26 protein-coding genes (2 of these 26 cut by a window edge) are annotated in these 57,671 nt (G+C 41.0%); 14 read left to right on the top strand and 12 right to left on the bottom strand.

Annotated elements, in window-relative coordinates:
- The 3 genes in view from G9H65_RS00640 to G9H65_RS00630 are tightly spaced (at most 58 nt apart) and all read left to right on the top strand, a layout consistent with a single transcriptional unit that may run on beyond the window.
- On the top strand, nucleotides 1-51 hold the 3' end of the coding sequence (locus G9H65_RS00640; protein ID WP_166373438.1) for a hypothetical protein. It extends 399 nt beyond the left edge of the window; 51 of the gene's 450 nt are visible here — the last part of the coding sequence; the start codon falls outside the window, past its left edge; its stop codon occupies nucleotides 49-51.
- 58 nt (nucleotides 52-109) lie between these two features.
- Nucleotides 110-1,576, top strand: coding sequence for a sulfatase family protein (locus tag G9H65_RS00635; protein WP_166373437.1), 1,467 nt, complete (start codon nucleotides 110-112; stop codon nucleotides 1,574-1,576).
- Nucleotides 1,577-1,578: 2 nt separating this feature from the next.
- Nucleotides 1,579-2,958 carry a sulfatase family protein gene (locus G9H65_RS00630; RefSeq protein WP_166373436.1) on the top strand — a complete coding sequence of 460 codons (1,380 nt, stop codon included), beginning with the start codon at nucleotides 1,579-1,581 and terminating at the stop codon, nucleotides 2,956-2,958.
- Between the two features lie 50 nt (nucleotides 2,959-3,008).
- On the opposite strand, the gene G9H65_RS00625 is transcribed toward G9H65_RS00630, so the two are convergent.
- The 3 genes from G9H65_RS00625 to G9H65_RS00615 form a co-directional block, all read right to left on the bottom strand.
- Nucleotides 3,009-4,721 carry a prenyltransferase/squalene oxidase repeat-containing protein gene (locus tag G9H65_RS00625; protein WP_166373435.1) on the bottom strand — a complete coding sequence of 571 codons (1,713 nt, stop codon included), beginning with the start codon at nucleotides 4,719-4,721 and terminating at the stop codon, nucleotides 3,009-3,011.
- A 6-nt stretch (nucleotides 4,722-4,727) separates the two neighbouring features.
- A complete protein-coding gene (locus G9H65_RS00620; protein ID WP_166373434.1) occupies nucleotides 4,728-5,870 on the bottom strand; it encodes a glycoside hydrolase family 88/105 protein in 1,143 nt (380 codons plus the stop codon).
- 141 nt (nucleotides 5,871-6,011) lie between these two features.
- Nucleotides 6,012-6,512 (bottom strand): heme-binding domain-containing protein, encoded by a 501-nt coding sequence (locus G9H65_RS00615; RefSeq protein WP_166373433.1) that lies wholly within the window; start codon nucleotides 6,510-6,512, stop codon nucleotides 6,012-6,014.
- A gap of 391 nt (nucleotides 6,513-6,903) precedes the next feature.
- Here G9H65_RS00615 and G9H65_RS00610 point away from each other — a divergent pair, with 391 nt between their 5' ends.
- Nucleotides 6,904-7,788: a YitT family protein gene (locus G9H65_RS00610; protein ID WP_205753209.1), complete on the top strand. Its 885-nt coding sequence runs from the start codon at nucleotides 6,904-6,906 to the stop codon at nucleotides 7,786-7,788.
- 305 nt (nucleotides 7,789-8,093) lie between these two features.
- On the opposite strand, the gene G9H65_RS00605 is transcribed toward G9H65_RS00610, so the two are convergent.
- The 7 genes from G9H65_RS00605 to G9H65_RS00575 all read right to left on the bottom strand — a co-directional run bounded on the left by G9H65_RS00605 (nucleotide 8,094) and on the right by G9H65_RS00575 (nucleotide 41,093).
- Entirely contained in the window at nucleotides 8,094-8,696 is a 603-nt protein-coding gene (locus G9H65_RS00605) for a Crp/Fnr family transcriptional regulator (RefSeq protein ID WP_166373432.1), read from the bottom strand.
- Nucleotides 8,697-8,871: 175 nt separating this feature from the next.
- On the bottom strand, nucleotides 8,872-32,238 hold the full coding sequence (locus tag G9H65_RS00600; protein ID WP_166373430.1) for an invasin domain 3-containing protein: 23,367 nt from the start codon (nucleotides 32,236-32,238) through the stop codon (nucleotides 8,872-8,874).
- Nucleotides 32,239-32,889: 651 nt separating this feature from the next.
- Nucleotides 32,890-34,365, bottom strand: a complete 1,476-nt coding sequence (locus tag G9H65_RS00595; protein WP_166373428.1) for a c-type cytochrome domain-containing protein — start codon at nucleotides 34,363-34,365, stop codon at nucleotides 32,890-32,892.
- Nucleotide 34,366: 1 nt separating this feature from the next.
- The gene (locus G9H65_RS00590; protein ID WP_166373426.1) at nucleotides 34,367-35,440 is read right to left on the bottom strand and encodes an NHL repeat-containing protein; all 1,074 of its coding nucleotides are present in this window, start codon (nucleotides 35,438-35,440) and stop codon (nucleotides 34,367-34,369) included.
- Nucleotides 35,441-35,462: 22 nt separating this feature from the next.
- Nucleotides 35,463-38,252, bottom strand: a complete 2,790-nt coding sequence (locus G9H65_RS00585; RefSeq protein ID WP_166373424.1) for a PSD1 and planctomycete cytochrome C domain-containing protein — start codon at nucleotides 38,250-38,252, stop codon at nucleotides 35,463-35,465.
- Nucleotides 38,249-39,718 carry a DUF1501 domain-containing protein gene (locus G9H65_RS00580; RefSeq protein WP_166373422.1) on the bottom strand — a complete coding sequence of 490 codons (1,470 nt, stop codon included), beginning with the start codon at nucleotides 39,716-39,718 and terminating at the stop codon, nucleotides 38,249-38,251. Before G9H65_RS00580 ends, G9H65_RS00585 begins: the two co-directional genes overlap by 4 nt.
- Before the next feature lie 4 nt (nucleotides 39,719-39,722).
- Complete coding sequence (locus G9H65_RS00575; RefSeq protein WP_166373420.1) at nucleotides 39,723-41,093, bottom strand: MFS transporter; 1,371 nt, start codon at nucleotides 41,091-41,093, stop codon at nucleotides 39,723-39,725.
- Between the two features lie 175 nt (nucleotides 41,094-41,268).
- Here G9H65_RS00575 and G9H65_RS00570 point away from each other — a divergent pair, with 175 nt between their 5' ends.
- The 6 genes from G9H65_RS00570 to G9H65_RS00545 all read left to right on the top strand — a co-directional run bounded on the left by G9H65_RS00570 (nucleotide 41,269) and on the right by G9H65_RS00545 (nucleotide 51,153).
- The gene (locus G9H65_RS00570) at nucleotides 41,269-42,291 is read left to right on the top strand and encodes a LacI family DNA-binding transcriptional regulator (protein ID WP_166373418.1); all 1,023 of its coding nucleotides are present in this window, start codon (nucleotides 41,269-41,271) and stop codon (nucleotides 42,289-42,291) included.
- A gap of 280 nt (nucleotides 42,292-42,571) precedes the next feature.
- Nucleotides 42,572-45,499 carry a SusC/RagA family TonB-linked outer membrane protein gene (locus G9H65_RS00565; RefSeq protein ID WP_166373902.1) on the top strand — a complete coding sequence of 976 codons (2,928 nt, stop codon included), beginning with the start codon at nucleotides 42,572-42,574 and terminating at the stop codon, nucleotides 45,497-45,499.
- Nucleotides 45,500-45,512: 13 nt separating this feature from the next.
- On the top strand, nucleotides 45,513-47,180 hold the full coding sequence (locus G9H65_RS00560; protein ID WP_166373416.1) for a RagB/SusD family nutrient uptake outer membrane protein: 1,668 nt from the start codon (nucleotides 45,513-45,515) through the stop codon (nucleotides 47,178-47,180).
- 281 nt (nucleotides 47,181-47,461) lie between these two features.
- Entirely contained in the window at nucleotides 47,462-48,064 is a 603-nt protein-coding gene (locus tag G9H65_RS00555) for a gluconate 2-dehydrogenase subunit 3 family protein (RefSeq protein ID WP_166373414.1), read from the top strand.
- 23 nt (nucleotides 48,065-48,087) lie between these two features.
- The gene (locus G9H65_RS00550) at nucleotides 48,088-49,806 is read left to right on the top strand and encodes a GMC oxidoreductase (RefSeq protein WP_166373412.1); all 1,719 of its coding nucleotides are present in this window, start codon (nucleotides 48,088-48,090) and stop codon (nucleotides 49,804-49,806) included.
- Between the two features lie 162 nt (nucleotides 49,807-49,968).
- On the top strand, nucleotides 49,969-51,153 hold the full coding sequence (locus G9H65_RS00545; protein WP_166373410.1) for a glycosyltransferase: 1,185 nt from the start codon (nucleotides 49,969-49,971) through the stop codon (nucleotides 51,151-51,153).
- Here G9H65_RS00545 and recF read toward each other — a convergent pair.
- Nucleotides 51,148-52,251, bottom strand: coding sequence for a DNA replication/repair protein RecF (recF, locus tag G9H65_RS00540; protein WP_166373408.1), 1,104 nt, complete (start codon nucleotides 52,249-52,251; stop codon nucleotides 51,148-51,150). The two genes, G9H65_RS00545 and recF, sit on opposite strands and share 6 nt — an antisense overlap.
- Before the next feature lie 180 nt (nucleotides 52,252-52,431).
- Between recF and pdhA the strand changes: the two genes are divergently transcribed.
- Nucleotides 52,432-53,442, top strand: coding sequence for a pyruvate dehydrogenase (acetyl-transferring) E1 component subunit alpha (gene pdhA / locus G9H65_RS00535; protein ID WP_166373406.1), 1,011 nt, complete (start codon nucleotides 52,432-52,434; stop codon nucleotides 53,440-53,442).
- 61 nt (nucleotides 53,443-53,503) lie between these two features.
- Here pdhA and uvrB read toward each other — a convergent pair whose 3' ends face one another.
- Nucleotides 53,504-55,528 carry an excinuclease ABC subunit UvrB gene (gene uvrB / locus G9H65_RS00530; protein ID WP_166373404.1) on the bottom strand — a complete coding sequence of 675 codons (2,025 nt, stop codon included), beginning with the start codon at nucleotides 55,526-55,528 and terminating at the stop codon, nucleotides 53,504-53,506.
- Nucleotides 55,529-55,606: 78 nt separating this feature from the next.
- On the opposite strand from uvrB, the gene G9H65_RS00525 reads away from it, so the two are divergent.
- The 3 genes from G9H65_RS00525 to mazG form a co-directional block, all read left to right on the top strand.
- Entirely contained in the window at nucleotides 55,607-56,470 is an 864-nt protein-coding gene (locus tag G9H65_RS00525) for a glycoside hydrolase family 16 protein (protein WP_166373901.1), read from the top strand.
- Between the two features lie 296 nt (nucleotides 56,471-56,766).
- Nucleotides 56,767-57,513: a glycoside hydrolase family 16 protein gene (locus tag G9H65_RS00520; protein ID WP_205753208.1), complete on the top strand. Its 747-nt coding sequence runs from the start codon at nucleotides 56,767-56,769 to the stop codon at nucleotides 57,511-57,513.
- Between the two features lies 1 nt (nucleotide 57,514).
- Nucleotides 57,515-57,671, top strand: the 5' end (the start) of a protein-coding gene (gene mazG, locus G9H65_RS00515; RefSeq protein ID WP_235927423.1) for a nucleoside triphosphate pyrophosphohydrolase. 644 nt of this gene lie beyond the right edge of the window; only the first 157 of its 801 coding nucleotides appear in the window; its start codon is at nucleotides 57,515-57,517; its stop codon lies beyond the right edge, outside the window.

Below are 57,671 nucleotides of genomic sequence, written 5' to 3'. Positions count from 1 at the left end.
AGTCCTTTGCAAAGTAAAATGGCCCAATTAAAATCGGAGTTGGCCCAATAGGCTTGAGCTTATCTCCATTTGGAAACAAAAACTTATCAATACACCAGATAGCCAAGGCATGAAAAAACAGCTACTCCTTTTCCTTTCTTTGATTGGGTATTTTTCCCTGCAAGCACAGCCTAAAAAACCGAATATTCTGTACATTTTGGTAGATCAATGGCGCGCCCAATCCATCGGTTATGCTGGGGATCAAGTGGTGAAAACACCTCATTTGGATCGATTAGAAAAGGAAAGCCTTAATTTACGGAAAACGGTTTCTGGCATGCCCGTTTGTTCTCCTCATCGCGCCTCTTTAATCACAGGCCAATACCCACTTACACATGGGGTTTTTATGAATGATGTCTTACTCGATTCCAATCGAACAAGCATCGCTAAAGTATACAAGCAAGCAGGATACCAAACAGCTTATATCGGTAAATGGCACATGGATGGGCATGGTCGGAGTTCCTATATTCCAGTTACGCGCCGACAAGGCTTTGATTATTGGAAAGCTTTGGAATGTACCCATGATTATAACCATTCGGAGTATTATTCGGGAGATTCTCCAGTCAAAAAAACCTGGGAAACGTATGATGCCATCGCCCAGTCAGAAGATGTCGTGTCATATTTAAAAGCACAGTCGCATTCGTCACAGCCTTTCATGCTGTTTATCTCCATTGGTTCACCTCATGATCCCTATCAAGCGGCTCCTGAAAAGTACCGTAAGATGTATGAACATGTAGCCATTAAGCTGCGAGATAATGTACCCCTAGAAAACAGAGATAAGGCGATTAAAGATGCACGTGGATATTATGCACACATGACGGCCATTGATGATTGTGTAGGTCAAATGTGGCAAACGCTGAAAGATCAAGGTCTAGACGATAACACCATTCTTGTGTTCTCCTCCGATCACGGGGATTTATTAGGTTCACATGGCGCATGGAATAAACAGCAACCTTATGAAGAAAGTATCCGAGTGCCTTTTTTATTGCATTACCCCAAGGCCTTTGGGAAGAAAGGGAAAAAGGTGGATGTTCTATTAAATACACCCGATATCATGCCCACACTCTTAGGACTGAGCCACTTGAAAGTGCCTAAAGTGGTAGAAGGAAGGGATTTTTCTCCTGTATTGAAAGGAAATAAAAAAGATGATGTGGCTTATACGCTGATTTCATGTGTACAGCCTTTTGGTCAATGGTCTCGAGCCAAGGGGGGAAGGGAATACCGTGGTTTAGTTTCTAATCGGTATACCTATGTCAAGGATTTACAAGGTCCTTGGCTTTTGTTTGACAATAAAAATGATCCCTTTCAAATGTCAAATTTGGTTAATCAAGCCTCGGTCAAAGGGATTCAAAACCAGATGGACAAGGCACTACACACGGAATTGAAAAAGAGAAAAGACGAGTTTCAGTCGGGACTTTATTATGTCAAACAATGGAATTATTTGATTGATGAAACGGAGACTGTTCCTTATCAAAAAGTCAATTATCAAGGAATTCCGATTAAGGATTTGTCCACAGGTTATCCTCAAAACTCCCAATAAACATGAAAAACTGGATCCTTTTTGTCTTGTTATTGCTTCCATTTTTGGGGATATCTCAATCCCAAAAGCCGAATATCATTTTCATTTTGACAGATGATCATCGATGGGATGCCTTGGGATATGCTGGAAATAAAATCATTCAAACGCCTGTGATGGATGATTTGGCAAAGAAGGGGATCTATTTTAAAAATGCGTTTGTAACTACACCCATTTGTGCGGCTAGTCGTGCGAGTATCATCACAGGAATGTATGAAAGAACGCATCAATATACCTTTGGACAAGGAGATATCAAGCCAGCTTATGTGGCTCAATCTTACCCAGCTTTGTTGAAACAGGCGGGTTATTATACCGGCTTTTATGGCAAGTTTGGTATACAATATGCCTCATTTTCATCCTTATTTGATCAGGGAGAAAGCTATGATCGGAATGATAAGTTGAAGGATTATCGTGGCTATTTTTATAAGACATTGGGAAAAGACTCGGTACACTTGAGTCGGTATACTGGCCAAAAAGCTATGGATTTTATAGCTCACGCCCCCAAAGATAAACCATTTTGTTTATCACTTAGTTTTTCGGCTCCTCATGCCCATGACCCTTCTGAACAGCAATATTTTTGGCAGCCGGAAGTAGATCATTTGTATCAAAATGTCACCATAGCTCCACCCATCATGGCCACCGAGGCTGACTTTTTAGCTCAACCGCAATATGTTCAAACAGGGGAAAACAGAACGCGCTGGCATTGGCGATTTGATACTCCAGAAAAATACCAAGGAAGTGTAAAGGGCTATTACCGCATGATTTCCGGAGTTGATTTGGAGATTGGAAAGATCCGGAAAATGCTAGAGGAAAAAGGTTTGGATAAAAATACCATCATTATTGTGATGGGAGATAATGGTTATTTTTTGGGAGAACGGCAGTTGGCCGGAAAATGGCTGATGTACGACAATTCGCTCCGAGTACCATTGATTGTCTATGACCCAAGAAAATCGATTCACCGAGACATTCAAGATGATGTGTTAAATATTGATATAGCCCCAACCATCTTTGGCTTTGCGGGGATTCCCATTCCTAGTACCTGGCAAGGACAAAATTTAGCCTCTTATGTACAGGGCAAAAGTCCTGCCAAATCCAGAAATGAGTTTTTGGTGGAGCACCTTTGGAAGGTAAAAATCATTGCTTCCAGTGAAGGGATCCGATCCAAGCAATGGAAATATTTCCGCTATCGGGATCACTTGGAGCGGGAAGAGTTGTATGATTTGAGGCAAGACCCTTTGGAAAAAAAGAACTTGGCAGGTGTGGCTAAGTACCAACATGTTTTGACACAAATGCGTCAGAAACTGGAGCAAAAAGTGGCGACATTAGAGGGGCAGCGATTACCCTAAAATCGAGGCAAACGGACTTAACCAAACGAAGGATATATTTTAATTCAATTTTATGATTGCCGAATGAAAAGCTGGTGTGAAAAAGGGGTAAATCCTGTAATATACACCGATGGCGCTTGGGCAAAAGGTAATGCTCCCCTTAAATGGATGGCTTTATGCTCTGCTTTGCCAGGACCAAAACGGATGAAATCTTCGCCAAGGCTATATTTCCCTTCTGATTCTTTTAATAAATATGCATTACTTTCTTTTCCGCTAGGGATGACACCCTCAAATTGGCCATCGCCTCGGAAGATGAGTTCTAAACTTACTGGAACGCCGTCGGTTCCTTTCATGTCGATGTCGACCATTAGTCCCCCTGAAATTTCTTTCACTTGGACAGTCGTTTCTAGGTATTGAATTTCACTTTGTTTCCGATTACTTCGAGGCATTTTTTCCCAATCTCCACTAGGGTCAATCTGGTCTTTTGTGTGCGGTTGGAAATAGGGGCCGTCTAGTTTTTGCTGAAGTATCCAAGCATTTCCTACTTGTTTGATTTCATTGGACTGAAACTGTCCTTTGCCAAAAAAGGAAGCTGCTAGTCGGAGACCTTGTAAAATGGCATTCCCATGATGAAAAGTCAAGAAATTAGGATTATTGACCAGTAAGGTAGCATCCCAATTTTCTCGTCTAATGCGTATCAAGCCTGAATATGGGAACGATTTGACATAATTCGTGGGAATACTATTTCCTGAAGGAAGCTCTTGCCATAAAAAGGGTTCATCTAAAAAGTTCTCGATATGCGTGCCAATCCTAGGGAAATAAGCTTTTTCAATGAGTCGGCACATGGCCGCAAAGCGGGGATTTTTATCCAAGAGGGCTAAGTAACGATAGCCATAATAGTAATTTTCAAACATGTTAATGCCGCCTTTATCCTGTCGGTTTGAGGCATCCGTGACAACCTCCATATTGGGGTGGACGTAAAATAAAGTCATTTCTAAGTTTTTACGAACCACGTCTAGCAGAGCGGGTTTGTTGAAAACTTGGTGGACGGAAATGAGCGCTTTATTGATGATGGCAGAATAGATTCCCGCACTTTTTTCGGTGTATTGTCCATCAGGATCTTGGTCTATATTTTCTTGCAGCCATTGCTCCGCTCTGGCTTTATACCTGGGGTCTGGCCAAATTTGATAGAGTTTTGCCAAGGCCCCTGACACGACCCAGCGGTGATTGGGGGTGTGGATGCCTCCTACTACTAACGATTCCCCACATCGTTTTAAAAAAGTTTCCAAAGGACTCATCAATGCGGAATAGCGATTACCTTGGTTGTTTTTCTGCAACAAAGCATAGGCCACACACAGTTTTTCTACACTAAATGCGGTATCTGGGGGAGAATGAAAATTGGTACTCAATAAGTCGATGGTGCCATCAGCATGCTGCATGTTTAATAGGCAGTTACATGCCTGGATGGCTTTTTGAACATGAGCTGTAGATTGGTAAAAACTAGATTCTGGACTGATGACAGCGCAGGCCACTTTTAACACATAATAACCTGTTGTTTGTGGATTGGGGATGTCATCTCCATCGCGGAAACCGCCCACAAAAGGATGCTTTTGGTCTGTTATTCTGAGGGCCTCATAGCGAGGAAAATCTTGGTCATTTTGTAAGATAATTTTTTGCAACCAAGCAGGCTTTTCTTCTTTGATTTTAGCCGCATAGCTGGTATTCCAATGTGCCAAAGTACCTATTCCCAGGGCTCCTATATGAACAAATTTTCTTCTTTTCATGTGGCTTTAGGGTTTAGATATTTTTTGATATTCAAGAGCAAACATGATGTAGGACCCTATACCAAATCCTTGCCCTTCCACGATGGGTCTTCCAAAGTAATAATCTTTCATCCCGACACATGTTCCGCCAGATACTCTACTCGGACATAAATAGGGTCCTTTGGGCTGGACCAAACTATGTTTTTTCAAGCCTTGATAAGCTAAGTGAATGGAGGGTAAATAGTCCTTGGAGTTTAAGATACCTAGTTCTATGCCTTTGGCCATGGCATAGGCAAACATGGCAGTGCAGGAACTTTCCTCCCAGTTTTTCGCATCTTGTGGATATAATAAAAGCTGGTACCAATGCCCACTTTGTTTGTTTTGCAAAGAAGGTAAAGTCCGCATGATGGCTAGAAATTCCTTTTTTAAGGGTTCATAGTAATTGGATTTTGGACTGATGTTACTTAATACATCCACTAAGGTCATGGTGACCCAGCCATTCGCACGTCCCCAATATTCACTACTTTTTCGAGTCTTTTTGTCGGGCCAGCCCACTACACTGCAGCCATCATCAAAATCTTGATCATCATCATCCCAGGCGTGTACCCAAAGACCCGTTTCGGGGTTTGAGAGGGATTGACTATGCGCTTTAATTTGGGTGTACATGTGAGCTAAATATTTTTCATCACCAGAGCCACGGTACATTTCCATGAGAAACATATTGAGCATATATACGGTATCATCCCAAAGTTCCACAGTTTCTGTTCGATGAGAAATTCCACCGTTTTTGGATCTTGGTGCGTTCAGGTAATCTTGGTAAATGGCTTGAGCTTTTATTTTATATTTTTCTTCTTTGGTGACGCGAGCTAAAAATGCCATTCCTACCCCAGAAGCGATGGCATTTGGGTGTTTTCCATTGGCGACATCAAATGTTTTATCCATGGAAGTCCGAATGTATTGCAGGTAGGTAGACTTTTCAGACGCAGGTTTTGTCTGGTATATATGGATTAATGAATTCAAAAACGTCGCTTGTCCCCAATCCCAGACGTATTTGTCGGCGGGCATATAAACTTCTCGTCCATATCGGTCCAAGGAATCAATCCAGGTTTGAGCACGAACAGTGGATAGAGAGAAACACAAGAGCATGCAGAGGAATAAACTTCTTCTCATCGCTTAATCATCGTTTAAAAGGTCTAGAGCAAAAAAAGGGAAAACGATGGTGCTGAAGCCATGCATTTTCCCTTCAATATAGAAATTTATCTCCTTTATTCTGTGCTAAAATTCATATAAATAGTTATATGTACTGCCAGATTAAGATTGCTTTCTTTTTTTCATGACTAAGCTATCCGCAGGATAATGTGCCTTTAAGCTGTCCATTTGTGCTTTAGCCCAAGTGATTAACATTTCTCTTTGCTCTTGGCTTAGGTTTGCTTCTTGATGCAGTCCAAAATAGGTGTAGGATTCCATAGGCATTTCTTTTTTTTCTACGGTTTCTACAATTTCCTCTAATTTATGGTTTTGAACGGCAATGGGTAATTTGGTGAAAGTGGAGAGATTTAAATGCTTTTTCCCATCATTGATGTGATGCGTTAAGAAAAATCCAACGGGTTGAATATTGTTGTACCAAGGATAGGTACTTTTATTTGAATGGCAGTCGTTACAGGCCACTTTTAAAATATGATTAACATTTTCAGGCACTAAGTATTTAGTGGAGATGGCATATGTGTCATCATTTGATTCATTTTTTTCTTGGTGGACAAATTGGATACCAACCAAAAGGACGATGAGAGCAATTAAAATTTTCTTTTTCATTTGATTTTAGGGATTAGTCTTGGGTTCTTATTTCTCCAATTTAGAGAAAATTAGGAATATTTTCACTTATTTACAGGTAAAATAGTCCTATTTTATGAAGAGAATTTGTTGGTATGCTTTAGAATAATAGTCTCGAATGGACGTTGTTTGAGAAGATTTATCGGCGGTGGACCTTGTTAATTGCCCCGAATTTTTAATAAATTTAAATGATTAGCATATTGTCTAATTCTATGAATTGTTTCGTCTGGATTTGAGAGGAAATGGTCATTCTCCTTTTCATGTACTATTGATTTATTCATAGATCATGGAACAGAGTATGGATTTCATCTGTTCAAATGAGAGGAAGATTTATATACTGCAACCAATTGCCAAAATTTTTAAAAGAGAGCCTATGCCAAACAAACATACAAGCATCAAAAATCGGAACCTGTCTTTTTTAAAAGATCTGGTTCTGATTATTCTGGGAATATTTTCAGCTTCATTTGGTTTTAAAGGCTTTTTGTTGACGAATCATTTTATTGATGGTGGTGCTACAGGTATTTCGCTGTTACTAACCAATGTCACCAAATTACCCTTGTCATTTTTGTTGATTATCATCAATATTCCCTTTGTCTTATTGGGCTTGCGTGTTATGGGGAGAACTTTTGCCATTAAAACGGCTTTTGCTATTTCAGGTTTAGCAGCGGTGGTGGCATTTGTCCCATTTCCTGATGTGACCAGTGATAATTTGTTGGTGGCATTATTTGGTGGATTTTTCCTTGGAGCAGGAATCGGATTGACCATCCGCGGTGGGGCCGTGATTGATGGAACAGAAGTATTGGCGATCTATTTAAGTAAGCGATTGGGGACGACCATTGGAGATATCATCATCGTTTTAAATGCTTTTATCTTTTTGGCGGCCACGTATTTTCTTTCCGTGGAAATTGCTTTGTACTCGATGGTAACTTATCTATCGGCTTCGAAAACCTTAGATTTTTTCTTAGAGGGTTTTGAAGAATATATGGGCGTGACCATCATTTCTACCGAGCACGAAGCCATCAAAGAAATGATACAAAAGGATTTGGGTAGAGGTTTTACGGTATATTCTGGAAAAAAGGGTTTTGGTAAAAAAGGTGAATCGGAACATGTGGATATCGTATATACCATAGTAACCAGATTGGAATTAAACCGATTGAATAATGCCATTGAACTAATTGATAAGGATGCTTTCGTAGTTATGTCAAGCGTGAAAGATACCAAGGGAGGCATGATCAAACAAAGACCTTTGAAGCATTAATAGGCAATAAATAAAGATATTTTTTGGGAAGTGTATACCCAAATAGGGCTGGAAAATGGTTGCTTTTGCAGCAATTTAAACCCGAATTGACATAAAAAAAGGAATGAACTTTACAGACTAGACGACGAAGTCAGATTGAAAGATATTCCTTTTTTGTTTATTTATTAAGAACACGGAGCAACTAGCTTTTTGGGTAGTTGTTGTTATTTGTTCTTCAAAAGTATATCATATGATTTGAATCACATTCAATTAATTTTAAAATTCATAGGTCCACTTGACAATTATCAATTTTCACGCTAGTTGAACTATTTTGTGATTGGAGGATAATCTTGTGCAAGTCTACTTAAGGTTTCAGGTCTAATTCCTAGAAATTCTGCAATGTATTTATTGGGAATTCTTGAAATACTTTCCGCATATCCAGAGGCTAAAAATGCGTCATATCGGTCTTTAGCGCTAGGAATCCGCGAAATATAGACTCTTTCTTCGGCTGAAACTAAATAGAATTCAAACAGTGCCCGATAGATGGTGGACATGTCTGGGAAGTGTTTTAAGCAATACTGTAAATCATCAAAATGTAAGGATTCCGTTTGCGTGGGTTCAATGGCTTGAATGTTTTCTTTACAGGGAGTTCGCATGAAAAATCCTCCCACTGAGGTAAAAATATGATTCTCCCAGTCAACCCATTGAGTAATTTCTTTGGTTCCATGTTGGTAAAAACCCCGCACCAAGCCTTTCTTTATTAAATGCAGATGACTAAATGGTTCTCCTGCTTTACAAATTAACTCTCCTTTTTTGAAACTATGACTTTTCATGTTAGCAGATAAGTATTCTTTTAAATCCTTAGAAATAGGAGTAATGGAATTAAAAAATATCAGACTATAAAGGTTTTTAGGAGTTGGGGAAATCATAGTAGAAGGAGAGGAACACGCTATTGATTACCATTTAAATGAAAGGGAAACCCGCAAATTATCCTAAATGTAAGTTCTTAATCCTTTATTTAAAAAGGAATTGCTAGACATTTTTTATTTAAGCAAAAAAAACGAGGACATCATGTCCTCGTTTTTAAAATAATTTAAGAATTTGTTATCTATCTGATGCAGTTCGATTGATGAATACATAAGATGAGATATTTGGTTTTACCCCAAAGAAATCAACGACATAAAAGTAAACGCCATCTGGTAATTTTTTATCTATGGTGATTACATTGTTTGGAGTACTTTCTCCACCCCAATCATTTTTATAGTTATCTGTTTCAAATACGATATCTCCCCAACGGTTATAGATGCTTAATCTATTTTTAAAGCTTAGAACGCCAGGAATTACTAATTTATCATTGAATCCATCATTATTCGGCGAGATTCCTTGAGGTACAAAAGTATCGCAAGTATCAGGATCTAAACGGTTTGGAATACCATCTTTATCGCAATCTGGCATAGCTCCATAATTCAAGTCATCTTCCAATAAATCAGGGATACCATCATTGTCATCATCAGGATCTAGGTAATCATAAATACCATCTTTATCTGTGTCTAAAGGTGTATTTAAGTTAGAACCTGCGCCGATGCTATCCGGTGTACCGTCATTATCACTATCCGTATCACGGAAATCTGGAGTGCCATCTCTGTCCGTATCCACCGGTTTATTTGGATCTTTACCTACTTCGATTTTATCAGGAATACCGTCGTTGTCACTGTCTACATCACGGTAATCTGGTAAGCCATCTTTGTCGGAATCCACAGGTCTATTTGGATCAGCACCCGCTTCTATTTTATCCGATAAGCCATCGTTATCGGAATCAGTATCACGGTAATCCAAGACGCCATCTTTATCCGTATCCAATGGAGCAGCAGGGTTTGGCCCTACTTCTACTTTATCTGGGATGGTATCATTATCAGAATCACTGTCCATATAGTCAGGACTTCCGTCTTGATCGAAATCAGAAGGAATTAATGCATCTGGTCCCACTTCAAAGCTATCCAAGATGGTGTCATTATCTGAATCTGTATCTCGGTAGTTTGGAAGGCCATCTCCATCGGTATCTACCGGTTTGTTAGGGTCTGATCCAACTTCTAATCGATCCAAAATACTATCATTGTCAGAATCTGAGTCCGTGTAATCCGGTTTACCATCTTTATCCGTATCTATCGGATTGTTCACATCGGAGCCAACTTCCACCTTATCAGGTAATCCATCTGCATCCGAATCAGTATCTCTGAAATCATAATTTCCATCTTGATCTGAATCTAAAGGTGCAATTTGACTAGGACCTGCTTCTATTTTATCTGGAATAGTATCATTATCCGAATCTAAGTCGCGATAGTCATCGATGCCATCATTGTCACTATCCAATGGTTTGAATCCATTTCCACCACCTTCGATTTGGTCAGGGATTCCGTCTCCATCCGAATCTAGGTCTAAGTAATCTGCTTGACCATCTTTATCGGAATCTACTGGCGTCTTAGGATTATTTCCAGCTTCATAGATATCCAATATGCCATCACCATCAGAATCCGTATCACGGTAATCTGCTAATCCATCTTTATCTGAATCCAAAGGTGCAGTAGGGTTGGCTCCTGCTTCAAGTGAATCAAGCATACCGTCACCATCGGAGTCTAAATCTTCAAAATCCTTGGTTCCATCTTTATCTGTATCTACAGGATTTTCGCAAACCACACTTTCTACTTTATCTGGAATACCATCACCATCAGAATCCAAATCGCGGAAATTAGCAATTTCATCTCCATCGGAGTCACCACCTAATTCGATACGATCAGGAATACAGTCGTTATCCGAATCTAAATCAAAGAAGTCAGGAGAACCGTCTTTGTCTGTATCAATCAAGGCTTTGTATTGCCCACGATCATCCCATCCATCATCATTGTCATCGTTTCGGTTATCACAGGTTGCACACTTGTTTTTACCTTCCCAATCATCAGGAATACCATCACCATCCGAATCAAGATCCAAGTAGTTAGGAGTACCATCATTATCATTGTCCTGAATACGTTCATCGGTATCGCCTAACCAGTCGCCATCAGAATCTTTATCTCGGTAATTTGGTTTTCCATCTTTATCACTATCTCCAGTAGACTCAATTTTATCATGGATAGCATCACCGTCCGAATCAAGATCTAAATAATCAGGCGTACCGTCTTTGTCAGTATCTGGTATTGGAGCAGGATTAGTTTCTAAGAAGTCGACCAATCCGTTGCCATTGGCATCTGGAGAAGCACCGTTGATATCCACACGTCCATCGTAGTTGGTATCAATGACTCCACGGGTACTGTTAGTTGCCTCCCATGCATCCATGATACCGTCGTTATCAGAGTCGGTATCTAAATAATTAGGAACACCATCTCCATCCGTATCCAGGGTTCTTTCCATGGTATCCAAAATACCATCATTGTCAGAATCTAAGTCAAGGTAATTGGCATCCCCATCCCCATCACTATCAATATTCTTTTCAATGATGTCTAAAATTCCATCATTATCAGAATCTGGATCTTGAGAGTTTGGAATACCATCGCTATCAAAGTCTTGGCAAACAGTTCCTCCTATATATCCACCGTAGCATTCCATGTCGTTGGTAATACCATCGCCGTCACAGTCACCTAAGAAGTAGCGTTGGTATCCTAAGGATCCTTTTACCGGTATATAACCAGGAATACCACCGATACAAGAGTTCAAAGGTGCAGCGTCTGTTCCGTTGGTAGTTCCGTCACCGTCGCAGTCCGCCGATTTCCAAGTTAAGCTAGTTTTGGAGAAATCTTGGCTAGCTACCAAATAAGAACATGGGTCATTTTTATCGGTTCCATCTGTTGTTTCTTTTTCATCAGAAACACCATCTCCGTCTACATCATCGGCAACTACTACAATGTTTTCTGCTTGAACACCTGTACCAGTTGTTGGTGTAAAGGTAAATCCACCATTTCCAGATCCTCCTTGGTATTTAATTCCTAATAAGGAGAAGTCTGCAACCCCATTTACAAAGTCACTAGGACTTGTTAATTTAATTGTTCCAGAAAGGCCTGTGACATTTCCGGTTAAATTAGTAACCACCACGGTAATGTTGTTCTGAGAAGCATCAAAGTTTTTAACTACGTTGCCGTATTGGTCTAGAGCCTTCAATGAACCCACTAAAGATTGGCCAACTACTTGTTGTGATGCTAAGGTAACTTCTAATTTAACGAAAGTAGAATTGACTACTTCAACTTGTAATTCACCTTCTTTCGGCGTGTTTGTGATACCGTCTGTTGCAGAAATGGTAGCAATCTCTGCTTTGTATAAGATAATCACCGCATTAGCAAGACCATTGCTAAAGGTTAAGTTAACCGTGCTACCAAATTCAGCTAGCGTACCAACAGTTGAGTTTAGGTTAATGATATTGGAACCTGGGTTTTGAACTACTGTATTCCCTGCTGGTGTAGCATTGATATTTACAATGGTAGTCGAGGTGGTTGAATTCGTCTTTTTAACTGTTTGGTTCAACGTACCTGTTCCACCTCCAATAGAAGTTGGGGTACCAGTAGGCGCTCCTGCACTAGGTTTATAGATTTCCGAAGCGGCTGTAGCGCCAGTGAATGTGATAGGTTTATTTCCAATATAAGTTGAAACGACGTTATCATATCTATCGAGAGCTCTAATGGTGACAGTTTGAGTTGTTCCAGCTTCTTGTTTAGTTAATCCTGAAATGAAATAGCGGTACAATGGACCATGGGTCACGGTAAATGCATTACTATCACCAACTTTTCCATTCACATTCGATCCTGCTCCTGAACCTGTAGCACGAAGTACGATGCCTGTTTCAGCTTTATTGTACTCAAGCCCTGTAATAGTTACCGAACTAGTTCCTGCAAGAATGATACCCGTATAGGTGCCCGAAATAGTACCTGTTCCAGTTTTAACACTTAATGTAATCGTGCTATTTGCTGTCGCTAAAACGGTGTTGTCATTCTCATCCGTTAAGGTAGCCGTTATCGTTTGACTTGTACCTGCTACATAATTACTCATTGGACTTAACTTGATTTTTGAACCAATACCAGCACTCACGGCGAAGGCATTTGAATTACCAACTTTTCCATTAGTATTTCCAGCGCTAGTCGCTGTAGCTTTTAATTCAATACCAGACTCTACTTTATCGTAGGTAATGCCAGAAATAGTGACGCTAGAACTACCACTAAGTAGTGATCCTGTCAGTGTTCCACCCAAGGTACCTGTACCAGTTTTTATACCAACTGTTACCGTGGTGTTTACATCGGCATTTACAAGATTGTCATTGGCATCTACTAAAGTTGCCGTTAATGAGAATGCATTTAAAGCAATCTTATCGGTAATAGTCGAGATGATAAATCGATTGGCTCCACCTGATGTAACATTGAATGCATTGGAATCTCCAGATTTGCCTGCTACATTTCCAGATCCTGAACCAGTTGCTGTTATTACAACTCCTGATTCTAATTTGGTATAGGTAATTCCTGAAATCGTTACAGCACTAGAACCCGCATTGATGGTACCTGTAAGCGTTCCAGCTAAAGTACCTGTACCCGTCTTTAAGGTTAATGTAACGGTTCCATTGGCAGTAGCATTTACTGGATTACCATTCACATCTGTTAGCGTGATGGTTATAGGGAAGGCTGTTCCAGCTGATTGGCCAGAAATTGTACCTACCGCCAATTTGGATGCAGCTCCTGCAATAGAACTGAATCCAGCAGAAGTACCTGTTAGGTTATTATTATCTGTCGCCGTAATGGTCGTTGATGTTCCAGAAACCGTATGCGTGGTATAGGTAACGGTTGCTACTCCATTAGCATCTGTGGTACTCGTTACCGATGAGAATGAACCATTGGCATTGCTTTTCGACCATGTGACGGTTTTACCTGAAGTGGTAACAGGATTATTATTGGCATCTACCAATTGAGCTGTTATGGTTACCGTTCCTCCTGCAGTTGGAGAGGTGTTGCTACTAGTCACGATGTATTTAGCTCCAGCACCTGCCACTACATTGAAAGCGTTCGAATCTCCTGTTTTTCCAACAACATTTCCAGAACCTGACCCTGTAGCTGTTAAGACTACGCCAGTTTCAGCTTTGGTGTAAGTAACGCCAGAGATGGTGACTGCACTAGAACCAGAAGTCATCGTTCCAGTTAAAGTACCACCTAATGTCCCCGTACCCGTTTTTAAGGTTAAAGTGACAGTTCCATTGGTAGAAGCATTAACAGCATTGCCATTGTCATCTGTTAAAGTTACTGTTACAGCAAAAGCAGTTCCAGCTGTTTGACCAGCAATCGTAGACACGACTAATTTGGTCGCACCACCAGAACCAGATGTTATCGTTGGCGTGGTGCCCGTTAAATTGTTATTGTCTGTTGCCGTAATGGTTGTCGAAGTTCCTGCAACGGAATGTGAAGTGAACGTAACGGTTGCTATTCCATTCGCATCTGTGATACTAGTAGCTGATGAGAAAGAACCATTGACATTACTTTTCGACCAATTAATCGTTTGGTTTGCAGTACTAACGGAGTTATTGTAAGCATCCACTAATTGTGCCGTAATCGTTACAGTACCACCAGCAGCTGGGGAAGTAGAACTACTTGTTACGAGGTATTTAGATGCCGCACCAGGAACCACAGTGAAGGCATTAGAGTCACCTAATTTACTAGCAACGTTTCCTGAACCTGAACCCGTAGCTGTTAAGACTACGCCAGTTTCAGCTTTGGTGTAAGTAACTCCAGAGATGGTTACTGCACTAGAACCACTAGTCATGGTTCCCGTTAGAGTACCGCCCAATGTACTTGTTCCTGTTTTTAAGCTTAAAGTAATGGTTCCATTAGCTGTTGCATTGACAGGATTACCGTTTACGTCGGTTAAAGTAACCGTCACGTTAAATCCAGTACCGGCAGTTTGTTGAGCGATGTTAGACACCACTAATTTATTAGCTGTACCAGCGATATAAGTGATGGTAGATTGGGTTTGCGAACCTGTTCCACTTTTAACTTGCGAAGCACCTAAAGTAGCAACAAATATACCTGATCCAACAGCTGTTGGAGAGGTAACAGTAGCCGAATAAGTACCATTGCTATTATCGCTTACAGAGCTAATAGAACCCGTACCAGAAGACTTGGTGATGGTCACTGTAGCACCACCCGCAGTTAAGTTATTACCATTAGCATCTTTAGCTGTTACTGTTAATACTTGGGTAGTAGAACCATCTGCCACAATACTTGCAGAGCTAGGAGTTAAAGTAGAAGCAGTTGCATCGGCTGCACCTGGCACTACGTTAAAGGTATTGGAATCACCTAATTTACTTGCAACGTTTCCTGAGCCTGAACCTGTAGCTGTTAAGACTACGCCAGTTTCAGCTTTGGTGTAAGTAACGCCAGAGATGGTGACTGCACTAGAACCAGAAGTAATCGTTCCAGTTAAAGTACCACCTAAGGTTCCTGTTCCAGTTTTTAAAGAAAGAGTCACGGTTCCATTAGCCGTTGCATTAACCGCATTGCCATTGGCATCCGTTAAAGTAACCGTGACAGCGAATCCAGTTCCAGCTGTTTGACCAGCAATTGTAGACACCACTAATTTAGTAGCACCACCAGAACCAGATGTTATCGTTGGAGTAGTACCTGTTAATGTGTTATTATCTGTTGCCGTAATAGTTGTAGAAGTATTGGCGACCGTATGTGCAGTAAATGTCACAGTGGCAGTACCATTAGCATCTGTTAAGCTAGTAGCTGATGAGAAAGAACCATTGGCATTACTTTTCGACCAATTAATCGTTTGGTTTGCTGTGCTAACTGGGTTATTGTAAGCATCCACTAATTGTGCCGTAATAGTGGTTGTTCCACCAACAACAGGAGCATAATTACTACTCGTCACCAAGTATTTAGTAGCGGTGCCCGCCACCACAGTGAAGGCATTAGAATCACCTAATTTACTTGCAACGTTTCCTGAACCAGAACCTGTAGCTGTTAAGACAACACCTGTTTCAGCTTTGGTATAAGTAACACCTGAAATGGTTACTGCACTAGAACCAGAAGTAATCGTTCCAGTTAAAGTACCACCTAAGGTGCCTGTACCTGTTTTTAAAGAAAGGGTTACTGTTCCATTAGCCGTTGCATTGACAGGGTTACCATTCACGTCCGTTAAAGTAACCGTGACAGCGAATCCAGTACCCGCAGTTTGTTGAGCGATGTTAGACACCACTAATTTATTAGCTGTACCAGCAATATAAGTTATGGTAGATTGGGTTTGAGACCCTGTTCCACTTTTAACTTGCGAAGCACCTAAAGTAGCTACAAATACACCAGATCCAACAGCTGTTGGAGAGGTAACAGTAGCCGAATAAGTACCATTGCTATTATCAGTTACAGAGCTAATAGAACCCGTACCAGAAGACTTAGTGATGGTCACAGTAGCTCCACCCGCAGTTAGGTTATTACCATTAGCATCTTTAGCTGTTACAGTTAATACTTGGGTAGTAGAACCATCTGCCACAATACTTGCAGAGCTAGGAGTTAAAGTAGAAGCAGTTGCATCGGCTGCACCTGGCACTACGTTAAAGGCATTGGAATCACCTAATTTACTTGCAACGTTTCCTGAGCCTGAACCTGTAGCTGTTAAGACTACGCCAGTTTCAGCTTTGGTGTAAGTAACACCTGAAATGGTTACTGCACTAGAACCAGAAGTAATCGTTCCAGTTAAAGTACCACCTAAGGTTCCTGTACCTGTTTTACGAGTTAATGTCACGGTACCATCTGCTGTTGCATTAACCAAGTTACCATTGATATCTGTTAAAGTAACAGTGACAGCAAAAGCAGTTCCGGCTGTTTGACCAGCAATGGTAGACACCACTAATTTAGCTGCACCACTTGCATCGGATGTTATCGTTGGAGTAGTACCTGTTAATGTGTTATTATCTGTTGCCGTAATAGTTGTAGAAGTATTGGCGACCGTATGTGCAGTAAATGTCACAGTGGCAGTACCATTAGCATCTGTCAAGCTAGTAGCTGATGAGAAAGAACCATTGGCATTACTTTTCGACCAATTAATCGTTTGGTTTGATGTGCTAACTGGGTTATTGTAAGCATCCACTAATTGTGCCGTAATAGTGGTTGTTCCACCAACAACAGGAGCATAATTACTACTTGTCACCAAGTATTTAGCAGCCGCCCCAGCCACCACATTAAAGGCATTGGAATCACCTAATTTACTTGCAACGTTTCCAGAACCTGACCCCGTAGCTGTTAAGACTACACCTGTTTCAGCTTTGGTGTAAGTAACACCTGAAATGGTTACTGCACTAGAACCAGAAGTAATCGTTCCTGTTAAAGTACCACCTAAGGTACCCGTACCTGTTTTACGAGTTAATGTCACGGTACCATCTGCTGTTGCATTGACAGGGTTACCATTCACGTCTGTTAAAGTAACCGTGACAGCAAAGGCTGTTCCAGCAGTTTGACCAGCAATGGTAGACACCACTAATTTACTAGCTGTACCAGCGATATAAGTGATGGTAGATTGGGTTTGCGACCCTGTTCCACTTTTAACTTGCGAAGCACCTAAAGTAGCTACAAATACACCTGATCCAACAGCCGTTGGAGAGGTAACTGTAGCCGAATAAGTACCATTACTATTATCGGTTACGGAGCTAATCGAACCTGTACCAGAAGACTTGGTGATGGTTACTGTAGCACCACCCGCAGTTAAGTTATTGCCATTGGCATCTTTAGCTGTTACTGTTAATACTTGGGTAGTAGAACCATCTGCCACAATACTGGCTGAGCTAGGAGTTAAGGTAGAAGCAGTTGCATCGGCTGTACCAGCAACAACGGTGAATGCATTCGAATCGCCCACTTTACCGTTGACATTTCCAGCAACAGAACCTGTAGCTGTTAAGACTACGCCAGTTTCTGCTTTGGTATAAGTTACTCCAGAGATGGTTACTGCACTAGAACCAGAAGTAATCGTTCCAGTTAAAGTACCACCTAAGGTTCCTGTTCCAGTTTTTAAAGAAAGAGTCACGGTACCATCTGCAGTTGCATTAACCGCATTGCCATTGGCATCCGTTAAAGTAACCGTGACAGCGAATCCAGTACCCGCAGTTTGTTGAGCAATTGTAGACACCACTAATTTGGATGCCGTACCAACTGTAGAGCTGAACGATGCAGAAGTACCCGTTAATGTATTATTATCCGTAGCCGTAATGGTGGTTGAAGTACCAGAAACGGTATGGGTCGTGAATGTTACTGTGGCAGTACCATTAGCATCTGTTAAGCTAGTAGCTGAAGAGAATGAACCATTGGCATCACTCTTAGACCAAGTCACGGTATTTCCCGAAGTAGTGACAGGATTGTTATTGGCATCCACTAATTGTGCCGTAATCGTTACTGTTCCACCCGCAGTTGGAGACGAATTACTACTTGTTACCAAGTATTTAGCAGCAGCTCCCGCCACCACAGTGAAGGCATTGGAGTCACCTAATTTACTTGCAACGTTTCCTGAACCAGAACCTGTAGCTGTTAAGACAACACCTGTTTCAGCTTTGGTATAAGTAACACCTGAAATGGTTACGGCACTAGAACCAGAAGTAATCGTTCCAGTTAAAGTACCACCTAAGGTGCCTGTACCTGTTTTACGAGTTAATGTCACGGTACCATCTGCTGTTGCATTGACAGGGTTACCATTCACGTCTGTTAAAGTAACCGTGACAGCAAAGGCTGTTCCAGCTGTTTGACCAGCAATGTTAGACACCACTAATTTATTAGCTGTACCAGCAATATAAGTGATGGTAGATTGGGTTTGAGACCCTGTTCCACTTTTAACTTGAGAAGCACCTAAAGTAGCTACAAATACACCAGATCCAACAGCTGTTGGAGAGGTAACAGTAGCCGAATAAGTACCATTGCTATTATCAGTTACGGAGCTAATAGAACCTGTACCAGAAGACTTGGTGATGGTCACTGTAGCACCACCCGCAGTTAAGTTATTACCATTAGCATCTTTAGCTGTTACAGTTAATACTTGGGTAGTAGAACCATCTGCCACAATACTTGCAGAGCTAGGAGTTAAGGTAGAAGCAGTTGCATCAGCTGCACCAGCAACAACGGTGAATGCATTCGAATCGCCCACTTTACCGTTGACATTTCCAGCTACAGAACCTGTAGCCGTTAAGACTACGCCAGTTTCAGCTTTGGTGTAAGTAACACCAGAGATGGTGACTGCACTAGAACCAGAAGTAATCGTTCCAGTTAAAGTACCACCTAAGGTGCCTGTACCTATTTTACGAGTTAGAGTCACGGTACCATCTGCAGTTGCATTAACCGCATTGCCATTGGCATCCGTTAAAGTAACCGAGACAGCGAATCCAGTACCTGCAGCTTGTTGAGCAATTGTAGACACCACTAATTTGGACGCCGTACCAACTGTAGAGCTGAACGATGCAGAAGTACCCGTTAATGTATTATTATCCGTAGCCGTAATGGTGGTTGAAGTACCAGAAACGGTATGGGTCGTGAATGTCACAGTGGCAGTGCCATTAGCATCTGTTATGCTAGTAGCTGAAGAGAATGATCCATTGGCATCACTCTTAGACCAAGTCACGGTATTTCCCGAAGTAGTGACAGGATTGTTATTGGCATCTACTAATTGTGCCGTAATCGTTACTGTTCCACCCGCAGTTGGAGACGAATTACTACTTGTCACCAAGTATTTAGCAGCAGCTCCCGCCACCACAGTGAAGGCATTAGAGTCACCTAATTTACTTGCAACGTTTCCTGAACCTGAACCCGTAGCTGTTAAGACTACACCAGTTTCTGCTTTGGTGTAAGTAACACCTGAAATGGTTACTGCACTAGAACCAGAAGTAATCGTTCCAGTTAAAGTACCACCTAAGGTACCTGTACCTGTTTTACGAGTTAATGTCACGGTACCATCAGCTGTTGCATTGACAGGGTTACCATTCACGTCGGTTAAAGTAACCGTGACAGCGAATCCAGTGCCGGCAGTTTGTTGAGCGATGTTAGACACCACTAATTTATTAGCTGTACCAGCAATATAAGTGATGGTAGATTGGGTTTGAGACCCTGTTCCACTTTTAACTTGAGAAGCACCTAAAGTAGCGACAAATACACCTGATCCAACAACCGTTGGTGAAGTAACAGTAGCCGAATAGGTACCATTACTATTATCGCTTACAGAGCTAATAGAACCTGTACCAGAAGACTTGGTGATGGTCACGGTAGCACCACCTGCAGTTAGGTTATTACCATTAGCATCTTTAGCTGTTACAGTTAATACTTGGGTAGTAGCACCATCTGCCACAATACTTGCAGAGCTAGGAGTTAAAGTAGAAGCAGTTGCATCGGCTGCACCAGCAACAACGGTGAATGCATTCGAATCGCCCACTTTACCGTTGACATTTCCAGCAACAGAACCTGTAGCTGTTAAGACTACGCCAGTTTCAGCTTTGGTGTAAGTAACACCTGAAATGGTTACTGAACTAGAACCAGAAGTAATCGTTCCAGTTAAAGTACCACCTAAGGTACCCGTACCTGTTTTTAAAGAAAGTGTTACTGTTCCATTAGCGGTTGCATTTACTGAATTACCATTGGCATCCGTTAAGTTAACAAGTACATTAAACGTCGAACCGGCAGTTTGTGGACTTCCTATGGTCACCACTAATTTGGATGCTGTACCTTCTGAATAGGTAACCGTAGACTGCGTTTGGGAACCTGTACCACTTTTTACTTGAGCACCACCCAAAGTAGCTACAAATACTCCCGTTCCAGTTGAGGTAGGAGAAGTTACTGTGGCGGTATATACACCACTTCCTGCATGACTAACACTTCCGATGCTACCTGTACCAGACAACTTGGTGATAGTAACCACATCTCCTCCAGTTCCTCTGTTATTTCCATAGGCATCTTTGGCCGTTACTGATAAAACCTGCGTTGAAGTTCCATTCGCAGTAATATTGGCTACAGTAGGAGTAAGAGTAGAAGCTGTTGCGTCTACGGCACCTACGGTTACACCGATATCATCTGTTGCATCTGTGATTCCTGTTCCCGCATCGGCAGGAGTAGCATCTGATAAGGTTACGGTGTACGTTGCTACCGTATTTTTCTCAAACCAGAAATTAACTGTTGATGATCCATCGGCAAAGTTGACGCTAGTAATAACATTTCCTCCACTAGCGGCATCATAGAATACGCCACTTCCAGTTGAACTGAGGTAGGCTGTCTGTGAACCAGAAGTATAAGGAATGGATGCTGCATCCAATCGAGTACCAACATAGGCAGCTCTTGTTCCAGCTGAAATATCAGCAGGACTATTTAAACTAAAGCTGGTAGTTCCCGTTGATTCTCCAATAAAGAAATCAGAGAAAGAGTCATAGTTTTGGCCTTTTACCGTCTTGGTTGTTCCATCGACACGTACATGACTACTTGGAGCTTTCCAAGAGACCGCTTTTTTACGAACAATTAGATTAGCAAGGCTTGGTGATCCCATCATATCTCCTGAAGGGAATCCTAAGGTAATATTGTAAGTCGAGAATCCATTGGCCGTTGCTCCACTACCATCTGATACTCGCCATTTTCTTTTAATGTATTTATCACCACGTATACCTGAACCACTTACTTCCGAATTATCGGCTAATGAATTGGTCGATGATTCAATGGTTAAATCACTTGAAGCGGCACTTCTACCTGAAAAATCTAAAGTTACTGGTGTATATGCTGAAGCATCACCAATTGGGAAGGAAACAGACGGATCCGTTTGCTTTGGAATTACTCTTGAAATAATACCTTCAACATAGCGGGTGTCAGATGCACCTGTAATGGTGGCATCACTTGGGAAACTAAGTTTTTTGTTATTTCCCATGACCACATGGCCAGCCACTAAGTTTAAGGTAGTATTGATGCTTAAATCAGATGGAATTGTCAACGACGTTCCCCCTGTCACATTGACTTTCAGTTCTTTTAAATTTTGTCCACCCGTTACAAAATCCAAAGTAGGACTTCCACTAGTGGTATTGACATGTAAAGTAGAAAGTGTTGTTCCTTTTAATTTACCATTACTTGAACCATTGACCGTTTCATTTAAGGTTAATGTATTGTTGTCACCAATGGAGAATGATCCACTTTTTAGGTAGAAATCTTTAGCTATGCTAACATTTCCGTGCATAATTTGACCAGAATAACTCGTATTATCCCATTCAAAATTTAAAAATGCTTGATCAAATCCACTAGTCAGAGAAGTGGAGGTAAGACCTGTAATTTTGGTTAATGCTCCAGCAGATTGCGTGGTCCATAATGCTTTTGGAATGGATCCTCCATCTCTAGCATGCCAATAGGTTCCTCCGTGGAAATTAGGTAAGAAACCACTTGTGGACTCATTGTTATTAGTAAAAGTACCTCCAGAGTTTTTGAATGTTCCGTGGGTATGTACGTTGTATTCACCATCAATACCTGAATGGTGATTTAACGTAAGAGTTCCACTCGTTGTTAAGTCAAATGTCCCATCAATAATCATACTGTATAAAGAAACAGATTGGCTTAAAGTAGTCGTGATACCCGTTGGAATTTTTACAATATCATATTTATCATATATGTATTTTATACCCACTGTATCAGCAAACGAGGTTCCACCATCGGATGAAATTGCCCAAGTAACAGCATTCCAGTTTCCAGTTGTTTTTGGTGAGTATATTTTTCCGTCTATAATTTTAAATGCTGCACTAGTACCTACCGTTAAGCTTGGGCCACCTACCGTGTATTTTGTGGCTTTGATGGTAGCATTGGTGTTGATGGTGTAAGGATTAGTCGTTTTATCTATGGTAGATACTTTATATCGCACATACGTAATATCTGTGAAATAAGAACCAGTTGTTATCGTTGCTTGGATAGGATTCGATTGAACCACATTGGATGAATTGGTTCTTTCTATTCCTGTCGAGGTTCTATCTGTAGCGCCAATAAACATACTTAGTTCTACACCAATATCAGATGGTGCCGGAGAGAAGTTGCCATAGGCATCAATTAAGTTAACGCGAACGATATTATTATTTATACCTAAAATTCCAACGGCAGGTGTGATATCAGTCACTGTAATTGCCGTAGGAGTATTAGGCGAGATAATGAAAGTGGAAGAAATTGTTTCTGTTAACGATCCACTGGTGGCTTTTAATTTATAGGCAGATGCACTTGATTTGTTGATCGAAATACCTGAAAATGTGGCTTCTCCAGACACTGCTGCTTGAGTCAAAGTGCCTGAAAGTGTACCAGAAGCAGGGTTGGTATCAATGGATAAAGTGATGTTATCTGTTGCCGTGGTTGGGTTTCCAGCTGCATCTAAGATTTGAACTTTAATCGAAGGACTTATGCTAGCACCAGCCAGGGCATTACTAGGTTGTACACTAAAAGCTAATTTTGCTGCACCTGATGATGAAATATTAAATGTATTTGAGGTGGCGCCTGTTAATCCAGCACTACTAGCTGCTAAGGTATAACCCGTGGCTGTATTATTGATGGATAAGTCGCTAAAAGTAGCTACTCCATTTATTGCAGCCACAGTTTTTGTACCTGATAGAGTTCCTGAACCCGCATTTGTACCAAAGTCGATAGTCACATTGGCTGTTGAAGTAGTTAAATTTCCAAAGGCATCTTCAATTCTAACTTTTACCGCTGGATTAATGGAGGATAATGCAGCAGTATTACTTGGTTGAACACTGAAAGACAACTTCGCTGCAGTTCCTACGGTATAAGTAATGACACTATGAAACATGGATCCTGTTCCATTTTGAACGGAATTTCCCCCAATGGTAGCTTCAAATTCTCCTGTACCAACGGTTGTTGGAGAAGTTACGGAAGCAGTATAAGTTCCATCACCTACATTGGTAACACTTCCTACTACGCCTGTTCCAACGTGTCGAGTTATCGTTACTGTCGCACCTCCAACACCTACATTGTTTCCATTGGCATCTTTTGCTGTTACTGTAAGTAATTGAGTTGAAGAACCATTGGCTACAATACTAGCTGAGGCGGGTGAAATGGTTGATTTAGTAGCATCAACTGGACCAGGCACTGTAGTAATAGTACTTGTCGTTCCAGAAATGGCCGAAGTAGTAGCTGTGACAGTCGTGGCAGTACCCGAAACGGTATGTGTCGTGAACACAATTGTCGCCACACCACTTCCATTGGTAGTAGAAGTAGCAGAAGCAAAACTTCCGTTAGCGTTTGACTTAGTCCAAGTAACCGTTTGTCCCGAAGTAGCAACTGCATTGTTATTAGCATCGGCTAATTGAGCCGTGATGGTCACAGTAGCACCCGCTACTGGAGATGAAGATGAAGATGTAACGAGGTATTTTGTAGCAGTCCCTGCAACGGTAGTAATAGTACCTGATGTGCCTGAAATAGCCGAAGTAGTTGCTGTAACTGTCGTGGCAGTACCTGATACCGTATGCGTAGTAAACACAATAGTCGCCACACCACTTCCATTGGTAGTTGAAGTAGCAGAAGCAAAACTTCCGTTAGCATCAGACTTGGTCCAAGTAACCGTTTGTCCCGAAGTAGCAACTGCATTGTTATTAGCATCGGCTAATTGTGCCGTGATGGTTACAGTAGCACCCGCTACAGGAGAAGAAGATGAAGATGTAACAATGTATTTCGTAGCAGCACCTGCAATATAGGTAATGGTGGATTGAGTTTGAGAACCTGTTCCACTTCTTACTTCTGCGCCGCCTAAAGTTGCCACAAATACACCCGAGCCAACGGCAGTAGGCGATGTTACAGTAGCAGTATAGGTACCATTTCCATTATCAGTAACTGAACCAATAGTTCCAGTACCAGAAGATTTAGTAATAGTAACAGTAGCTCCACCAGCAGCCAAATTGTTGCCATTGGCATCTTTAGCTGTGACGGTTAATACTTGAGTAGAAGATCCATTGGCTGTAATACTGGCCGAAGTAGGAGTTAATGTAGAAGCGGTAGCATTCGCAGCACCCGCCACCGTCGTAATAGTTCCAGAAGTTCCAGAAATAGCTGAAGTAGTAGATGTGACAGTCGTGGCAGTACCCGAAACGGTATGTGTCGTGAACACAATTGTCGCCACACCACTTCCGTTGGTAGTTGAAGTAGCAGAAGCAAAACTTCCGTTGGCATCAGACTTGGTCCAAGTAACTGTTTGTCCCGAAGTAGCAACTGCATTGTTATTAGCATCGGCTAATTGAGCCGTGATGGTCACAGTAGCACCAGCCACAGGAGATGAAGAGGATGAAGTAACGAGGTATTTCGAAGCAGTCCCTGCAACAGTCGTAATAGTTCCTGATGTACCCGTTATTGCTGAAGTAGTCGCTGTGACAGTCGTGGCAGTACCCGAAACGGTATGCGTCGTGAACACAATGGTTGCTACACCACTTCCATTAGTAGTAGAAGTAGCAGATGCAAAACTTCCGTTGGCATCAGACTTGGTCCAAGTAACCATTTGTCCCGAAGTAGCAACTGCATTGTTATTAGCATCGGCTAATTGAGCCGTGATGGTTACAGTAGCACCAGCCACTGGAGATGAAGAGGATGAAGTAACGAGGTACTTACTAGCAGCACCTGCCACCGTCGTAATAGTTCCTGAAGTTCCAGAAATTGCCGAAGTAGTCGCTGTAACAGTTGTGGCAGTACCCGAAACGGTATGGGTCGTGAACACAATGGTTGCCACACCACTTCCATTAGTAGTAGAAGTAGCAGAAGCAAAACTTCCATTCGCATTGGACTTAGTCCAAGTAACCGTTTGTCCTGAAGTAGAAACAGGGTTGTCATTAGCATCAGCTAACTGAGCTGTGATGGTTACCGTAGCACCTGCCACAGGTGATGAAGAGGATGAAGTAACGAGGTATTTTGTAGCAGCACCAGCAACATAGGTAATGGTGGATTGAGTTTGAGAACCTGTTCCACTTCTTACTTCTGCTCCGCCTAAAGTGGCCACAAATACACCCGAGCCAACGGCAGTTGGCGAAGTTACAGTAGCAGTATAGGTGCCATTTCCATTATCAGTAACCGAACCAATAGATCCAGTACCAGAAGATTTAGTAATAGTTACAGTAGCTCCACCAGCACCCACATTGTTGCCATTGGCATCTTTAGCTGTGACGGTTAACACTTGAGTAGAAGATCCATTGGCTGTAATACTCGCCGATGTAGGAGTTAATGTAGAAGCGGTAGCATTCGCAGCACCTGCAACAGTCGTAATAGTTCCAGAAGTTCCTGAAATAGCCGAAGTAGTAGCTGTGACAGTCGTGGCAGTACCCGAAACGGTATGTGTCGTGAACACAATAGTCGCCACACCACTTCCATTGGTAGTTGAAGTAGCAGAAGCAAAACTTCCGTTAGCATCAGACTTGGTCCAAGTAACCGTTTGTCCCGAAGTAGCAACTGCATTATTATTAGCATCGGCTAATTGAGCCGTGATGGTCACAGTAGCACCCGCTACAGGAGATGAAGAGGATGAAGTAACGAGGTATTTTGTAGCTGCACCAGCAACATAGGTAATAGTAGATTGAGTTTGAGAACCTGTTCCACTTCTTACTTCTGCGCCACCTAAAGTTGCGACAAATACACCCGAGCCAACGGCACTAGGCGATGTTACAGTAGCAGTATAGGTACCATTTCCATTATCAGTAACCGAACCAATAGTTCCAGTACCAGAAGATTTAGTGATGGTTACAGTAGCTCCACCAGTAGCCACATTGTTGCCATTGGCATCTTTAGCTGTGACGGTTAACACTTGAGTAGAAGATCCATTGGCTGTAATACTCGCCGATGTAGGAGTTAATGTAGAAGCGGTAGCATTCGCAGCACCTGCAACAGTCGTAATAGTTCCAGAAGTTCCTGAAATAGCCGAAGTAGTAGCTGTGACAGTCGTGGCAGTACCCGAAACGGTATGTGTCGTGAACACAATAGTCGCCACACCACTTCCATTGGTAGTTGAAGTAGCAGAAGCAAAACTTCCGTTAGCATCAGACTTGGTCCAAGTAACCGTTTGTCCCGAAGTAGCAACTGCATTATTATTAGCATCGGCTAATTGAGCCGTGATGGTCACAGTAGCACCCGCTACAGGAGATGAAGAGGATGAAGTAACGAGGTATTTTGTAGCTGCACCAGCAACATAGGTAATAGTAGATTGAGTTTGAGAACCTGTTCCACTTCTTACTTCTGCGCCACCTAAAGTTGCGACAAATACACCCGAGCCAACGGCACTAGGCGATGTTACAGTAGCAGTATAGGTACCATTTCCATTATCAGTAACCGAACCAATAGTTCCAGTACCAGAAGATTTAGTGATGGTTACAGTAGCTCCACCAGTAGCCACATTGTTGCCATTGGCATCTTTAGCTGTGACGGTTAACACTTGAGTAGAAGATCCATTGGCTGTAATACTCGCCGATGTAGGAGTTAATGTAGAAGCGGTAGCATTCGCAGCACCCGCTACCGTGGTAATAGTTCCTGAAGTTCCTGAAATAGCCGAAGTAGTCGCTGTGACTGTTGTGGCAGTACCTGATACCGTATGCGAAGTAAACACAATAGTCGCCACACCACTTCCATTGGTGGTTGAAGTAGCAGAAGCAAAACTACCATTCGCGTTCGACTTAGTCCAAGTAACCGTTTGTCCCGAAGTAGCAACTGGATTGTCATTGGCATCGACTAACTGAGCTGTGATGGTTACAGTAGCACCCGCCACAGGAGAAGAAGAGGATGAAGTAACGAGGTATTTTGTAGCAGCACCAGCAATATAGGTAATGGTGGATTGAGTTTGAGAACCTGTTCCACTTCTTACTTCTGCACCGCCTAAAGTTGCGACAAATACACCCGATCCAACGGCAGTGGGCGAAGTAACAGTAGCAGTATAGGTACCGTTTCCATTATCTGTGACCGAACCAATAGATCCAGTACCAGAAGATTTAGTGATAGTGACTGTAGCTCCACCAGAACCTATGTTGTTTCCACTACCATCTTTAGCAGTGACGGTTAACACTTGAGTAGAAGATCCATTGGCTGTAATACTTGCCGATGTAGGAGTTAATGTCGATGTAGCAGCATTTGGAGTACTTGCAGTTGTAGTAATAGTTCCAGAAGTTCCAGAAATAGCCGAAGTAGTAGCTGTCACAGTCGTGGCAGTACCCGAAACGGTATGCGTTGTGAACACAATGGTTGCCACACCACTTCCATTAGTAGTTGAAGTAGCAGAAGCAAAACTACCGTTGGCATCAGACTTAGTCCAAGTAACCGTTTGTCCCGAAGTAGCAACTGCATTGTTATTAGCATCGGCTAATTGTGCCGTGATGGTTACAGTAGCACCCGCTACAGGAGATGAAGAGGATGAAGTAACGAGGTACTTACTAGCAGCACCTGCCACCGTCGTAATAGTTCCTGAAGTTCCAGAAATTGCCGAAGTAGTCGCTGTAACAGTTGTGGCAGTACCCGAAACGGTATGCGTCGTGAACACAATGGTTGCCACACCACTTCCATTGGTAGTAGAAGTAGCAGAAGCAAAACTTCCGTTGGCATCAGACTTGGTCCAAGTAACCGTTTGTCCCGAAGTAGCAACTGCATTGTTATTAGCATCGGCTAACTGAGCCGTGATGGTTACTGTAGCACCAGCCACTGGTGATGAAGAGGATGAAGTAACGAGGTATTTCGTAGCAGTCCCTGCAACAGTCGTAATAGTTCCTGATGTACCAGAAATTGCCGAAGTAGTAGCTGTGACTGTTGTGGCAGTACCCGATACCGTATGCGTAGTGAACACAATAGTCGCCACACCACTTCCATTGGTGGTTGAAGTAGCAGAAGCAAAACTTCCGTTAGCATCAGACTTGGTCCAAGTCACGGTTTGTCCCGAAGTAGCAACTGCATTGTTATTAGCATCGGCTAATTGAGCCGTGATGGTTACAGTAGCACCAGCCACAGGAGATGAAGAGGATGAAGTAACGAGGTATTTCGTAGCAGTCCCTGCTACAGTCGTAATAGTTCCTGATGTACCAGAAATAGCCGAAGTAGTAGCAGTCACAGTCGTGGCAGTACCCGAAACGGTATGCGTCGTGAACACAATGGTTGCCACACCACTTCCATTGGTGGTAGAAGTAGCAGAAGCAAAACTTCCGTTGGCATCAGACTTGGTCCAAGTAACCGTTTGTCCCGAAGTAGCAACTGCATTGTTATTAGCATCGGCTAATTGAGCCGTGATGGTCACAGTAGCACCCGCTACAGGAGAAGAAGAGGATGAAGTAACGAGGTATTTTGTAGCAGTCCCTGCAACGGTAGTAATAGTACCTGATGTGCCTGAAATAGCCGAAGTAGTTGCTGTAACTGTCGTGGCAGTACCAGATACAGTATGCGTGGTGAACACAATAGTCGCTACACCACTTGCATTGGTGGTAGAAGTAGCAGAAGCAAAACTTCCGTTGGCATCAGACTTAGTCCAAGTAACCGTTTGTCCCGAAGTAGTAACGGGATTGTCATTGGCATCGGCTAACTGAGCTGTGAAGGTCACCGTTCCTCCAGCTTCGGGGGAACTAGAAGATGAGGTAACAAGGTATTTGGATGCTGGTCCAGCAACCACATTGAAAGAATTAGTATTTATACCTGTAAGTCCAGTACTTGCAGCTGATAAGGTATACCCATTGCCTATTTTATTAATTGATAAATTTGAAAATGTAGCAATACCATTGACTGCATTTACTGTAGCTGTTCCAGATAATACACCTGAACCAGGATTAGAGCCAATACTTAACGTGACACTGTTAGTAGCTGTTGTAATCGTATTTAATAAGGCGTCATCAATGCTGACAGTGATTGATGGGCTTATACTAGATCCTGCGGTAACACTAGCAGGGGGATTTGTTCTAATGCTTAATTTGGACGGAGGCCCAATTAATATTTCAAATACATTCGTCGTTACACCTGTTAAACCAGGGCTGGAAGCCACATAGGTATAATCATTGGAAGCATCTGAAATCTTTAAATCTGCAAAATCGGCAATACCTGCGACAGCATTTTTAGATTTGGTTCCAGTAAATCCACTAGTTTTTAATACCCCATTTTGATGTAAAACAACAGTAACACCAGCCGTTGAAGAACTTATGATATTCCCATATGCATCTGAAATCTGAAATTTGGCACGTGAATTGGCATTTGCTATGACATTACTAGGCTGTTGATTTACGGTCAGCTTACTAGCAACATCGGCATTGACGACAGTACTAGCACCTGTATTGGCTGTTAAAGTAGCAGCTTGGTCAGTGGCTGTAACCGTTTGGTTACCAGCTGTTTTTAATGTGATCGCAAACTGTTTGGTACCACCAACTAATGCTGCGCTACTAGGAAGTGTAGCTTGGGCATCCGATGAAGTAATTACGGCTGTAGGAGTAGCAGAGGATACTAGGTTCCAATAAGCATCGACGGCATTCACCGTAAAATTCAGAGAAGTTCCCGCTGTTTGGGCAGTAGGGGAACCTGTTTTACCTGTAGTAGTTCCTGGTGCAGCTGTTTCACCGGGCATTAATACCTGTAATTTGTTAACAGCACTCGCCGTAACTAAGGTTGTAGCCCCTGTATTGGCAGTTAAAGTAGCTGCTTGGTCAGTGGCGGTAACGGTTTGATTTCCAGCCGTTCTGAATGAAACAATGAATGTTCCAGTTCCCGATGTCAAAGCAGCATTAGAAGGATGTGTATCATTGGCATCACTCGTGGTAATGGCTACTGTAGGAGTAGATGAACTAACGACATTCCAATTGGCATCCACGGCATTGACTGTAACTGTGGTATTAGAGCCAGCTACTTGGTTGGTTGGTGTACCTGTTTTACCCGTAACCGAACCAGGATCTGCTGTTTCCCCAGGCATTAAGACTTGTAATTTGGTCACGGCGCCTACCACATAAGATACAGATGCATAAGCAGTTACGATGACTTCAAATCCCGAGGATGTCACCGTAGCTCGGTAATAGATGGTTTGCGGAGCAACTTTACTACTCACCGTAAATGTTGCAACACCACTAGCATTCGTGGTAGCGCTACTTGGGCTGATTGTTGACTTAGTTGTTGGAATGGTTAATAATGCATCAGAAAATTGTTCTAGGACAACCGTTGCTCCTACTAGAGCAGTACTTGCTCCATTTCTTGCAGTAACGGTTAGGGTTGCTGTCGTAGCTCCATCTGCCAAAATTCCGGTAGTGCTGGCTGGCAAAAGTGTGGAGGTACTTGCAGATGGTCCCGTGGAACTCTGATAAGAATTTAAATCAGTACCAACGGGGCTATTATTCATGTTGTATTGCGTACTGGCCGTAATCACCGGAGTTCCGTAAATACGCATGAGGTAACCTGATAAATTATTAGCATCTGTAACGAAAAGTACAATGATACCTGAAGCACCATTACCAGCAGAAGTGTCTATAAATCCTGGAATTACTGTTAAAGGTGTTCCTTGCACAAAAACCGCTCCTGGATAAAATGAGAAAGATCCCACTACTTTTGAGTTCCCACCTCCTGTTGTCGTAGTAAATGTAGCGGAGGGAGGATTGGTCTGAAAGCGCATGGATGTTGCAGCCAATGCGCTAGCCCCAGTCGTTGGTTTTCCTTGAGCACTGATTGTGGACAGCCAAGCTTCAGCGATAGTAACTGCCGCTTCTTCTACCTTAAAAGTTTTACCTTGAACAGAAATCTTGTTATAATCTTCTCTGTTTTGCATGGCAGCGAGTTCTATCGGCTCCACCTCAACATTCATTTCCTTGACTACAAATAGAGCACCCTCATCACCTGGAGTATCTTGGTCCCCATTTAAATAAAAATCAATCGCATGGCCATATTCTTGTAATAACAATCCAACAATCTGATTGTCATGTGCCTTGGGGTAAATGAATGAAGCTTTACCCTCTAAATATTCTTTGTTGATATAAATAATGGGACTTCCCGCAGGACCGCGACTAGCAAAAGCTGCCATGGCACTATTTATTTCGGCCCAACTAATAATTTGAACAGGGACTTGGAAACCTTTATTTAAAACGGCATTACGTAAGCTTTGAACTTTTGAATCAAAATCGGAATCTATGGATTTACGTTTACCTGGGAAATAGGAAAATAGCAAATCTCGGTAATTACTTTTCTGAAAGAATTTAGTTAATAATTGATTGACGGATTTATGAGCTTGTACAACTCTTTTTTCAGTAAAGTTTAAATCTTTTCCTGCTTCTCGATTAAAAAACAATAATTCGTCTCTGGAGAAAGAAGGACTTTTACCCACAGAATGAGAAGAAGATGTTTTGTTAAAAGCCAGGGAAGAAAATTTATTTGATCCCGCCATTCCATGGCCATTGACTTCGGTAGTAAACGCCAATAGCATCGTAAGTCCTATCAGGAAAGATAGAAAAGTTGGGAATAACTTCAAATCTTTGAAATAAGTAGTGCGAGTTACTTTCATATAATTTTTGAGAACACAGAATTTCTAATCAATTTTTAAAATAAAATGTATCCAGAGGATTAGTCCCTGAACGAATTAACATAAGCCCAATAAATTTGAATTAGTACAATTCCCGCTACCAGATATGGATGCTGCATCACGTAGCCCAAGAGGCTATTCGACGATTTTTTCATATATAATTTAGGAACAGATTACAATGCCTGAAAGATTTTTCAAATTGTCTTCAAGACTATAATTCAATCAAAAGTAATAATTTCAATTTTATTGTAGAAATAATCTGAATCCTCATTTGTACTCAATTTAAAATTTCGAACAAATGAAATCGTTTAAAGACTCCTTGGGCAGATTTTAAAAAATTCTCAAAATACGAGCAATTGCGGAATCTTAGAAAAGTTCTATTTTTGATTAGAGTGATAAAATCCTTTGAATTTAAAATTGGAAACAGAATTTTATAGTAGAATGGATTAAATGTACGTTAACTCAACTGAATTTTAGGCTATTTTGAACCTCTCAAAGCCTATTTTTAGGCAAATTTCAGTCAATTTTAGATGAATTCAGCTTGGATTTGAGGTAAAAAATAGGCACAAAATGCCCGTTTTTATTTCATGAACAGCTATCGTAATTGGCGGAATGATGCAAATATTGATTCTTCTATTCAGGTTTTTTGGTGCTAATTTGTAGGGTATCCAAGGGCCATTTACCCTTCCAACCTTGATCAATTACCAGCTTAGGCATTTTCTTTTGAAGTAAATGTATCCCTTGATCTGTCACTTTGCTTTGCCATAAGTAAATTTTTCTTAATGCCGGTATTTTAGCTATTTCCGCCAGCCCTTCATCTCCTATGGATGTGCCTACCAAGTTCAACGTTTCTAAATGCTGAAGTGAACTTAAATAAGAGAGGCCTTGCACACTGATGTTGGTATGGTTTATTTGTAGCGATATTATCCTCGGGTATTTACTAATCTGCTGCAAAAACTCATCTGTCAATTTAGTTCCACCCATTTTTAAAGAAACGACTTGTTCCTTAATCCCATCCAAATCTTGTAGTTCTTTATCCCCAACATGTTTGGAATTAATGGCATTTACTTCCAAGAATGATTTTTCCTTGCTTACTGCAATAACCAAAAGATGGTGCTTTCTCAGTTTGAGAATATCTGCTTCAGCAGCTGCCGGAATATTTTCTTTAAAAACAGGAGAAATATAGACTTCCTGTTGATTCGTTCCCTGGGTATATTTTGTCAAAATGGATTTGATACGGGTATCATAGGGAATATCAGCAATCTTTTTGTTGAAATGTGCCCCTTCCTTCACCCACCATTGTAATAACACGATCTCGTCTTCCGTTAGGTTAATTTTCCCTTTGGGCGGCATGTGATCTTCATGGGATGGATCCAATAAAATACGTTTAATCAAATCACTTTCTGAGGGATTTCCTGCTATAAGAATAACGCCATTGGCTCCACCTTTCATGATATACGCTGGACTATCCATGCGCAATTTGCCTTTTTGTTTTTCTGCATTATGGCAGGACCAGCATTTTTGTTTTAAAGTGGGTTGAATCAAATCTTGATAAATAAGCGCCTCTTGTAAATTGTTAATTCGGATTGGCTGTACCCCCTTTTCTCCCTTTGTTTGTTCTCTTGGGGCTATTCCAAGCCATCCTCTCCATGGTTGAGGCAGGTAGCTAGTTAAGTATTCCGAACCATGCGTCAAGTTTCCACCTAAATGCCCTGTCCACATCACTAAGATAAAAGCTAGGGATAGCAAAGGTTTGAAAAAGCGAGACATCAAAGAATCTTGAGACCAAAATTGGGCCATGTAAGCCAAAGCCAATGAACTCAGGGCTAGGCTTATCCCTAACCATTGATGTAAAAACAAGGTATCCTGATCATATTCCCCTGCCAAGGATAAGCACCAACCCATAGCACAAGAAATAAGCGCTACGATTCCAGTACTCCATAAAATGGGAGCGATGGATTTTTGTCTGGCGGCTTCCTCTTTTTGGGAAAACAGGTATAATATCATTCCCATGAGGAGCATCCCGATGGGGAGATGCACCAACATGGGATGAAAATGGCCAAAAAATAGTATCCAATCAGGAATTACCTCCGCGTCCAAAAGAATCATATTAACCAATACGCTCTAATTTTATAGGGTAGGTTTTTTGAGAAGCCCACTGTGCTATATATATGTTATCATCTGAGTCAGCATAGACATCATGCGGATGTATGAATACCTTATTCTCATCATCTTTGTGCTGTCTTTGTAAGACACCATTTTTATAGATTGGTTCAGAGCCCCCTGGAGTAGAAACCACCTTCATGTCTTTATCTAAGATTTGAACATATCCAGATCCTGGCCAATTGCCATCTCCACTGCGGAAACAAGCAGCTACGATATGGTCACCATGTAGATTAGGCCGACAAACAAATGAGCCAGGCAAATGATACCGTGTGATGAATTTACCATCTAAGGTGAATCGCTTAAAACTATTATTTACTCGATCTGTCACTAGGAGCGTCCAATTTTTGGGATCACGTGTGTCAACTATAACTCCGTGGCAGCAATTGAATAAGTTATCATCATACTCATTCGTCTTACCTCCAAAATGACGGATGTATTTACCTTTGGCATCGTATTGAATGATGTAATTGGCTCCATATCCATCAGCGACATAGATGTCCCCATTTTTAGGATTCACGGCAGTCTCGGTAGGAACGAATTGATGCGGATGGTCATACACTCCTGTTTCTTTTGGATATTCGATTTTGAAAATTTCTTTTCCTTTTAAATCCGTTTTGATCACTTGATGACGGGTATTATCGCAAATCAATAAAAACTGCTCTCCGCCTTCATTTAGGATAGTCAAGCCATGAGCACCTGGATAGGTATGTCCCCAGGAGTCTAATAATTTGCCCGATTTATCATAAATCAAGACGTTGTTTTTGGTTTCGTTAGTTAGTAAAAACAAACGACCTTTGGCATCTTCTACCATTTCATGGCAGTCGTTAACTGGATTTTTACCAGCATCCAAGATGCCCCAGTTTGGGATTACCTTAAATTTGTAATTGTTGTGACCTACAACAATCTCGCCTGGTTTTGGGGCAATTTTTTTCATAGTGTTTGAGGTTGATAAGAGGCTTCCGCCAGCTAAAATGGAGCTAGTTTTTAAAAAATCTCTTCGTTGAATGGGCTTGTTCATAGGGATTTTAATAGGTTGAGTATTATGGTTTATTGATACTTTCATCTAGGTTAAATAAAACATTGCTAACAAGGGCTCTAGCTATTAAACTAGGAGCCTCTTTGGGCATGGAATTATCTGGGCAAAGATGTAAAAATTCTCGGCACTTCATCATGTCCTTTTGATACATTGGAAGGACTTGCTGGTAAAAACGCATCAAATGTTTCTTTTTTGACGAACTAATCTCTTTTCCGAAAAGCTGATAAAATGCCTTTTCTATAAATATTTCTTCCTTTTCTTGCGGAAACTTTCGGGCAAAAAATAAGGCACATTCCATAAAAACAGGATCATTTAAGGCGTTGAGTGCTTGCATGGGCGTGTTTGTTCGGATTCGTCTCGACAAACAAATATCGCGAGTTCCGGCATCAAAAGTAACCTGTGTGGGATAAGGACTACTACGTCGCCAATAGGTATATAGCGAACGTCGCCATTGATCTTCCCCATCACTTTTTGTCCATTTCATGCCACTATAAGGAGCATTCCAAATTCCTTCGGGTTGCTCAGGCATCACACTTGGACCTCCGATTTTTGTAGATAATAATCCAGACCAAAGCAATGCTTGATCACGTAGTTGTTCAGGACTTAAGCGAATTCTTGGCCCATGACTTAAATACCGATTGCTTGGATCTTTTTCCTTGGATTCTTGGGTGAATTCGGAACTTTGTTGATAAGTAGCCGACATCACCATGTATTTCAAAAATTCCTTAGGCTTATATTGATAAGTAAACTGGAATTGGTAAGCCAAAAAATCCAATAATTCCTGATGGCTAGGTGTAAGCCCTTGGCTACCGAGGTCTTCCAAGGTTTCTACCAACCCTGTCCCAAAAAGTTGTTCCCAAAATCGATTAACTGCCACCCGAGCTGTCAGTGGATTTTGAGGGCTGCTCATCCACTGAGCTAATTCCAACCTGTTTCTTACTGGTTTTGGGTATTTTTTGGCAAATAAGTTGGGGATGGATCTTTCCACATATTTACCAGGTACTAGCCAGCTCCCCCTTTCGAATACCGGTGTATTTCGTTTGTACTCGTTGGGATTTTCCAATAAAACGGGTGTCGTGCCTTCTGGTTGTGTACTGATTAATTGTTTAGCCAAGTTCAGAAATGACGTGTTTTTTAATGCTTCTGGAGTTTTCGGTAAGAGCATCCAATAACCGATAACAGCCGTATTTTGGTCGGGCTTACACGTTTTATTGTTAAATGTCCAATATAAATCTTGCTTTCCTTCCAAAGCCGGAATGGTATAAAAAGCATAGGTCCATCCATGCGCCCAATTCCCTTTTTTGAGACCTTCTTTTTCTGATAAAGTGGTATCTAGTTTTATCTGAGTAATGATCTTTCCTTGCAAAGAGCCTTGTCGAATGACCAATTGGGTAGGCGCGTCATTGTTATTTTTATAAGCAATTAGCATCTCCGTTTTTTCATTCATAGGAACAGCCTTAAATCTGACAGATCCTCCCGGGCGAACAGCTAAATACTTATTGTCTTGCAGGGCAGCATTGATAAATTCATCTGCCCAATGCGGATGTATTTTAGGTTCCACAAATTGGATGGTTTGCTTCCAAGTTTGATGCTCTTTGGGATATTTATTTTTGATAAAATGAAGGAGGGAGTCTACGCGCTTTTGATCCGACGATTTAAAATGTCGGTAATAAGGTGATTCATCAGGTACATCCTCATCACGAGTATTATTGAAATAAGCCATGTATTGGTAATATTCTTCATGGCGAATGGGGTCATAAGGATGAGAATGACATTGGACACAGGAAAAACTAGTTCCTTGTAATGTTTCCCAGGTAGTGTTAACCCGATCTAAAATAGCTGCTACTCTAAATTCCTCATCTTCTGTTCCTCCTTCATCATTATTGGCCGTATTCCGATGAAAGGCTGTGGCGATGTATTGACTTTCCTTAGGATTGGGCAATAAATCCCCAGCTAATTGTTCGGTGATAAATTGATCATAAGTTTTATTTTGGTTAAAGGATTCAATAACATAATCGCGGTATCGCCAAATACTCCGTTTATCATCTTTTTCATATCCTTTTGTATCTGCGTATCTAGCCAAGTCCATCCACATGCTCGCCCATTTTTCTCCAAATCGGGGAGACTTCAATAATTCATCCACTTTTTTCTCGTAAGCATCTTTTGAATCATCTGTTTCAAATGCCCGATATTCTGCTTCTGTTGGGCTAAGGCCCGTTAAATCAAGACTTAATCGCCTTAATAAGTCGGCCTTCTCCGCTTTAGCTTGATGGCCAAGTCCCATCTCAGCTTGTTTGCTAGCCACAAAATGGTCGATCTCATTCTCTTCCCAACCAGCTTGTAAACCTACCCAAGAAAGGGCCTGTTTCCACCAAGAGCTATAAGGCACTTGAGGTTTCTTCAAAGGTTGATAAGCCCAATGTTCGCCCCATTCAGCTCCTTCTTTGACCCATTGACTTAAAATATCGATTTCGTTTTGGGATAAGGGCGGCCTTTTATAAGGCATTTTTTCTTCAGGGTCTTGTAAGCTCAAGCGTTGAATGAAGCTCGATTTTTCTGGATGCCCTGGTACGATGGCCGCAGCATTGAATTTCGTTTTTCCTAAAGCCTCTTCTCGGAATAAAAGACTAAATCCGCCTTGTTTTTTAACGCCCCCATGACAACTGATGCAGTTTTTGTTTAGGATAGGTTTTACCTGAGTATTGTAGTCGATACGAGACTCCTTTTCCCAAAACTGCTTCCCTACAAAAAAGCCAGCCAAACCTAAAATAGTGATGGTGATTAGGTTTTTCATGCCAAAATAGGGTCAATTACTTTGCCAAATACATCCGTCAGTCGGAAGTTTCTACCTTGAAAAGGATAGGTGAACTCTTCATGATTGAATCCCAAACATTGAAGAATAGTAGCCTGCAGGTCATACACGGATGTTTTCCCCGATATGGTGGAATAACCTAAATCATCTGTTTCTCCGTATGATACCCCAGGTTTGATCCCGCCACCGGCTAACCACATAGTAAAAGCCTCCGTATGGTGGTCTCTACCAAAATAGGCCAGTTTTTTACCTTCTCTATTTTCTTGCATCGGTGTTCTGCCAAACTCTCCTCCCCAAACCACCAAGGTCTCATCCAATAAGCCACGCTGTTCCAAATCCAGTAAAAGTGCCGTTGAGGCTTTATCGATTTGCCTACATTTTTGATGTAAACCATAATCCACTGAACCATCTAATCCCGTACCATGGGTATCCCAGCCCCAGTCGAAAAGTTGCACAAATCGCACGCCTTGTTCTACGAGTTTTCTGGCCAACAGGCAATTATTGGCGAAAGACTCTTTTCCTGGTTCTGTTCCATACATCTCGTGGATATAGGCTGGTTCTTTTTTGATATCCATGACCTCTGGAACAGAACTTTGCATTTTATAGGCCATTTCGTATTGGGCTATTCGGGCTACTGTTTCTGGGTCACCAAATTCCTGGTAAGTTTCTTGATTGATCTGGTTGATGGTTTCAATACTGGCTTTTCGAATATCGGAATTGACACCCGAAGGGTTTTGTATAAATAAAATGGGTTCTCCTTCCGAACGACATTGCACACCTTGATAGATGGAAGGTAGAAATCCGCTACCCCAGGCCGACTTTCCTGCATCTGGATTTTTGCCACCAGAGGCTAGTACCACAAAACCCGGTAAATTTTGATTTTCGGAGCCTAGACCATAGCTCACCCAAGAACCCATGCTGGGTCTACCTAAGCGGGCAGAGCCAGTATGCATCAAAAGCTGAGCAGGTGCATGGTTAAACTGATCGGTATGCATGCCTTTCAAAAAGCTTACACGGTCAGCTTGGCTAGCTAAATGGGGTAGGTAATCAGATATCCAGTGGCCAGCTTGTCCTCTTTGTTCAAAATGAGCTTTGGGACCTAATAAATTCGGTACTCCGCGAATGAATGCGAATTTTTTGCCGGCTAATAATTCAGGGGGACATTCTTTTCCGTCAAATTTGGCTAAGCTCGGTTTATAATCGAATAGTTCGAGTTGGGATGGCGCCCCCGCCATGTGTAAAAATATGACGGATTTGGCCTTACCTAGTTTAGGGGAACTTTTGGCAGCTAAAGGCGAGGCAAATGATGTTCCTGCATCAGAACTGCAATTCGTCAAAAAACTACCGAGAGCCAAGGATCCTAAACCAGTTCCGAGACTACTTAAAAAGTGTCTTCTGGTAGCCAATTGGGCTTCTCGTTGGATGGCTTCTTGAATGATTTTGTCCATGACCTTAATCCATTATAGCTCTTCCTTTTGTTTCTGGTAAATAGATGACACCGATAATGACTGTCAATGCAGCCAAGGTAATCGGATAAAATATGCCTGAGAAATTGGAATGAGTTACCGCTCCTAACCAAGTTGCCACAAAAGGCGCACAGCCGCCAAATACTCCATTGGCAAAATGGTAGGGAATAGAAAGGGAAGTATAGCGAATTTTAGTTGGGAATAATTCCACTAAAAATGCCGCGATAGGTCCATATGCCATGGCCGCAAACGTAACTAAAAGGATACATATAAATGCAAGCTTTACCGTACCTGTTGTCGTTAAATGATAAGCTCCATCAATCAAAGTGCCTTCTTGTCCGACAATATCTGACATCCAAGCAAATAAAGGATAGTATAAAATAGCGGCTAGTGCCATACCGCCTAGCATGATTTTTTTTCTACCAACACGATCAGACAAACTACCAAACACAACGAATAGAGGAGTTCCTACCACTAAGGAGGCGGCAATGATCAAGTTGGTCGTGGTGAAATCCACCATCAAGATTTTATTAATGAAGATTTGTGCATAGAATTGACCCGTATGCCAAACCACACCTTGTCCAACAATCGCCCCAAACATGGCAATGAGCATCAAACGACGATTGGATTTACTGGCAAAAGCCTCACGCAAAGGATTTTCGGATAGTCTACCTTCTTTTTTTAATCGGGCAAAAAGAGGGGATTCATGCATATTTCGACGAATGAAATAAGAGACAATCACCAAAATACCTGAAAGGGCAAAAGGTATACGCCAGCCCCAATCTTTGAATTCGGCCTCACCCATGATTTTTTGACAAATCAAAATAACGATGATGGATACGAAAAAACCTAAGGTAGCCGTAGTTTGTATGTAGGCAGTGTATTTGCCACGGTGAGCATCGGGAGCATATTCAGCCACATAGGTGGCGGCTCCTCCATATTCACCACCCAGTGCAAGACCTTGAATGATACGAAGTAAAAGAAGGATAGCTGGGGCAACCAATCCGATGTCAGAATAACTCGGGATAAACGCTATAGCGAAAGTGGAGCCACCCATCAAAATGAGGGTTAATAAAAAAGTATATTTTCTTCCGATTCGATCGCCTAATCGCCCAAAGATAATTCCTCCAAAGGGACGAGCGACAAAACCTGCTCCAAAGGCAGCTAAGGTAGAAATAAAGGCTGCGGTAGGGTCATCTTTGGGGAAAAATGAAAGGGATATAATCGCTGAAAGGCTTCCAAAAATATAGAAATCATACCATTCAATAACGGTTCCAACGGAGGAGGCAATGATTACTTGCCAAAGTTTTTTAACGGGAATCTTATTATTATCGAATTCGGAATCCGAAGCAGTCATATAACAAAAGGTTTAGAAAATATGAAATTAACCATATTGCCTTTAAAATCCTAATCTGAAATGTGCTCTTCGCCTAAGGCTGTCAAGGTTTCAAACCTTGACAGCCTTTAGGCTTGAAAACGATTTTTCACGTAAAAAAATTATATATTTGGCATAATACCAATATACTGATATATTGAATAACTCCGTTTCTATAAAAGATATAGCCAAGAAGTTTAAATGCGCGCCATCTACTATCTCGCGGGCATTAAATGACCATCCTGCTATTAATATTGAAACTCGCAAAACCATTCAGGAATATGCCTTGAAGGTGGGTTATCAGAAAAATACGCTCTCACTTAGTTTATTAAACAATTGCTCCATGACATTGGGGCTTATTTTGCCCTCCATCACGCATTACCATGAGTCGTCTATTTTGGAAGGAATGGAGGAAATTCTCTTGAAATCGGGGTATTTGCTGAATATCTGTGTGAGCAATGAATCCCATACCATTGAAAAGGAATACATCGATCGTTTGTTGGCTAATAGGGTTGATGGTCTATTTATTTCCATGGCTCAGGAAAGTTATGACCAACAATTAGGTGAGCATATTGATCGAGTCATTCAGCGTGCTTTACCTGTTATATTTATTGACCGCCCTAATCATGGCGTTGCTTCCGATCGAGTAGTGACGGATGATTACCAAGGAGCATTTATGGCCACGCAACATTTAGTGGACATGGGATGCCAGCGAATTGCTCATTTGCATGGACCCTCAGGTATTAGTGTTTCTCAGCAGCGTTTTCTGGGTTTTCAGGATTGCCTTTTAGCCAATGGTCGACAAGTGGAGGAAGATTTGATACAATACGTGCATTTCTCAGCAGAGAGCGCTATTCAGGCTACTCGAAACCTGATGCAGTCGACACATAAGCCCGATGCTATATTTGGTGTAAATGACGAGGTTTGTATAGCCGCCATGTTTGTTTTGCGGGAAATGGGAATATCTGTACCACAAGAAGTAGCTATCGTGGGATTCGATGATATTCCCTTAGCCACTTTCGGACATCCCCCATTAAGTTCAGTTTCTCGACAAAGCAGAAGAATAGGAGAAGAAGCAGCAAAATTGTTTTTGTCCAAAAAAGATCAAAAATTGGATCCTGTTACTATTTCATTGGACCCGAAGTTAATCATCAGGGAATCCTCCCTTCGTTCATCATGATGAATTAACAATACCTTAATATCGGATTTCTTGAGTATTAAGGCCAACGTTCTACTTTTGCGGGATTGTAATACCCAGATAGCCTCAATTGCAAACGTTTGCGTAAAATATTGTGAAGATATTACAATTATTAATAGGTAAATTTCAAAAAATTTTAAACCCAAAAATTACCATTTCAAAAAATCAATTCATGAAAAAACAATTACACGATCCATTATGGTGTGCGTTGTTACGAAATGTAAGTACTCGTATAGTACTATTTTTTGTAGCTAGCATATTCATGCTTGGGGCATTCGATGTGAACGCACAAGCGGGTAAACAAATTAAAGGTCGATTGATTGATGCCACGACAAAAGAGGCACTCATCGGCGGTAACGTAATGCTTAAAGGTACTACGAAAGGGGTAAGTACCGATGTAAATGGTGCCTTTACCATTTCTGTACCCAATGACAATTCAGTCTTAGTGGTTCGCTATTTAGGCTATGCATCTCAAGAAGTTACTGTAGGTTCTAAAACATCCTTAGAAATTGCCATGGTGGCAAATTCAGCTGACTTAGCACAAGTGGTTGTGGTGGGTTATGGTACTCAAAACAAACGCGATGTCACAGGATCTGTGAAGTCGGTACAAAGTGCAGCCTTCAACAAAGGTATTATCAACTCACCAGAGCAATTATTGCAAGGTAAAGTAGCTGGTGTGAATGTAACATCTGCCACTGGTGAGCCAGGTGGTAATCAAGGAATCACCATCCGTGGACCTGGAGGTATTCGTACAGGTAGTACTCCTTTGTTTGTTATTGATGGTTTAGCTTTGGATAATTCAAGTACCGGAGGTGGAAACCCATTGAACTTCTTGAATCCTCAAGATATTGAAACAATCGACGTATTAAAAGATGCTTCTGCTACTGCTATTTATGGTGCTCGTGGTGCCAATGGTGTCGTATTAATTACGACTAAAAAAGGTAAGGCAGGTGTTTCTACCTTGAATTTCAGCTCTAGTTTAGCTGTTTCAAGTATTGCTCGCGCTTTACCTGTATTATCTGCATCTGAATTCCGTAAGCAAGTAGTGGCTAATGGAGGTAATTTGGAGGATTTTGGTGGAAATACAGATTGGCAAAAAGAAATTACTCGTCAGGCTTTAACTCAAAACTATAATTTGAGTTTAGGTGGTGGAGCTAATAAACTTTCCTACTATGCCTCTTTTGGAGCTCAAGCTCAACAAGGTATTTTGAAAAACAATCAATTAGATCGCTACACGGGTCGTATCAATGTAACTCAGAAATTCTGGGAGGATCGTTTGGTCGTAGATGCTAACTTGAACGTTACGAATACAAACAATGAGCGCCCTTCTGTGGAAGGTTTATTAGGAACGGCTATCTCCAATAACCCAACGCTTCCTGCATATACTGCAGATGGTAAATTGGCTCGTTACAATACAGCTTCTAATCCATTATTGGGATTAACCCTGTTTAAAGATATTACCACCATCAACCGTACAATCGCTAGCATTTCTCCTTCATTGAAGATTGTGAAAGGTTTAGTGTATCGTTTAAACTTTGGTTTAGATAATTCTACTTCAACGCGTGATGTGGAATCTTTGGGAAGTAATATTCCTAAGCAAGATGGTCGTTTGGATTCGTATTTAGCAAGTAATACGAACCGTTTGATTGAAAACTATTTGACCTATACGTACGACAAAGGAGATCATAATTTCTCTGCTTTGGTAGGTCATTCATATCAAAAAATTAAAGTGCAATACCGTAACTGGAGCATTAATAAATTCCCAGCTGATTTGCCGATTGACCCTATTTACAATCCTGGCGTAGGTCAAGAATTGACGATGGCAACCAATAAACCAGGTGGTTCGGCATTCATTAATGAGTTGCAATCATATTTTGGTCGTTTTAACTACCAGTATAAGGACAAGTATTTAGCAACAGCTACCGTTCGTGCTGATGGTTCTTCTAAATTTGGTGCCAACAATAAATACGGTGTATTCCCTTCATTCTCGTTGGGATGGAGAATTTCTGAAGAAGCATTCTTAAAGAATACCAATATCAGCAATTTGAAACTTCGTGCCGGTTGGGGACAAACAGGTAACCAAGAGATTCCTTCGAAAATTACGCAACCTTTGTTTACTTCGACCATCTCCGGTTCTACTTCTTATCCTTTGGATGCTACTTCGACTTTCCCATCAGGGATTACGTATTCTCGTTTAGCTAACCCAGACATTCAATGGGAGGTTTCAACACAAAGTAACGTAGGTTTGGATTTTGCTTTTGGAAACGGAGCATTCTCTGGATCAATTGATTATTTCAACAAGGTTTCTAACAACATGTTATTGGAAGTTATTCCTTCAGATCCAGTTCAACCAGCTTCTTCTGTTTGGGCTAACGTGAAAGATATGAAAATCAATAACAGTGGTTTGGAATTGGATTTGGAATACAAAGGAACAACAGAAACTGGCTGGAAATATAGCTTGGGAGGTAACCTAACTTTGATTAAAAATGAAGTAGTTGGTTCTCCTTACACAGTTATCCCTTCAGGTTCTGCATCTGGTTCTGGTTTAACTTCAGCGACCATCAATGGTTATATCAACGGTCAGCCTATCGGTACATTCTTCTTGAAAGAATTTACTGGATTTGATGATAAAGGTATGAGTGTTTACCGTGATGTAGATGGTGATGGTATCGTCACTGATAAGGATCGTATTGCTGCTGGAACGGCTTTGCCAACCACCCAATATAACTTCTTTGGAAATTTAGCTTATAAAGGATTTGATTTGTCATTACAATTCAACGGAGTTGCTGGAAATAAAATTTATGACAATACAGCGAACTCTTCTTTCTACAAGTTGAAAATCGCGAAAAACTCCAACACGACTCCTGCGGCATTTGCTGATTCAAAAGAATCCAACAGTAATGCAGCTCCAGTATCTACTCGTTTCTTGAAAGACGGTGGTTTCTTACGTTTGAACAATGCTACATTGGGATATACATTTGATACACAGAAGTTAGGTATTAGTAAGTGGGTATCTGCTTTACGTTTATCTGTAACAGGACAAAACTTATGGATTGCTACCAATTACGACGGATTTGATCCAGAAGTGAATAAGGATAGTTCTATGAACGGAGTATTATCTTATGGAATTGACTATTTGAGCTATCCAAAAGCTAAATCTGTCATCTTCGGCTTAAATCTTACATTTTAATCGTTAAACAAAAATGAAAAAGATAGGAAAAATAACCATAATTCTGTTTGGTATGATGGCTTTTTATAGCTGTACCAATTTGAATGAGATCATTTTAGATGAGTACAACGCCACTACCGTAACTGATAAGCAGGCGGCAGATGGAATTTTAGCTCCTGCATATGCTTTATTGCCTAGTATTTACCAACATACCAACTTGTTCGCTTTAACTGAGATTTCTACAGATGAGGCTATCCTTCCCTATCGTGGAGGTACTGACTGGGGTGATAATGGTATCTATTTGTCTCTACACCGTCACCAGACTACAAGTACAGACCCGAACGTAAGAAATACTTGGAACTTGATTTTACAAGGTATTTCTCGTTCAGTAACAGCAATCAACTCTTTGAAAGTAAATAAGGACCCATCAGCTAATTTATACATTGCTGAAGCCCGTGGAATGCGTGCTTACTACAATTTATTGATGTTGGATTTATTCGGTATTGCATTCCAAAAAGAAGATTTAGGAGATGTTTCTACCATTTTGAGAACGGATAAAGCAGTAGATTATATTCGTACAGAATTGTTAGCGATTGAGCCTATTGTAGAAACAACGACTGGGCCTGGACGTATTACGAAAGGTGCTGTTTGGGGATTATTAGCCAAATTACACCTGAATGCAGCAGCATATCGTGATCCTTATGGAGCTACTTTGAACCATTCAGCTGCTGATATGGACAAAGTAATTGAGTATACAGGAAAGATCATCAGTTCTGGTCAATACGCTTTATCAGCTGATTATTTTGCGATTTTCGGAAATGATAACCATACCAACAAAGAATTGATTTTTGCTGTTGACCAACGTGCAGAATTGAACGGACACAACCGTATGTCTTATTTCTCATTAGCCAATGATCAACGTCCATTACCTGCTTATCCAGCGGCTAACGGTACAGACGGTCCTGCTATTACACCAGACTTCTATCGTTCATGGGTAAGTGCTTATGGAAATGTAGATCCAGCTGATGCGGATCCTCGTTTTTACAAGAGAAACGTAGACCCTAAAGTAGAATGTGTGGATGGTGCTTCATATAATATTGACCGTGGTATTTTAAGAGGTCAACAATATGGCCTAGTGTATCAAAGTGGTGCCTTTGTGAAATGTCCAGATGGTAAATTTAAGGTGGGTCCATTGTATAATACACGTGGAAAAGCACCTTATCCTTTAGTTGTTCATACAGAGACAGTGAATTTCACAACAGCTGGTAGTGATTATAGCACAGGATATCGTGTAGAGAAGTATGAGTTCTCTAAGAAGTCTTCTTCTGGACGTAACTTCGGTGAGGCTGATATCGTCATCATTCGTTTAGCAGATGCTTATTTAATGCGAGCTGAAGCTAAATTACGTAAGTCAGATGCTGCTGGTGCTTTAGTTGATGTGAATGCAGTTCGTGCAGCACGTACTAAATCTGCTCCTGCTCTAACGAGCATTGATTTGAACACATTACTTCGTGAGCGTGGATTCGAATTCTATTGGGAGAATCAACGTAGAACAGACTTAATTCGTTTTGGAAAGTACGAGGATTCATGGACAGAGAAAAGTAGCACGGATAAAAACATGCGTTTATTCCCTATCCCTCAAACTGCGATCGATGGAGCATCTAACTTAACGGGTTATTTGAAACAGAATCCAGGATATTAAACATTGTTTTTTGCTTAACGCTGTCAAGGTTTAAAACCTTGACAGCGTTGGTGAATTTCTCCAAATTTTACCTCTAAACCTATTCAATTATTTGATAATTTTTTAGAGATTTTAATTCTTGAATACATTCGTTGATTTAATTATTTATAAAGGGGCTGATTTTAATCAGTCCCTTTTTTTTGTATTTCTTCTTGAAAAATCAATATTCTGATTAAATTTGTTTTCTTATCAAATTGATTGAGTAAACGGAATCTATCAAGAACTTATTAACCCATAAAATTATGCTTACAAGAAGAGATGCCATCTCCCAAATAGCTTTGATGTTAGGGGGAGCGATTACCGCTCCGACATTGATGGCCATGGAAGCGAAACACAGCGGCAAGACAGCCATTGCTGATTCATTTAGCTTATCAGATTCACAGAGAAAAATTGTAGCCGCTGTAGCCGAACACATCATTCCCAAAACAGCTACTCCAGGTGCGATCGATGCTGGTGTTCCCGCATTTATTGAATTAATGCTACAAGATTGCTACAAATTGCCAGAGCAAAGAAGTTTCTTAAAAGGTGTGAATGATTTAGATAAAGCTGGTTTTTTAAATCAAAACGCAAGTGGTCAAGTTGCCATGTTGAAATTACTAGAAAGCAATACCAAAGAATTGATGAGTTCTTATCGTTTAAAACAACAAAAAGTAGGGGATAATGTCGATAAAGAAACCTTAGAGGGAAATAATGGTGTTCCATTCTGGAGACTAATCAAGGAGTTAACACTGTTTGGTTATTTTACCTCTGAAAAAGGAATTACGTCTTCTTTCGAATACGTAACAGTTCCTGGCAAATTTGAAGCAACTAAATTAAAGCCAGGCCAAAAGGCATTTCAATATTAATTTGACCATTTACCATTACTCACATGAATCTTAACATAGATGCAATAAAAAGCCAGACCTTTGACGCTATTGTCGTAGGATCGGGTATATCAGGTGGCTGGGCTGCCAAAGAATTAACAGAAAAAGGTTTAAAAGTAGCCGTTTTAGAGCGTGGTCGTGAAATTAAACACGTAGAAGGTTATGAGACGGCTTTGAAAGACCCTTGGGATTTCCCTCACCGTGGTCGCCCAACCAATATGGCTGCTGAGGAATATTGGGCGGGAATGCGTACTGGCTATACACCGAATGAGGAGCACCGTTACTTATTTGAAAACGATAAGCAAAACCCGTACATCGAGAAAAAAGGTGGATTTGATTGGATTCGTGCCTACCACACGGGAGGTAAATCCTTACTTTGGGGACGCCAATCCTACCGTTGGAATAAAGAAGATTTTGAAGCTAATGCCAAAGATGGTATTGGAACAGATTGGCCAATCCGTTACGAAGATTTAGCACCATGGTATTCTTATGTAGAGAAATTTGCTGGTATTTCTGGTCAAAGAGAAGGATTGGATGTATTACCAGATTCAGAATTTTTACCTGCCATGGCCATGACTGCCCCAGAAGAGCATTTTAAAAACCAGGTGAATAAGAAATTAGGGCGCCCCATAACCATTGGTCGTGTAGCTCACTTAACTCAGCCAGGTGCTCACCATACAGCATTAGGTAGAGGTGCTTGCCAATACCGCAATAAATGTATGCGTGGATGTCCATACGGTGGATATTTTAGCTCATTGTCAGCGACCTTGCCTGCTGCTATGCGTACCAAACGTTTGACCATGATTCACAATGCCATTGTTTCCGAAATCATTTATGATGAGGCAAGTCAAAAAGCAAAAGGTGTACGTGTGATTGATCAAAACACCATGGCTGTCACGGAATATTTTGCTAAAATCATTTTCGTTAACGCAGGTGCTATTGGCTCTACTTCCATCTTAATGAACTCTAAGTCGAGCCGTTTTACCAATGGACTTGGAAATGATAGCGATCAATTAGGTCGTAATATCATGGACCACCATTTAGGTGTTGGTGCTTCAGCTCAAATCGAAGGTTTCAATGATGATTATATGTTTGGTAATCGTCCAAACGGTTTATACATTCCTCGTTTCCGTAACTGGGGTAATGATAAGCGTAGCTACATTCGAGGTTTCGGTTATCAAGGAGGAGCTAGTCGTGCTGGTTGGGGACGTGGTACCAACATGGATGGTTTTGGAGCGGAATTCAAAGAGAGCTTAACTCATCCAGGTACTTGGTCTATTGGTTTTGGAGGTTTTGGGGAAATTCTTCCAAATCCAAATAACCGTTTTGTTTTAAGTCAATCACAAAAAGATAAGTGGGGATTACCTGTGCTAGAATTTGAAGCGGAATTTGGCGAAAATGAAATTAGAATGCGCCAAGATATGATGAATGATGCCGCTGAAATGCTTGAAGCAGCCGGGTTCAAAAATGTCAACGCTTACAATAATTCAAATACACATATCGGTCTAGGTATTCACGAAATGGGTACAGCCCGCATGGGTCGTGATCCCAAATCTTCCGTGTTAAATAAGCACAATCAGGTTCATAACGTGAAAAACGTATTTGTGACTGATGGAGCGGCAATGGCTTCTGCTTCCTGCGTGAATCCATCTTTAACCTACATGGCTTTAACTGCACGTGCGGCTGATTTCGCCGTAAGTGAATTGAAGAAGCGTAATTTGTAATTCTTTTCTTAAAATAAAAAAGGGGCTCATTAGGCCCCTTTTTTTGTACACCCATATTTGTTTCAAGGGATATAAATGACGGGTCATTCAGTAGAAATGGGATTTGTTAAGTCTTGAAAAATACATGAAGAATCCCTAATTTATTGTTAATTTTGATACCTTATGGCGGCCTCACCAACTTATCGATTAAGTATTTTTGATTCCATTGATGACGGCCATCATACGGATTATTTGGCCTATCTAATTCATCAGTTTAGTCACAAGCCAGACGTCGAGTTACTACTGATTGTGCCCGAAAACTTTATTCAAAGTTTCAAAAATAACCGTCAAGTTTGGGGCTTTGATTTAGGGAATAATATACATTTTCATCCATTAGATTCTTCCACTATACAGCGACTTCATGGGCAGTCAATTTATAAACGCTCCATGTCTGAGTGGAATTTGTACGTCGACATTAGTGAAGCTTGGGAAGCCAGTCACGGTCTATTGATGTACTTTGATTATTTTCAATTGGGTATGTTATTGGGTAAAAAAGCCCATTTTCAATTAGGGGGAATTTATTTTAGACCCAATTTTTATTACCGAAAAGCCTCTTGGAAAAGCGCTTTCATTAAGAAATGGATGCTACGCTTGTCGACGCTTCGGTCTTCCATGAAAGTACTTTTTAGTTTGGACCATAAGGCTGTCAAGCATATCCGCCCTTTGTTGGGGAAAACCCAAGTTATGCGCATTTCTGATCCCGTGAGAGCGTATGAGATCAGTCCAGAGGAATTGCTCGCATTTAGAGAAAAATGGCATGTTCCTGCCAACAAAAAAGTATGTTTACTATTTGGCAACTTGGACCCAAGAAAAGGAATAGAAGTATTTCTGCAGTCGACAAAGCATTTAACCTCAGAAGAGCTTGGTCAATTATGTTTGCTGGTGGCAGGGTCTATAAGTCCAGCTTATCAAGCTCATTTGGAAAAGCTTTTTCAACAATACCCTAATCTAGAGATAATTTCCATCTTCCAAGAAATAAAGGGGAAAGACATTCAATTATGTTTTGAGGCAGCAGATTTGGTGTTGATGTTATACCAAAATCACGTTGGTATGAGTTCCGTTCTAATTCGAGCGAGTATATCCAAAAAAGTAGTATTGGGAACTCATTATGGATTACTAGGGAAACTGATTCAAAGTATGCATTTAGGCTTGGTCGTGGATGCTCAATCCCCCGTTCAAATAGCCGAACAGTTGGAACAATACTTGAACTTAGGGATCGGTTTTTCGAAAGAGCAAATGGAAAAAATGGAGCAAGAAAATTCAGAGAAGGCTTTTGCAGATACTCTATACCAAGGCTTGTTTTTATAAGGCCAAATACTTGATTTCTCCTTTCAGATTTTTTAATAAAGACTTGGTCCTTTCTGGTCGGGCATCTGTAATGAATACCTGTCCAAAATGATCTTCTGCCATCATTTGTACCAATCTCTGAATTCGTCGATCGTCTAGTTTATCAAAAATATCATCCAACAATAAAAGGGGTTTTCTGGGATGAGCTTGAGCTAAAGTGTCAAACTGGGCAAGTTTTAGCGCCACAACAAAGCTTTTTTGCTGTCCTTGTGAACCAAATTTTTTCAATGGAAATCCATTGATTTCAAAACTGAAATCATCTCGATGGATACCTAAGGTACTCCTTTGAGCAGCTAAATCTTGTGCTTCAGCTTGGCGCAATGAGGCATCCAAATCCCCTAGAGTGAAGGTACTCTCAATGTTGATATTGACTTGCTCCCGGTCGTCGGATAATTTGGCATAGTGCGACTGAAAATTAGGCAAATATTTTTTTAGAAATTCCATTCGAGCCAGAGCAATATTTTCTCCTAATTGAACCATGGGTTCATGGTAGCTATCTAGCTGTATTCGATCCACCATGCCTCGCTCTGCAAAATGCTTTAACAAGGTATTTCTTTGTTGAACGATGCGATTATAGCGCAATAAATTATCTAAAAACCCTCGGTCCATTTGAGACATCATACCATCAAAAAACCGCCTACGTTCTTCGCTTCCTTCGCGGATTAAATCCGTATCATAGGGATCCATAAGTACCACTGGAAAATTTCCAATGTGATCTGCCAATCTTGGGTAAGCTTTTTGGTCACGAAGAAAACTTTTTTTCTGTCCTCGTTGATAGGCACAAGTAATTTGCGTTTCACTGGCTAAGAGCTTGGAATTGTCTTGTTTTTGGTAAACAAAATTCCCTTGAATCATAAAAAAATCTCCCCCATGTTGGATACACAATGGATCCCCAATGCCTCGTGCGCTTTTGGTCATGGAAAGAAAATGGATGGCATCTAGGAGATTTGTTTTTCCAATTCCATTTTCTCCGACAATGCAATTGATGTTTGAGATAAAATCAAATTGAGCTTCCGCATAGGACTTAAATTGTTTGACCTGTAATGATTTAAGGTACATGCGGGCTTAGAAATGAGGCTTGAATCGTAAAAATAACGAATAATCGCGGATTTTACGGATTGATTTTGGCTAAATCCATTCATTTTTTGGCAGCTTAATGCTTTTGTTTTAATTTCGTAGCTGATTCGGTTGATGGGTATTTTCCCGTTCGACTAAGCAAATGAATTTTTGAATAATATCATGGCAAAGAAAGAAACAAAAGCTCCTAAGTATTCGAAAGAGACCTATCGTTATTGGTATGAGTCGATGCAATTGCAACGTAAGTTTGAGGAAAAGTGCGGTCAATTGTACGGAATGCAAAAAATCAAAGGCTTTTGCCACTTATATATTGGACAGGAAGCTTGTTCTTCTGGTTCAAAATCGGCTTTAAAAGAAGGAGATAAATACATTACTGCTTACCGCGATCACGGTATACCATTGGCTTTAGGGACTTCACCTAATGCTATTATGGCGGAGTTATATGGTAAAATTACAGGAGCCTCTAAGGGTAAAGGTGGTTCCATGCACATCTTTGATAAGAGTGTTGGATTTGTGGGTGGCCATGGAATTGTGGGTGCTCAGATTCCTTTAGGTGCAGGATTGGGATTTGCTGAGAAATATAACAAAACAGGAAATCTTGCGATTTGCTATTTTGGTGATGGTGCGGTTCGTCAAGGTTCTTTACATGAGACTTTCAACATCGCGATGACTTGGAAAATTCCAGTGATTTTTGTTGTTGAAAATAATGGTTATGCCATGGGTACTTCGGTAGCTAGAACTTCTAATGTGACTGATTTATATACCATTGGAGAGGCTTATGATATGCCATCTGAGCCAGTTGATGCCATGGATGTGGAGGCTGTACATGAGGCAGTTTCTCGCGCGGCTGCTAGAGCTCGTGCTGGAGAAGGACCTACTTTCTTAGAATTTAGAACCTACCGTTACCGTGGGCACTCCATGTCGGATCCACAAAAATATCGGTCTAAAGAAGAAGTAGAAGCTTATAAGGATCGTGACCCAATTGAGCAAGTTAAAATGACTATTTTGGAAAATAACATCTTGACTCAAGCTGAATTAGATGAGATTGATGCGAAAATTAAAATCCAAGTTCAAGAATCGGTAGAGTTTGCTGAAAATTCACCATTCCCTTCGAAGGAAGAAGCATACAAGGATGTGTATGTACAGGAAGATTATCCGTTCATTGAAGAATAATCATTGATATATAAGGAAAAGCCCGAAGAGATTCGGGCTTTTTTTTTGAATAAATTTTGGATTATTTGTCTGAAATGAGTTTTTCTACGGCCAAAAGCTCATCCCTGAATTTAGCAGCCAATGGGAAGTCCATTTCTTTGGCAGCTTTTTCCATTTCTTTTCGGATGCTGTCTCGTTGCTTGACCAAATCGCCTTTCGACATATAAGCCAAAAGCGGATCTGCAGCAGCCAGTTTCTCCTCGGGCTGAATCAGGTAATTTTTATTAGGTTTGGCCATGCGGTCAGCAATGGATGTTTGTTCCATAATCTCATCATGGCTGCGCCAAATGGTTTTAGGAGTAATGCCATGTGCTATATTATACTCCATTTGAATGGCCCTTCTGCGATTGGTTTCTGAAATTGCTTTTTCCATGGAACCAGTCATCCGATCGGCATACATCAATACCTTTCCGTTTTCATTTCTAGCGGCTCTACCAATGGTTTGAATTAAGGAACGGATATCCCGCAAGAAGCCTTCCTTATCGGCATCCATGATGGCTACCAAGGATACTTCAGGTAAGTCAAGCCCTTCACGAAGCAGGTTGACTCCCACCAAAACATCAAATACCCCTAATCTCAGTTCTCGTAGTATTTCTACACGTTCCAAAGACTTAATTTCTGAGTGAATATATCGACCTTTTACACCTACACGGTCTAGGTATTTGGAAAGTTCCTCGGCCATTCTTTTGGTTAAGGTCGTAATAAGTACCCTTTCCTTTTTCTTGACACGATCGTAGATTTCGTCCAATAAATCATCAATTTGATTTTTGGTGGGCCGCACCTCAATCATTGGATCCAAGAGACCAGTGGGTCGTATAATTTGTTCTACAACTACCCCCTCAGACCGACGTAATTCATAGTCGGACGGAGTAGCTGAGACAAAAATCGTTTGGCCGATAATATCTTCGAATTCTTGAAAGGTCAGTGGGCGATTATCCATTGCAGAAGGTAACCTAAACCCATATTCCACCAAGGATTCCTTACGGGAGCGGTCGCCACCCCACATGGCTCTTATTTGCGGCATAGTAGCATGGCTTTCATCTACTACCATCATGAAATCATCCGGGAAAAAGTCCAATAAGCAGAAGGGCCTTTGACCTGCTTTTCTTTGATCAAAATACCTAGAATAATTCTCGATACCAGAACAGTAACCTAACTCACGCATCATTTCCAGATCAAATTCGGTTCTTTGTTTGATGCGCTCAGCTTCTAAAAGTCTACCTTCTGATTCAAAATGTTTGATTTGAGCGACTAAGTCGGCTTGTATGAAGGAAATTGCTTGATTTAAAGTCTCTCTGCCCGTCACAAATAAGTTCGCAGGAAATACGGCAACCATTTTTTCCGAAGATATCTTCTTCCCTGTCCAAGGATCTATTCGATGGATTTCTTCGATTTCATCTCCAAAAAAGATGAAGCGATAACCAAAGTCGGCATATGCCAAAAAGATATCTACCGTATCTCCTTTTACTCGAAAAGTACCTCGTAAAAATTCGCCTTCTGTACGGGCATATAATATTTCTACCAAGCGAAAGAGAAACTGATTTCTAGAAATAATTTCACCCACACCGATTCTCAAAATAGAATTTCGGTATTCATCTGGATTTCCCATACCATAAATACAGGAAACGGAAGCGATGACAATGATATCCCTTCTTCCCGACATAAGGGATGAAGTGGTAGCTAGTCGCAGTTTTTCAATTTCTTGATTGATGGAAAGGTCTTTTTCAATGTAAGTACCTGTCGTGGGAATAAATGCCTCTGGTTGGTAGTAGTCGTAATAGGAGATAAAATACTCCACCGCATTTTCTGGAAAGAAAGACTTAAACTCTCCGTATAATTGAGCGGCTAATGTTTTATTATGGCTAAGAATGAGCGTCGGCCTATTTATTTGTTGAATGACATTGGCAATCGTAAAAGTTTTCCCTGAACCCGTAACACCCAAAAGCGTTTGGGCGGCTTCATTTTTATTTACCCCTTCTACCAATTGTTTTATAGCGGTGGGCTGGTCACCTGTGGGTTGATAGGAAGATACTAATTTAAAGTCCATGGGCAGGCAGATAAAATCGAGGCTCAAATTAGGTATTTTGAGCTGATTCTCCTTAATTTAAATTTAAAATAATCGATGATGCAAAAACGAATTGTTCTAATCTCGGGGCTAGTATTGCTACTCTTTTTGGCATGCAAGCAGGGCTCTGCGGTACCTGAGCCTTTAAATATTCAAAACATAAAGCCAATTCCTGCCAAGGAATATAGCTTTACAGAAAATCCAATTTGGGCAGATGAGTTTAATCAATCGGGCTTGCCAGATGATAAATTTTGGTCTTATGATGTAGGAGGATCCGGTTGGGGAAATAATGAACTTCAATATTATACCAAAGCAGATTTGGATAATGCTCATATAGAGAATGGAGTCTTGACGATTGAGGCTAAAAAGGAAAACTATGAGGGAAAGAATTATACTTCAGCTAGGTTAGTTACTAAGGGTAAACAAGATTTTTTATATGGTCGGGTAGAAGTTCGGGCAAAATTACCTGCTGGTCGTGGAAATTGGCCAGCCATTTGGACGTTAGCTAGCCAAACGGATTATGGTCAAACCTATTGGCCAGATAATGGGGAGATAGATATCATGGAACATGTAGGTTATGATCCGGGGGTAGTTCATGCCACGGTTCATACTAAAGCATTTAATCACGTGATTAATACACAAAAAGCAGCAACACAGGTGGTGTCGGATTTTGATCAGGCATTCCATGTTTACCGCATTGATTGGACACCGGATTATATAAAAGCTTTTATAGACGGGAAGGAGTATTTTTCCTTTCAAAATACTAGGGCAGGATGGGAAGAATGGCCATTTGATAAAAAGCAACATTTGTTGTTAAACATTGCCGTAGGTGGAAATTGGGGAGGGCAAAAAGGAGTGGATGATTCGATTTTCCCTTCCAAGATGTTGATAGATTATGTGCGGGTATATGGATTGAAACCATGATTTTTCCCCAACGCTGGCAAGGTTCCAAACCTTGACAGCGTTAGGTCTAGAACGTTTTTTTTGGCAAAATAATTGCACATTTTTCATCAACTAACTGATAATAAGACATTGTCATACTTTTATAGCGTCCTAGCTTTGATTGAAATTAATTGTTGAGCAATTTAATTACATATGAGAAAGGTAAATCACAAATTTCTCTCTTGGGTTTAGATATGAAAATTTGGGTAAAATTCGGGCTAGTGGTAATCTTGTGTAGTTTTTTTTCATGTCAAATCACCGAATCGGAACCTGAAATCATGAATGAATTTACTGAGAATCCAATCTGGGAGGATAATTTTGATACTGATGGTTTGCCAGATGCAAGTCGCTGGGATTATCAAGTGGGTGGAACTGGTTGGGGAAATAATGAATTACAATATTATACTAAGGCAGATATAGATAATGTGCGTGTCAATGGAGGAGTTTTGACTATCGAAGCCAGAAAGGAACGGCTTTTTGGGAAAAATTATACTTCTGCAAGACTTGTGACGCATGATAAGTTTAATTTTCTTTATGGTCGTGTCGTTGTTCGTGCCAAATTACCTGCTGGAAGAGGAACATGGCCCGCCATCTGGATGCTATCATCTGAGAACAAATATGACCCCACTAATATCCCCAATAATGGAGAAATTGATATGATGGAACATGTTGGGTATGATCCTGGGCAAGTTCATTCGGTGATTCATCGATATAATTCTAATAAAGGAATAGTTCCTTATCCTGAATCCATTACTCAAGTACCTGATTTTAATACAGCATTTCATGAATACCGCATGGATTGGACGCCCGATTACATTAAAACATTTTTGGATGGAAAGGAGACTTTGAGTTTTAAAAACTCAGGTAAGGGTTGGCAAGATTGGCCATTTGACCAAAAGATGTATTTACTACTGAATATTGCTGTTGGTGGGAGCTGGGGAGGTTTAAAGGGAGTAGATGATACGGTTTTTCCCGCCAAAATGGAAGTGGATTATGTGCGAATTTATGCTTACAAACAACAATAATATGAGATACCCAGAAGCTGCAGAGGCATTTGATAGATTATTATGCATCATGGATGATTTAAGGGAGAAGTGTCCTTGGGATCGGAAACAGACCATGGACACTTTACGTCATTTGACCATTGAGGAAACCTATGAATTGTCGGATGCGATTTTAGATG

The organism is Aquirufa ecclesiirivi, assembly GCF_011250515.1.
Classification (GTDB): domain Bacteria; phylum Bacteroidota; class Bacteroidia; order Cytophagales; family Spirosomataceae; genus Aquirufa; species Aquirufa ecclesiirivi.
This window is presented reverse-complemented; position numbering and strand designations above follow the sequence as displayed.

What these genes read in the sequence shown, in the direction of transcription:
- G9H65_RS00635 (WP_166373437.1), top strand. Translation starts at nt 110, where the DNA reads ATGAAAAAACAGCTACTCCTTTTCCTTTCTTTGATTGGGTATTTTTCC.
- G9H65_RS00630 (WP_166373436.1), top strand. Translation starts at nt 1,579, where the DNA reads ATGAAAAACTGGATCCTTTTTGTCTTGTTATTGCTTCCATTTTTGGGG.
- G9H65_RS00625 (WP_166373435.1), bottom strand. Translation starts at nt 4,721, where the DNA reads ATGAAAAGAAGAAAATTTGTTCATATAGGAGCCCTGGGAATAGGTACT.
- G9H65_RS00620 (WP_166373434.1), bottom strand. Translation starts at nt 5,870, where the DNA reads ATGAGAAGAAGTTTATTCCTCTGCATGCTCTTGTGTTTCTCTCTATCC.
- G9H65_RS00615 (WP_166373433.1), bottom strand. Translation starts at nt 6,512, where the DNA reads ATGAAAAAGAAAATTTTAATTGCTCTCATCGTCCTTTTGGTTGGTATC.
- G9H65_RS00610 (WP_205753209.1), top strand. Translation starts at nt 6,904, where the DNA reads ATGCCAAACAAACATACAAGCATCAAAAATCGGAACCTGTCTTTTTTA.
- G9H65_RS00605 (WP_166373432.1), bottom strand. Translation starts at nt 8,696, where the DNA reads ATGATTTCCCCAACTCCTAAAAACCTTTATAGTCTGATATTTTTTAAT.
- G9H65_RS00600 (WP_166373430.1), bottom strand. Translation starts at nt 32,238, where the DNA reads ATGAAAGTAACTCGCACTACTTATTTCAAAGATTTGAAGTTATTCCCA.
- G9H65_RS00595 (WP_166373428.1), bottom strand. Translation starts at nt 34,365, where the DNA reads ATGATTCTTTTGGACGCGGAGGTAATTCCTGATTGGATACTATTTTTT.
- G9H65_RS00590 (WP_166373426.1), bottom strand. Translation starts at nt 35,440, where the DNA reads ATGAACAAGCCCATTCAACGAAGAGATTTTTTAAAAACTAGCTCCATT.
- G9H65_RS00585 (WP_166373424.1), bottom strand. Translation starts at nt 38,252, where the DNA reads ATGAAAAACCTAATCACCATCACTATTTTAGGTTTGGCTGGCTTTTTT.
- G9H65_RS00580 (WP_166373422.1), bottom strand. Translation starts at nt 39,718, where the DNA reads ATGGACAAAATCATTCAAGAAGCCATCCAACGAGAAGCCCAATTGGCT.
- G9H65_RS00575 (WP_166373420.1), bottom strand. Translation starts at nt 41,093, where the DNA reads ATGACTGCTTCGGATTCCGAATTCGATAATAATAAGATTCCCGTTAAA.
- G9H65_RS00565 (WP_166373902.1), top strand. Translation starts at nt 42,572, where the DNA reads ATGCTTGGGGCATTCGATGTGAACGCACAAGCGGGTAAACAAATTAAA.
- G9H65_RS00560 (WP_166373416.1), top strand. Translation starts at nt 45,513, where the DNA reads ATGAAAAAGATAGGAAAAATAACCATAATTCTGTTTGGTATGATGGCT.
- G9H65_RS00555 (WP_166373414.1), top strand. Translation starts at nt 47,462, where the DNA reads ATGCTTACAAGAAGAGATGCCATCTCCCAAATAGCTTTGATGTTAGGG.
- G9H65_RS00550 (WP_166373412.1), top strand. Translation starts at nt 48,088, where the DNA reads ATGAATCTTAACATAGATGCAATAAAAAGCCAGACCTTTGACGCTATT.
- G9H65_RS00545 (WP_166373410.1), top strand. Translation starts at nt 49,969, where the DNA reads ATGGCGGCCTCACCAACTTATCGATTAAGTATTTTTGATTCCATTGAT.
- recF (WP_166373408.1), bottom strand. Translation starts at nt 52,251, where the DNA reads ATGTACCTTAAATCATTACAGGTCAAACAATTTAAGTCCTATGCGGAA.
- pdhA (WP_166373406.1), top strand. Translation starts at nt 52,432, where the DNA reads ATGGCAAAGAAAGAAACAAAAGCTCCTAAGTATTCGAAAGAGACCTAT.
- uvrB (WP_166373404.1), bottom strand. Translation starts at nt 55,528, where the DNA reads ATGGACTTTAAATTAGTATCTTCCTATCAACCCACAGGTGACCAGCCC.
- G9H65_RS00525 (WP_166373901.1), top strand. Translation starts at nt 55,607, where the DNA reads ATGCAAAAACGAATTGTTCTAATCTCGGGGCTAGTATTGCTACTCTTT.
- G9H65_RS00520 (WP_205753208.1), top strand. Translation starts at nt 56,767, where the DNA reads ATGAATGAATTTACTGAGAATCCAATCTGGGAGGATAATTTTGATACT.